Source organism: Chryseobacterium tagetis (genome assembly GCF_016735585.2).
Taxonomy (GTDB): domain Bacteria; phylum Bacteroidota; class Bacteroidia; order Flavobacteriales; family Weeksellaceae; genus Chryseobacterium; species Chryseobacterium tagetis.
In genome coordinates this window covers 403701-461371 of record NZ_JAERSE020000001.1, presented here as the reverse complement: position 1 = coordinate 461371, position 57671 = coordinate 403701, and the positions used below count along the sequence as shown (strand labels likewise).

38 protein-coding genes (2 of these 38 cut by a window edge) are annotated in these 57671 nt (G+C 36.4%); 20 read left to right on the top strand and 18 right to left on the bottom strand.

Features of this window, described 5'->3' with window-relative positions:
• From JI747_RS02020 to JI747_RS01980, 9 genes are all read right to left on the bottom strand, one after another.
• Positions 1-1182: the 5' end (the start) of a glycosyl hydrolase 115 family protein gene (locus tag JI747_RS02020; RefSeq protein WP_225685915.1), read on the bottom strand. Its footprint begins 1341 nt before the window's first position; the window shows 1182 of its 2523 coding nt (coding positions 1-1182); it begins with the start codon at positions 1180-1182; the stop codon falls past the left edge of the window.
• A gap of 21 nt (positions 1183-1203) precedes the next feature.
• Complete coding sequence (locus tag JI747_RS02015) at positions 1204-2895, bottom strand: glycoside hydrolase family 43 protein (RefSeq protein WP_225685914.1); 1692 nt, start codon at positions 2893-2895, stop codon at positions 1204-1206.
• A 186-nt stretch (positions 2896-3081) separates the two neighbouring features.
• Entirely contained in the window at positions 3082-3897 is an 816-nt protein-coding gene (locus JI747_RS02010) for an SDR family oxidoreductase (protein WP_225685913.1), read from the bottom strand.
• 50 nt (positions 3898-3947) lie between these two features.
• A complete protein-coding gene (gene uxuA, locus JI747_RS02005; RefSeq protein ID WP_225685912.1) occupies positions 3948-5123 on the bottom strand; it encodes a mannonate dehydratase in 1176 nt (391 codons plus the stop codon).
• 91 nt (positions 5124-5214) lie between these two features.
• Positions 5215-7152 carry a RagB/SusD family nutrient uptake outer membrane protein gene (locus JI747_RS02000; protein WP_225685910.1) on the bottom strand — a complete coding sequence of 646 codons (1938 nt, stop codon included), beginning with the start codon at positions 7150-7152 and terminating at the stop codon, positions 5215-5217.
• 10 nt (positions 7153-7162) lie between these two features.
• The gene (locus JI747_RS01995) at positions 7163-10027 is read right to left on the bottom strand and encodes a SusC/RagA family TonB-linked outer membrane protein (RefSeq protein ID WP_225685908.1); all 2865 of its coding nucleotides are present in this window, start codon (positions 10025-10027) and stop codon (positions 7163-7165) included.
• A gap of 97 nt (positions 10028-10124) precedes the next feature.
• A complete protein-coding gene (gene xylA / locus JI747_RS01990) occupies positions 10125-11453 on the bottom strand; it encodes a xylose isomerase (RefSeq protein WP_225685906.1) in 1329 nt (442 codons plus the stop codon).
• A 111-nt stretch (positions 11454-11564) separates the two neighbouring features.
• Positions 11565-13049 (bottom strand): xylulokinase, encoded by a 1485-nt coding sequence (locus JI747_RS01985; RefSeq protein ID WP_225685905.1) that lies wholly within the window; start codon positions 13047-13049, stop codon positions 11565-11567.
• A 16-nt stretch (positions 13050-13065) separates the two neighbouring features.
• Positions 13066-13782, bottom strand: coding sequence for an NrtR DNA-binding winged helix domain-containing protein (locus tag JI747_RS01980; RefSeq protein WP_225685904.1), 717 nt, complete (start codon positions 13780-13782; stop codon positions 13066-13068).
• A gap of 1105 nt (positions 13783-14887) precedes the next feature.
• On the opposite strand from JI747_RS01980, the gene JI747_RS01975 reads away from it, so the two are divergent.
• The 12 genes from JI747_RS01975 (at position 14888) to JI747_RS01920 (ending at position 38779) form a co-directional block, all read left to right on the top strand.
• Positions 14888-21886 carry a type I polyketide synthase gene (locus JI747_RS01975; RefSeq protein ID WP_225685903.1) on the top strand — a complete coding sequence of 2333 codons (6999 nt, stop codon included), beginning with the start codon at positions 14888-14890 and terminating at the stop codon, positions 21884-21886.
• Between the two features lie 21 nt (positions 21887-21907).
• Positions 21908-26143: a type I polyketide synthase gene (locus JI747_RS01970; RefSeq protein WP_225685902.1), complete on the top strand. Its 4236-nt coding sequence runs from the start codon at positions 21908-21910 to the stop codon at positions 26141-26143.
• Positions 26131-26430 (top strand): acyl carrier protein, encoded by a 300-nt coding sequence (locus JI747_RS01965; RefSeq protein ID WP_225685901.1) that lies wholly within the window; start codon positions 26131-26133, stop codon positions 26428-26430. The genes JI747_RS01970 and JI747_RS01965 overlap by 13 nt, the downstream gene beginning before the upstream one ends.
• On the top strand, positions 26421-27212 hold the full coding sequence (locus JI747_RS01960; protein WP_225685900.1) for an alpha/beta fold hydrolase: 792 nt from the start codon (positions 26421-26423) through the stop codon (positions 27210-27212). The genes JI747_RS01965 and JI747_RS01960 overlap by 10 nt, the downstream gene beginning before the upstream one ends.
• Positions 27205-29601 (top strand): glycosyltransferase, encoded by a 2397-nt coding sequence (locus JI747_RS01955; RefSeq protein ID WP_225685898.1) that lies wholly within the window; start codon positions 27205-27207, stop codon positions 29599-29601. The genes JI747_RS01960 and JI747_RS01955 overlap by 8 nt, the downstream gene beginning before the upstream one ends.
• Positions 29602-29605: 4 nt before the next feature.
• Positions 29606-30877 carry a condensation domain-containing protein gene (locus JI747_RS01950; protein ID WP_225685896.1) on the top strand — a complete coding sequence of 424 codons (1272 nt, stop codon included), beginning with the start codon at positions 29606-29608 and terminating at the stop codon, positions 30875-30877.
• A 10-nt stretch (positions 30878-30887) separates the two neighbouring features.
• Positions 30888-32114 carry a condensation domain-containing protein gene (locus tag JI747_RS01945; protein ID WP_225685894.1) on the top strand — a complete coding sequence of 409 codons (1227 nt, stop codon included), beginning with the start codon at positions 30888-30890 and terminating at the stop codon, positions 32112-32114.
• Positions 32111-32665 (top strand): hypothetical protein, encoded by a 555-nt coding sequence (locus JI747_RS01940; protein WP_225685892.1) that lies wholly within the window; start codon positions 32111-32113, stop codon positions 32663-32665. The genes JI747_RS01945 and JI747_RS01940 overlap by 4 nt, the downstream gene beginning before the upstream one ends.
• A 531-nt stretch (positions 32666-33196) precedes the next feature.
• On the top strand, positions 33197-33640 hold the full coding sequence (locus tag JI747_RS01935) for a hypothetical protein (protein WP_225685890.1): 444 nt from the start codon (positions 33197-33199) through the stop codon (positions 33638-33640).
• Positions 33637-35691, top strand: a complete 2055-nt coding sequence (locus JI747_RS01930) for a GMC oxidoreductase (protein ID WP_225685888.1) — start codon at positions 33637-33639, stop codon at positions 35689-35691. Before JI747_RS01935 ends, JI747_RS01930 begins: the two co-directional genes overlap by 4 nt.
• A 2-nt stretch (positions 35692-35693) precedes the next feature.
• Entirely contained in the window at positions 35694-37190 is a 1497-nt protein-coding gene (locus tag JI747_RS01925; protein ID WP_225685886.1) for a ferritin-like domain-containing protein, read from the top strand.
• 26 nt (positions 37191-37216) lie between these two features.
• Complete coding sequence (locus JI747_RS01920) at positions 37217-38779, top strand: peroxidase, FMP-type (protein ID WP_225685885.1); 1563 nt, start codon at positions 37217-37219, stop codon at positions 38777-38779.
• Positions 38780-38900: 121 nt separating this feature from the next.
• On the opposite strand, the gene JI747_RS01915 is transcribed toward JI747_RS01920, so the two are convergent.
• From JI747_RS01915 to JI747_RS01905, 3 genes are all read right to left on the bottom strand, one after another.
• Positions 38901-39533, bottom strand: coding sequence for an HdeD family acid-resistance protein (locus JI747_RS01915; protein WP_225685884.1), 633 nt, complete (start codon positions 39531-39533; stop codon positions 38901-38903).
• Positions 39534-40020: 487 nt separating this feature from the next.
• Entirely contained in the window at positions 40021-40548 is a 528-nt protein-coding gene (locus JI747_RS01910; protein WP_225685883.1) for a hypothetical protein, read from the bottom strand.
• A gap of 21 nt (positions 40549-40569) precedes the next feature.
• Positions 40570-43494, bottom strand: a complete 2925-nt coding sequence (locus JI747_RS01905) for a hypothetical protein (protein WP_225685882.1) — start codon at positions 43492-43494, stop codon at positions 40570-40572.
• A 1458-nt stretch (positions 43495-44952) separates the two neighbouring features.
• Here JI747_RS01905 and JI747_RS01900 point away from each other — a divergent pair.
• The 3 genes from JI747_RS01900 to JI747_RS01890 all read left to right on the top strand — a co-directional run bounded on the left by JI747_RS01900 (position 44953) and on the right by JI747_RS01890 (position 48732).
• Entirely contained in the window at positions 44953-45927 is a 975-nt protein-coding gene (locus tag JI747_RS01900; protein WP_225685881.1) for a helix-turn-helix transcriptional regulator, read from the top strand.
• Positions 45928-46146: 219 nt separating this feature from the next.
• Entirely contained in the window at positions 46147-47718 is a 1572-nt protein-coding gene (locus tag JI747_RS01895) for a helix-turn-helix domain-containing protein (protein WP_225685880.1), read from the top strand.
• A gap of 231 nt (positions 47719-47949) precedes the next feature.
• Positions 47950-48732: a hypothetical protein gene (locus tag JI747_RS01890; RefSeq protein WP_225685879.1), complete on the top strand. Its 783-nt coding sequence runs from the start codon at positions 47950-47952 to the stop codon at positions 48730-48732.
• A 365-nt stretch (positions 48733-49097) separates the two neighbouring features.
• Here JI747_RS01890 and JI747_RS01885 read toward each other — a convergent pair whose 3' ends face one another.
• Positions 49098-49538 carry an Lrp/AsnC family transcriptional regulator gene (locus JI747_RS01885; RefSeq protein WP_225685877.1) on the bottom strand — a complete coding sequence of 147 codons (441 nt, stop codon included), beginning with the start codon at positions 49536-49538 and terminating at the stop codon, positions 49098-49100.
• Between the two features lie 113 nt (positions 49539-49651).
• Here JI747_RS01885 and JI747_RS01880 point away from each other — a divergent pair, with 113 nt between their 5' ends.
• From JI747_RS01880 to JI747_RS01860, 5 genes are all read left to right on the top strand, one after another.
• The gene (locus JI747_RS01880) at positions 49652-50104 is read left to right on the top strand and encodes a carboxymuconolactone decarboxylase family protein (RefSeq protein WP_225685876.1); all 453 of its coding nucleotides are present in this window, start codon (positions 49652-49654) and stop codon (positions 50102-50104) included.
• A gap of 115 nt (positions 50105-50219) precedes the next feature.
• Positions 50220-51050 carry a helix-turn-helix transcriptional regulator gene (locus JI747_RS01875; protein WP_225685875.1) on the top strand — a complete coding sequence of 277 codons (831 nt, stop codon included), beginning with the start codon at positions 50220-50222 and terminating at the stop codon, positions 51048-51050.
• A gap of 83 nt (positions 51051-51133) precedes the next feature.
• Positions 51134-51706: an ester cyclase gene (locus JI747_RS01870; protein WP_225685874.1), complete on the top strand. Its 573-nt coding sequence runs from the start codon at positions 51134-51136 to the stop codon at positions 51704-51706.
• 63 nt (positions 51707-51769) lie between these two features.
• A complete protein-coding gene (ygiD, locus tag JI747_RS01865) occupies positions 51770-52603 on the top strand; it encodes a 4,5-DOPA-extradiol-dioxygenase (RefSeq protein WP_449508535.1) in 834 nt (277 codons plus the stop codon).
• Between the two features lie 68 nt (positions 52604-52671).
• Positions 52672-53349, top strand: a complete 678-nt coding sequence (locus JI747_RS01860; protein ID WP_225685872.1) for an alpha/beta hydrolase — start codon at positions 52672-52674, stop codon at positions 53347-53349.
• 98 nt (positions 53350-53447) lie between these two features.
• On the opposite strand, the gene JI747_RS01855 is transcribed toward JI747_RS01860, so the two are convergent.
• From JI747_RS01855 to JI747_RS01835, 5 genes are all read right to left on the bottom strand, one after another.
• A complete protein-coding gene (locus JI747_RS01855) occupies positions 53448-54494 on the bottom strand; it encodes an NAD(P)-dependent alcohol dehydrogenase (protein WP_225685871.1) in 1047 nt (348 codons plus the stop codon).
• Between the two features lie 113 nt (positions 54495-54607).
• On the bottom strand, positions 54608-55453 hold the full coding sequence (locus JI747_RS01850; RefSeq protein WP_225685870.1) for an aldo/keto reductase: 846 nt from the start codon (positions 55451-55453) through the stop codon (positions 54608-54610).
• 28 nt (positions 55454-55481) lie between these two features.
• Positions 55482-56738, bottom strand: a complete 1257-nt coding sequence (locus tag JI747_RS01845) for a cupin domain-containing carboxymuconolactone decarboxylase family protein (protein ID WP_225685867.1) — start codon at positions 56736-56738, stop codon at positions 55482-55484.
• A gap of 204 nt (positions 56739-56942) precedes the next feature.
• A complete protein-coding gene (locus JI747_RS01840; protein WP_225685865.1) occupies positions 56943-57509 on the bottom strand; it encodes an NAD(P)H-binding protein in 567 nt (188 codons plus the stop codon).
• A gap of 85 nt (positions 57510-57594) precedes the next feature.
• Positions 57595-57671: the end of a nuclear transport factor 2 family protein gene (locus tag JI747_RS01835; protein ID WP_225685863.1), read on the bottom strand. The gene runs 304 nt beyond the window's last position; only the last 77 of its 381 coding nucleotides appear in the window; its start codon lies off the right edge, out of view; its stop codon occupies positions 57595-57597.

Below are 57671 nucleotides of genomic sequence, written 5' to 3'. Positions count from 1 at the left end.
ATTATCATCACAAAAAAGCAAAATAACATCATCCGGAACTCTCATTCCTTCATCATAATAGTCCTGAACTTCTTTATACAATGCCCAAACCTGCGGCGTTTTTTCTGCTTTTTCACCTGTTGTTTTTTCTATGATTTTCCTTTGGTCATTTACAATTTTCTCCAGCAAAGCAATATTAGTTTTATCTCCCATTGCTTCGTCACCGTCTCCACGCATCCCGACTGTTACCAGCTTTTCCCAGTTTTTACTTCTTTCAATCCCTGATTTCCAGAACTGTTGAAGAACTTCAGAATTTTTAGAGTAATCCCAGATATTCGGTACATTATTCTTTTTAATATAGCGATGCCAGTCAGTTTGTGCCAAAGCCATCGGTTCGTGATGAGAAGTTCCCATGATAATTCCCATTTCATCGGCTAAAACTCCATTTTGCGGATCATCGTCATAGAATGCTTTTCCCCACATTGCAGGCCATAAATAGTTTCCTTTTAATCTTAAAATCAGTTCAAAAACCTTTTCGTAAAACTGAGCATTAATCCCTCCAAAAGTTGCTCTTGCCCAGCTTCCCAACGAAGGTTCTTCATCGTTTAAAAAGATTCCGCGATATTCTACAGCAGGTTCTCCATCGGTATAAATCCCTCTTTTAAAATAAAGATTTTCAGATTTTTTTACCGGAACATCTGCCCAGTAATTCCATGGAGAAACGCCTATTTGTTTTGAAAATTCGTAGATTCCGTAGATCGTTCCGCGTTTGTCGCTTCCTGCAATTACGATTGCCTCAGAGATTCCGTTGAAATCTTTTATATTCTGAATGATGAATTTTTCTTTTTTGTCCTTTAAGTCTTTTTCGTTGATTTTTTCCTTTTTGATCAATTCATCAATCACAGAATTTGTTCCGATCGTTCCGATAATAATTAACGGAGACTGAGAAGCCGAAACTTGGTTTAAAAGATTAGGAGAACTTCCTGTTACTTTCTGAAAATCAGTCTGAAGATTATGAATCGCTCTTATAACTCCTTTATCAATCGTTTTATCAAAATAAAGAGAAAGCTGGGTAAATTTTTCTTTCACAACCATCGCATCAGAAGTTTTTTCCAACGTGATGAACGGTTGTGCAGATTTAATCTTAATTCCGAAGAACAGAATTAAAACCAGCATTGTTATTGACTTTGATAAGGAATTCATAGCATCTGATTTTCTGAATTATTATAATTTAATATCATTTGAAGAAGTTGCGTACAATCCAATCAGACTTCCTGTAAAACCACCTGCAACATCTGTTGATAAAATATCTCCGGAAACATGACCTCCAAGAGAACTGAAATTTTTGCCATCCAATGAATAATTGAACTGATAATCATCTCCATTGGCAACAACCTGAAGCTGTATATTTTTTGAAAGTGAAATTTTTTCACTTGAAATTAGGGTTGAGTTTCCTTTTTCAGTTTTTTCCAGAACGATGTAGAAATCTTTGTCTTTTTTAGTAATTCCAAAGACATAATTGAATTTTTCATTCTGATAACAAGTAATTCCCGCCAAATCTTTTTCTGATTTCGGTTTAAAATCTAAGCTTACTGTCGTTTCAAAAGAGGCATGTTGCTGTCTGTGAAATAAAGCCGACACAGGAGCTTTTGCTTTAATGTTTGTAGAAAAAGAATTGATTTTCACGCCATTTTTAGTTAAAGAAATAAAGTTTTCTTTAGGCGCTCTCATCGCAATCCATCGATCGTCCAATGAAGAGTTTTTTAAATTGTCTGTAAAAGTGAAATTTCCATTGGGAAAATAACCGTTTTGCTGTGTTAGATTTTTAACACCATCCGGCATTTTTAATTTAGATTTCATCGGAACCAAACCGTTCTGAAAAACAGGATACGTTCCGCTCCAGTCAACGGGAAGAATAAAGGTTTCTCTCCCCGTATTCACGCGGTTTTTTTCATTGGGACGAACCGCCAAGAAAACACCGTAATATTTCCCATCGGGAGTTTCTACCAAGTCGGCATGACCTGCCCAATCCACTTTGTCTTTTCGGTCTTTAGGAAAATATCTCTGGGTTAAAATAGGATTATTCCCAGCCGGAATAAACGGACCTTTCGGACTGTCACTCATAAAGATAACTTCACTGTGATTGCCTCCTGTTCCGCCTTCTGCACACATTAAGTAATATTTTCCGTTTTTCTTGTATAAATGTGGTCCTTCAATCCAGATCGGTTTTTGAGTAATATCTACTCCACCATTGACAATAATTTTATCTGAACCTGCAATCACCTGATCTTTTTGCAGATCATATTCCCAAATTTTAATCACTCTGTGACCACTGTACTGTTCGGTTCCTTTTGGAGGAGCATCGTTGTGAACAATGTATGCTTTTCCGTCATCATCGAAAAAGATAGAGGGATCAATTCCGTCAAAATTCAGTTTCTGAACTTCACTCCACCCTTTTTTTGGATCTTTTGTTTTTACAACCATATTTCCGATTCCACTGGCAATCTGCGTGGTAATCATATAAAACGTATCGTTGTATTTGTTGTATTTAATATCGGGAGCATAGATTCCTTCTGAAAGTCCTGCTGTTTGCACTTTTAATTGTGACGGTCTGTCTAATACATGCCCCATCTGTTTCCAGTTGACCAAATCATTTGAATGAAAAATTGGAACACCGGGAAACATTGAAAATGAAGAATTTACCAGATAATAATCATTCCCTTTTCTGGTAATACTGGGATCCGGATAACACCCTTGCAAAATCGGGGAATAAAATTCATCTTCTTTGAGGGGATTTTCCGTGTATATTTTATCGTTTCCTTTATAGGTAAAATCTGAGAAAATCTGAGCTGAGTTATTTTCGGATAAAAATAAGACAGCCGCTGCAAATAAAGATTTTGTAAGATAAGTCCTCATAGTATTTTACGATTATAAGTAAGGAAAATTTAGGTTACATTTAAAATCACTTATTTCTTGATAACCTTTCATTTTTACGTTGAAATAAGTGAAATAGATTTAATTCAAACCTGAAAAAAACAAGGCCAAGTCAAGCAAAAAATGAATGACCTCGTTCACTAACTATATAAAACTGATTGTACTTTTTTAAACTCCGCTGAAAGCGCTGAAACCTCCGTCAATCGGAAGCAAAGCACCTGTAATGAAGCTTGCTGCATCTGAACAAAGGAACTGTACTGCGCCGTTCAGTTCTTCTGCATCGCCGAAACGTCCCATCGGAGTTTTTGCGATCACCTTTTTACTTCTGTCAGTTAATGAGCCATCCGGATTCAGTAAAATTGCCCGGTTCTGATCTCCAATGAAAAATCCCGGAGCAATGGCATTCACTCGGATTTTATCTCCATATTTCAAAGCTAAATCTGAAGCCAACCATTGAGTAAAATTGGTAATTGCAGATTTTGCGGCCGAATATCCGACTACTCTTGTAATCGCTGAATAAGCCGCCATTGAAGAAATATTGACAATACTTCCGCTCCCGTTTTCGGCCATCACTTTTCCGAAAACATAGCTTGGATAAACGGTTCCATTGATGTTGAGATCAGTCACCTCATCCCATCCGTTCATATTCATATCGAAAAAGGATTGTTCGGGAGATAAGGTTGCTGCGGGAATATTTCCGCCTGCGATATTTAAAAGAATGTCGATTTTACCGTATTTTTCAATGATTTTTTGAGAGGCCGATTCTAAACTTTCAATGTTCATTACATTGGCTTCCACAGCAAATGCATCACCACCTGATTCTGTCAGTTCTTTGACACGGACATCCAAGGTTTCCTGATTTCTTCCTAAAGCCACTACTTTTGCTCCCGCTTTGATGAAACTTTTCGCCAAAGTCCCTCCTAAAACTCCCGAAGCTCCTGTAATCACTGTTACTTTATCTTGTATGCTGAATATTTCGTTCATTTTTTCAATTGATTATGATAATCGATGATTGATAATTTTTAAACCAGATTCTATTGATTTGAAAACTCGTTTTGTACAGTTGCAATTACGCCTTCTATCTGTCCAAGAGCAAGCATTCTTCCTAAGAATGAATATCCCGGATTGTATCCTTTGCCGATATCGTCCGTTAATAAACGCCCGTGATCAATACGCATCGGAAGTGTTGGGTTTTCTTTTTCGAATATTCTGATCACTTCGATGATTTTTCCTCTGCCTTCTAAGTGATTGGCTTCGATAAAGTCTCCATTTTCAAAAACATTGGTACTTCTGAGATGTACAAACTTGGTACGGGAAGCAAATTTCTGAGCCAATTTTGGAACGTCATTTTGTAATCCTGCGCTCAATGAACCTGTACAAAAAGTCAGTCCGTTGTGGGGATTGTCTACGGCATTCAAAAACCAGTCGATGTCTTCTTCGCAAGTGACAATTCTTGGTAAACCTAATAATGAAAACGGCGGATCATCGGGATGCACACACATTTGCATATTCCATTCTTCGCAGACCGGCATTATTTTTTCGAGGAAATATTTCATATTCTGACGAAGCTGATCTTTATCTATTCCATCATATAAAGCAAGTAAACTTTTGAAAATGGCAACAGGATTCTGATCTCCTTCTTTGATGTTTCCATTAACGAAACCTTGTGTTTTAACGATGATTGAATCAATTAAATCATTTTTTTCGTCTTCTGTAATGGTCTTTTTTAATTGTTCAACTTTAGCAAGAATTTCCGGAGTGTAGTCTTGCTCTGCTCCTTTTCTTTCCAAGATGTGGATTTCGAAATAGGCAAATTTAGCTTTATCAAAATACAATGATGAGGAACCGTCTTCCCACTCATGTAAAAGATCTGTTCTTGCCCAATCCAGTACCGGCATAAAGTTGTAGCAAACAGTTGTAACACCTGCTTTGCCTAAGTTTTCGAGACTCTGAATATAATTTTCAATTAACTGATCTCTGTTTTCACCTCCATATTTGATGGCTTCGCTTACCGGAAGGCTTTCTACAACCGACCAACGTAATCCGTGGCTTTCAATATAGCTTTTGTATTCATTGATGGCTTCTAAAGGCCAGATTTCTCCATTGGTAACGTCATGAAGTGCTGAAACAATACCTTCAACCCCAATCTGATGAAGCATTTTTAGGGTAATCTTATCTTTTTTGCCAAACCAACGCCATGTTTTTTCCATAACTTTTTTAAAATTTTAAATTAAAACAAAGCAGGAGGGCCGAGTCTCCCACTTTGTTTTTAATATGAATGTGAAAATATAAGTGTTATTTTTAATATCCCGGATTTTGGTAGGCTGCCAATTCTGCTCCACTTAAATCCAACCTTTCCATCTGGCTTTGCGGAATAGGTCTCAGATATAAATAATTCGGGATTGTTCTTGTATACGTTTGCGGAGTATGAGCTCCTACTGCTGTTCCTGAAATCGAATATGTTTTGGCTACATCTCCCCATTTCTGCGTTCTTACCAAATCGTGCCATCTTAATCCTTCTCCGAAGTATTCTCTTGATCTTTCCTGAAGAATGTAATCAATAGTGATTGTAGAAGGCGTTGCAGCTATCATAGCAGCACTGTTATCTTCTGTTTTAATCACATTTCCGTTGTTGCTCCATCTCCATTTTCCGGCTCTTGCTCTGATTACATTGATAAGATCTCTTGCCGACATTGCCCCGCTTGCTCCTTTTACAGCAGCTTCAGCAGCTACAAAATAAAGTTCTGAGAATTTCGCAATCGGGAAAGGGCGGGTAATTCCTCCATTGGGCTGTCCAAGTCCGGTTCCGTTATCTGTTCTGTACGTTCCAATCTTCCAAAGGTTTGGCCACATATATCTGCTGATCCCGTTCGGAGAAACCACATAGTCTGCTCTTCCCGGCAATACACCTGCTCCTACATTGCTTTTGTAAGTCGTGTTTGAATAATCAATTGCCGTAGCGGGCTCTTCATTTAAGAAAGTAAGGATTGCATCTCCCTGTTTTACAGGTAAACCATTGGCATTATAGAGTGTCTGATTGGTAATCCCGGCTTTATTCCAATTTCCTCTTAAAACAGAGGCAAATGTTCCATCATATCTGGAGTCTAGTGTTTTATCCGCAAAGGTATTTTTAAATACTTCAATTGGAGGAGCCATACATTTCCACGGTCTTCCGTATGCTTGTGCAGCTTCTCTCTGAACCGATCTGATACTTGTTCCTCCCCATTGTGCATTTTGAGAACTTTCCAGGAATGTATAATCCCAAGTCACCATCCAAGCTGCGAAATTTCCGGGAGAAGCTCCTGTATTGTAAGAATGGCTGGAACCATCATAATATTCACTAGATTCTGTGTGATCTGCATACAGCATCATTTCTTTATTTCTGTCATTACTACCAAGGTTCACATCATAGTAAGTAGATTGCAAAGCGTAAATTCCAGGGTTATTGATTCCTTCAAGGGCTACGGTATAAGCCTGTTGAAAATACCATTGTGCATCGTGACCGTTCGGATCAACTCTGGCTACTTCCGGATAGGTAGGGATATTATTAGGATTCTGTAACCACCAACCATATGAAAGATATGCTTTTGCCAAAAATAGTCTTGCTGTGGTTTTCGTTACAGTTCCCGTTAATCTCGGAGAGGCAGGTAAGTCCGATATTGCTTTTAAAAGATCCGGAAATATGGCTTTTGTATATACTTCGGATACTGTATTTCTTTTTGATAATCTTGACGGAGTAATATTGTAAGCCAATTCTCCTGAACCTAGATCTAAAGGTACTCCCCCAAATGTCTGAACAAGATTAAAATAATCAAACCCTCTGAAAAAGCTTGCTTCAGCCAATAAACTTCCGGCAACTCCAATTCCCGGACCTTTTTCCAAAATCCCATTTGAAGTATTGATATTTCTGAATGTATTGTTCCATAATACGTCTGATCTACTGCTGGAAGGTGTGATCTGCCCAACTCCTGTTAAATCCAGATCTTTGTAGTTCGCATCGGCTCCATGACCATAAGTATATTCGTCTGTACCGGTTTCGCATGCATTCAGCCAATATCCATTTCCATAGATATAACGCATATCTGCATATAATGATACAATTCCACTATTGATTCCGTCTGCTGTATTATAATATTCCGGCGTAAAACTGGTACGCGGTGTTTCATCTAAAAGATCTGAGCAGCTTGACATCGCCAAGGCAACTATAGCAACATTTGCTAATATTCTTAATTTTTTCATGAACTGAATTTTAGAATGTTAAATTTAAACCGATCATATAATTTCTTAAAGAAGGTGTATTGGTACCAATCGTTAAGAATCTACTTTTATAAACATCTGAAACCGCCTGGTTTTCGTTACCGTACGAGTTTGTTTCAGGATCCATTCCTGTCTGCTTATGGTACGGTGAGTACAATACAAACGGATTTGTCACTGTTGCATACACTCTTAGTTTAGAGATGCCTGCTTTTTTGATAAATCCCTGAGTAAAGTTATATCCAATGGTAATGGTTCTTAATTTCACGTAAGATGCATCAAAATAAGCCAGTGTACTTCCATATTTAGGATTGTTGCTGCTTTCGATCCCTCCTGGTTTTGGATAGTAAGCACCTGTATTTTCCGGAGTCCAGTAATCTACATCTACGTTATTTCTACGCCCGTTCATCATATTTAAATAACTTGAGTTACCGTATAATGTACTGATCAAAATACCACCGCTCTTAAATGCTCCCACAATGCTAAGATCCCAGTTCTTATAGGCTACACGGGTATTAAATCCTCCCTGAAAATCAGGGTCTGCATTCATGATCTGCCTGTCTGATGCATTAATTGCTCTTACCGGTGATCCGTCTGCATTATATCCACCTGTATATAACACTTTGATCATTCCCACATTTCCACCAGGTTCATACTGCTGAAGATAAGGATCTCCTTGCTGCCACAGACCAACGTACTGATAGTCATAAATAGAGTTTATGGAATGTCCTACAAACCACCAGTTAGATTCGTCTCTTGTTGCTCCTGAAGCCAGTGAAGTAATTTTATTTTTATTGGAATAAAGATTGAATCCTAGATCCCAAGAAAAGCCATTGCTGTTGTTAATTATAGATCCGTTAAGGGACAGTTCAAAACCTTTATTCTGTGTAGATCCTACGTTTCCTAAATAGCTGTCTGCTCCGGAAGTTGAAGGAAGCTGTACATATTGCAGTAAGTTCTTGGTATCGGTTTTATAATATTCGAAAGTACCGGTCAATCTATTATTGAAGAAACCAAAGTCCAAACCGTAGTTCCATGTTTCAGAAAATTCCCATCCCAAATTAGAGTTTGGCAATAGTGATGTATAATATCCTAAAGCATAATCGCCACCAAAGTTATAAGGACTTGTAGATAATTGCCCTAATGTCTGATACGGAGATACAGCCTGATTTGAAGTTTCACCATATCCTAAACGAAGTTTTAGGGTGCTTACATATTTAGAATCCTTTAAGAAAGATTCATTGGCAATATTCCAACCTACAGAAAATGCGTTATAAATATTCCATTTATGACCCGGAGCCAACACCGAGGAACCATCTCCTCTTATGGTCGCAGTAAACATATAACGGCTGTCATAGTCGTACATCACACGACCCATCCATGATCTTAATCCTTTTTTATAATACGTTTGCTTTGCAGGATCAATTTTAACTTCTCCTTCTGCCAATCCTAAATTATAAAACTGAAAAGCATCTGCAGGTATATCTAATGCTGTTATACTTGAAGCATGATAATTAGTCTGTTCCTGCGATTGCAAGGCAACAACATTCACCTTATGCTTTCCTTCAAAAGTCCTGTCGTAGGTTAAAATATTTTCATTCACCCAATGGGTCATCCATGAATTGCTGACTGTAGCAGTCGACGCCGTATTTGCTTCCGAACTAAATATTCCTTCCCCTGTATATTGTCCTGAATTTGATGATTTAAAGTTTAAACCGATATTGCTTCTGAAAGTCAATCCTTTAATCCAAGGAAACTTAAATTCACCAAAAAAGTTATTATACGAACTGAAAGCCAAAGATTTATCTACCCAAGCATCTCCCAGATTTTTAATTCCTTCTCTTGTATATACATATTGAGTATCAGCAGACATTACAATTCTCTGTTTCAAAGTTCCGTCTGAATTATAAGGATTAGCAATAGGAGTTGCACTTAAAGTATTATATAAGCCTAGATTACTTCCCGTATTTACAGAATAGGCGTTATTCGTAGTCATTCCAATACGAAAAAGACTTCCTAAATCCTGATCCAGACTTCCTCTTACATTAAATCTTTCGAAACCCTGCCCCGGCAAAACAGATTTTTCGTTATAATAGCTAAATCCAAAATTGTAAGAGCTTTTCTCTGTTCCTCCGGAAATTCCGATATCATGGTTGGTAACGATTCCGTTTTTATACATTAAATCCTGCCAATCTGTATTCACATTATTAGATTCATCAAGACCATATTGTGTAAACATTCCCGCATCCTGACGAAGTTTAATAAATTTCTCAGAACTCATCATCGGATATTTAGAAAATACCGTTGAAATACCTGTATACGTATTATAACTAAATGTAGCTTTCTGGCGTTTTCTACCTGTTTTAGAAGTAATCAAAATAACCCCGTTCGCTCCTCTCGATCCATAGATTGCCGTTGCAGAAGCATCTTTCAGAATATCCATACTCTGGATATCGTTCGGGCTTATATCCGTTATAGATCCCGGAAAAGGAATACCGTCCAATACAATCAACGGATTGTTATCTGCCGTAAGAGATCTTGTTCCTCTAATTCTAATCTGCATGGCTGCTCCAGGTTTACTGGAGGTCTGTGCAATATCAACTCCGGCCACTCTTCCCTGCAACGCCTGGCTCACGTTTGCAGAAGGAACTTCTCTCACTACATCTCCTTTTACAGAAGCTACAGATCCTGTTATTGCTTCTTTTCTCTGCTTCCCATATCCAATCAAAACAACCTCCTCAATCTTCTTCTCCTTCTCTACAGTATCTTTTTTTGTCTGGGAATAAACTATGCCTGAAGGTAACAAAGCCATCGCAAAAAACAATGCAGCCTTGTTACTACCAAAATTAAATCGGCTCATAATTATTATTTTTAAATATTAGGGTTGAATAAAAAGGCCAGTAATAATTATGATTTATAAAAAATCCTTAGTGTTTAACAGCCTTTTTATTTTTTTATTAGATATACATATTCACAATAGCTTCAAACAATTCCTGCTTTCCGCTTTTTGGTTGTGGTTCTCCAATCTCATGGGCAATTCTCTGAAGATCTTCCAATGTAAGAGTACCATCTTCAAAAGCTTTTCCATTACCATTGTCGAAAGATGCATAACGATCTGTTCTTAATTTCTTGTAATCTGAATTTTCAAGAATATCTGCAGCAGCCAAAAGACCTTTTGCAAAAACATCCATCCCTGAAATGTGAGAGATGAACAAATCTTCAGGATCAATAGAGTTTCTTCTGATTTTAGCATCGAAATTGACTCCACCATTCCCTAAACCTCCCGCCGGAAGAAGCACCAACCAAGCCTGAACCATATCATAATAATCTACCGGGAACTGATCCGTATCCCAACCATTCTGGTAATCTCCCCTGTTCGCATCAATGCTTCCTAAAAGCCCTGCATCTACAGCAGCCTGAAGCTCATGCTCGAAAGTGTGTCCAGCCAAAGTCGCGTGGTTCACTTCAATATTTAATTTAAAATCTTTATCTAATCCGTAATGTCTCAAGAAACCGATTACTGTTTCAGAATCATAATCGTACTGGTGCTTTGTAGGCTCCATGGGTTTTGGTTCAATCAAGAAAGTTCCTTTGAAACCTTGTTGACGGGCATAATCTCTGGACATTGAAAGAAAACGCGCCAAATGATCTTTTTCACGCTTCATATCAGTGTTTAGAAGACTCATATATCCTTCTCTGCCTCCCCAGAAAACATAATTTTCACCTCCAAGAGCAATCGTTGCATCGATAGAGTTTTTAACCTGAGTAGCCGCACAAGCCACCACATCAAAATTTGGATTCGTAGAAGCTCCATTCATGTATCTTTCATGCGTGAAAACGTTTGCAGTTCCCCATAAAAGCTTAATTCCCGTTTCCTGTTGCTTTTGTTTTGCATAGTCTACAACCGCCTGAAGATTTTTTTCATACTCTTTCCAATTGTTTGCAGGATCTACCAAGTCGATATCATGGAAACAATAGTAATTGAATCCCATTTTAGACATAAATTCAAAACCTGCATCCATTTTATGCATTGCTCTTGTTACCGCATCATTCCCGATGTCCCAAGGATGATGGATCGTAGGTCCACCAAATGGATCGCTTCCGTTAGCACATAATGTATGCCACCAAGCCATTGCAAAACGCGTCCAGTCTTTCATAGGTTTTCCCATAACAATTCTTTCCGCATCATAATATCTGAAAGCTAAAGGATTTCTGCTTTCTTTTCCTTCAAATTTGATTTTGTCGATACCTGTAAAAAACTCTTTTGTACCTGTTAAAGTGTTCATATATAATTGTTTTAATTTTTAATTTTCTTTTAAAATTGAGGGTAAGAATCCCCTACTCATTGATTCAAAAGAGTCAATAAGTGCAATGGAAAATTTCCGTTGTAGTTGTTTTTAGATTATTTCTTTAAGATGCTGTTTCCATCTTGAATAGGCTTCCAGATATTGTTCTCGTTTTTCTAACTGGGGTTCTATCACAGCAATTCTCTCAAGAGAAGCAAAAGCTTCCTTAGAATCTGCATAAAACCCTATTCCCATTCCCGCAGCTCTCGCAGCACCTACTGCTCCGTCTGTGTCATAAAGCTCAATAACCGCATTGCTCACCCCGGCAAGTGATTTTCTGAAAATTGAACTTAAAAACATATTGGCATTTCCCGCACGAATGACCTGAATATCCATTCCGATATTTCTCATGATATCCATTCCGTATTCGTAAGAGAAAACAATGCCCTCTTGTGCAGCGCGCAGGATATCTCCTTTTGTATGGATGTTGAAATTAATTCCGTGGATTGAGCAGTTGGTTTCTTTATTTTCCAATACTCTTTCCGCTCCGTTTCCAAAAGGAATGATGCTTAATCCTTTTGCCCCTACTGGAGAAAGTGAAGCCAGATCATTCATATCTCCGTAAGAAGATAATGAAGTCGCGAAATTGTGCTTTAACCAGGAATTTAAAATCCCAGTTCCGTTGATGCAAAGCAACACTCCCAGTCTGGTCAGCTTTTCAGTATGATTTACGTGCGCAAAAGTATTTACCCTTGACAATTTATCATAATCCAGTTTATCCAAAACTCCGTACACAACCCCTGAAGTTCCTGCTGTAGAAGCAATTTCTCCCGGATTGAAAACATTTAATGACAATGCATTATTAGGTTGATCTCCTGCTCGGTAAGAAATTGGAGTTCCTTCTTTTAATCCTAATTCCTGAGCCGCTGTCGCAGAAACCGTCGCCTGAATCCCAAAAGTCGGGATAATTTCAGGGAAAAAGCTCTTAGGAATTCCATAATAATTAATCACATCTTCCGAGATACAGTTATTTTTAAAATCCCAGAAAATTCCTTCTGACAACCCTTCAATCGTCATTCCGATCTCTCCGGAAAGTCTCATGGCAATATAATCTCCCGGAAGCATTATTTTATCTATCTTTTCAAAAATTTCCGGCTCGTTTTCTTTCACCCAGGCTAATTTTGAAGCAGTAAAATTTCCCGGAGAATTCAATAAATGCGAAAGGCATTTTTCTTCTCCAATTTCTTTAAAAGCCTTTTCTCCATAAGGAACAGCACGGCTATCACACCAGATAATAGAAGGTCTTAATAAATTCTGATCTTTATCTACTAAGATCAAACCATGCATTTGCCATGTAATCCCAATTCCTTTAATGTCTTCAGAATGAATTCCGGATTCATGCATTACGGCTTCATGGGCAAGCTTCAGATTCGTCCACCAGTCGACAGGATTCTGCTCTGCCCAACCGGGATGAACCGCAGTGATTTTCATCTCTTTTTTAGGAGAAAATTCAGAGGCGATCACTTTTCCGCTCGATGCCTCAATGAGACATACTTTCACAGAAGAACTGCCTATATCATAGCCTAGTAAATACATAATTTCAAGAAGGGGATTATTTAATTAGTTTAGTATTGTTCTTTTTATAAATCTTAGCATCGAATTTATAATATCTCGCTGCACGATGCGAAACGTTGGTTTCAATCTCATCCAATGGAACAATGTAATTGAAGGAGGAGATCTTTTTATGGAAGTTTTTAATATCAATATACTTTTCACTCAGCGCACTATACAACTGATACAATTGTCTGATCGTAAATCTTTTAGGAAGAAGCTCAAAAATAATCGAGAAGTCAGATTCAATCCATTTTCTTATTTCTATCAATGATTCATTAATAATTTTATTATGGTCAAATGGTAAAGACGGCAACTTATCAATCGGGCACCAATCTACCGTATTATACTTTGAACTGTTGATCTTATGATCTATTTTACAAAGAGAAAGATAAGCTACGGTAATGATTCTATCGATATGATGCTTATACTCCATCCCCATCCATTTGATGTCATCCTGACTGCTTGCTCTCATAGGATCAGCAAAACATTTGAATTGCTTCAGGATCATTTTCTTAATCCCGGTCAGTTCATGAAGAACTCTTTGGGCAGCATCGTCAACATCTTCATCACTTAAAATTAAACTTCCGGGAAGCTTTATTTGTCTTTCCTCGTCAAGGTGGCGTTCTACCAGTAAAATATTCAGTCGGTTTTCGTGATCAAATCCGAAAACAACACAATCCACTGATACATACGTATGAATAAAGTTTGAGTCCATCTAGCGTGTTAACATTTACGTAACATGACAAATATAAAAATTCAGTTGAATAAAAAAAATAAAATAAACATTATCTACTGCTTATCAGTAATTTACATATCTATTTTTTATGATAACTATACCATTAAAAATATGATAAGGTTATCATCTAAAAAATGATATATGTTTCAGAAAATATTAAAAAAGAGGTGTTTAGATTAAAAAAAAATGGTGGAGATATATTTTTATTTAATCATTAAAAATATGATAAGAAAATTCATAAATAATATTGATATTTTTTTCAACATTCTACAAAAAAGTATCATTTTACACTAAAAATGAATAAAAATATTACAAAAAAATCACCCATTTTATATATCAAGACAGGAAATATTACAAAAAAGGAAATAGAAACTTAAAAAATCAATAAATCTTTCTCTCAAAAAAAGCTCAACCCTAAAAATTCATATATAAACTTAAAATATGTTAAAATTTAAGAACCAAAAATTACAATATTTAATAGATGTAAAACTTTCAAAATCTTTATGAATCTTTACGTATCGCATATTTTAAAATTAAAAACAAGTCTCAAAACATTGAAATATTTTATTTTTTATTTATATATTTGTTAACATTACCCTACTAAACGAAAAATTCTTACCCTTTAAGGATCAAAATAGACTATACACATCAACACGTATATAGACTATTACTTCTATGTTAATAAATTATTACTAATTTATCTTTATCATTAATAATATAATATAAAACAATTCTTTTACATCAGCCATTTTATTCACTACTAGTTGAAAAAAAACAGATTATTTCATTGAAAAACCTCTTTCTATTATCAAATAACATCAATTTAACAGAAATTTAATTTTTCATCATAAAATAATCAATCGAGAAAAAGATAAAAAAAAACAAATATAATAAACTGATTAAAAGACAATTAAACTCAAATTTAATTTCATATTAAAAAATAATTATCAAATATCGTTTATCATTGAAAATATAATAAAAATTAACTACTTTTATCCCTTCATAATGAAGTATCGATGATTACAACAATACATCTGATGTTATTTATGAAAGTCCCCTTCCATCATTCAATATCAACAACACAATGAAAAACTTAACCATTATCGGATTAACTCCTTTTGAAAAACCGGATGTTAATCTTATCAGTAAACTCCATGAAGCAGGTGCATTCCCTGTTTTAAGTTTAGGACATGAGTTAGTGACCGCACAAGAATCACTTAGTCTACTTGACAAAGCGGATATACCTTATTATGGTATTCATATTTCAAATGCCAGATTAAAATCCCTCACCTTTTCGGATAAAGTACAATTTGTAATTTTACCAATTCAAATTTCAGTAAATCCTTCCTGGAATCAATCCGCCATCTATCAGGTCAACAGTTTAGATGATGCCAAAAAAGCCGAACAATTAGGAGCAACAGGGATCATCATCAAAGGAAATGAAGCCGGAGGATTGGTAGGATACGAATCTACGTTTGTGCTTTTCCAGCGCGTGATTAAAGAAATAAAATCCATTCCTGTTTGGGTACAGGGCGGAATTGGGCTACATACTGCTGCTGCTGCAAAATCTCTTGGAGCAACGGGTATCGTACTGGACAGCCAGCTTGCTTTGTTCCCAGAAACTTCTGTTCCGAAAGAAATCAAGGATCTTTCTTCAAAATTAAACGGAACAGAAACAAAAATTATCGCCAATCATAGAGTATTGGTAAGACCCAACTCCCCTACTTTACCGGAAAATATAACCGCTGAAGAACTTATGGAATATTTCACAGATCTTGACATTAACAAGAGCTATATTCCTATGGGACAGGACATTTCTTTAGCAATCGATCTATATGAAGATTTTAAAAATCTGAAAAAATTAGTTTTCGGATTTAAAGAAGCCATGTACGGTCATTTGAAACAGGCAAAAGCACTTCAAATTATCGATAAAGAAAATATTTTAGCCAAAGACTTAAACTTAAAATATCCCATTGCACAAGGTCCGATGACTCGTGTGAGCGACGTTCCTGCATTTGCTAATGCAGTTGCAGAAGCAGGAGCATTACCTTTTGTTGCTTTATCTTTATTAAAAGGTAATGCTGCAAAATCTTTGGTATTTGATACTAAAAATTTAGCCAGAGAAAAAACCTGGGGTGTTGGAATTTTAGGATTTGCGCCACAGGAATTGAGAGACGAACAAACGTCTTATATTTTAGAAGCAAAACCACCTGTTGTTTTAATTGCGGGAGGAAGACCTGCTCAGGCAAAAGTTTTTGAAAAAGCAGGAATTAAAACATTTTTACACGTTCCCTCTCCTGCCCTTTTAGATATTTTCTTGAAGGAAGGAGCTACCAACTTCATATTCGAAGGTCGTGAATGCGGTGGTCACGTTGGTCCGCTTTCAAGCATGGTTCTTTGGGAAAAGCAAATCGAAAGAATTTTAAAAGAAGACCATCCTGAAAACATCAGTGTATTTTTTGCAGGCGGAATTCATAATGATTTTTCAACGGCTTTTGTTTCCATTATGGCTGCTCCGTTGGCTGCAAGAGGTGTGAAAGTCGGTGTTTTAATCGGTACTGCTTACCTTTATACGCAAGAAGCAGTTTCTTGTGGAGCGATTCAGGAGGAATTCCAGGTACAGGCGCTACAGGCTAAAGAAACTGTTTTATTGGAAACCGCTCCGGGACACGAAACCCGTTGTTTAGATACTTCATTTGCTCAATATTTTAATGAAGAAAAAGCAAAATTAATTGCTGCCGGAACCGATAAAAAAGAAGTTTGGGAAAAACTCGAAAAATTAAATGTCGGTCGTTTAAGGATTGCTGCAAAAGGCGTTGAACGTCAAGGTGATCAATTGGTCAATATTCCTAAAGAAGATCAACTGGATTTGGGAATGTACATGATTGGTCAGATAGCGACGATGCATGATAAAGTAATTACGCTTGATGAACTGCATCAGAATGTTAGTATTAATAATCAAAAATATATTCAGGAAGCTGAATTATCAGAAACTCCTGTATCCGTAGAAAAACCATTAGACATCGCCATTGTTGGTATGGAATGTATTTTCCCTGATGCTAAAAATCTGGAAGAATACTGGAGAAATATTATTCTTGGAAAAGACAGCGTAACTGAAGTTCCGGACGAAAGATGGAATAAAGAATTATATTATAAACCGGATTCCAACGAAGCTGATGTTTCCCATTCAAAATGGGGAGGGTTTATTCCAAAAATTGATTTTGATCCTCTTGAATTTGGAATTCCGCCACAATCTCTGGCTGCGATTGAACCAACTCAACTGCTGACTTTATTGGTAGCAAAACGCGCCATGGAAAATGCAGGGTATGGTGAAAAACATACGAACAGAGAAAATATTTCTGTTATCATCGGTGCTGAAGGAGGTAATGATTTGGCCAACAGCTACAGTTTCAGAGGATTTTACAAACAGGTTTTCGGTGAACTTCATGAAGAGGTTAAGGAAGCTTTTCCTCACACCACTGAAGATTCTTTCCCCGGAATTTTAGCGAATGTGATTGCGGGAAGAATTACCAACCGTTTAGACTTAGGCGGAAGAAATTATACCGTAGATGCGGCTTGTGCTTCCTCTTTAGCAGCACTTGAACTTGCTTGTCAGGAACTGGTTTTAGGTAAATCAGATATGGTGTTGGCAGGTGGTGCAGATTTACACAACGGCATCAATGATTATCTGATGTTTTCCAGCACCCATGCCCTTTCCAGAAAAGGAAGATGTGCGACTTTCGACAGTGAAGCAGACGGAATTGCTTTGGGCGAAGGTGTCGCAATTCTAGTATTAAAAAGGTATGAAGACGCTGTAAAAGACGGCGACAGAATTTATTCAGTAATAAAAGGTGTTGGCGGTTCGAGTGACGGAAAAGCACTTGGATTGACCGCTCCGAGAAAAATTGGGCAGGTTCGTGCATTGGAAAGAGCCTACACTCAAGCCGGAATCAGTCCTGCATCCGTTGGATTGGTGGAAGCTCACGGAACAGGAACTGTTGTTGGAGATAAAACGGAATTAAGTGCATTAACGAATTTATTCAGTCGTTCGGGAGCTTTGCCGGGACAAACGCATCTAGGTTCGGTTAAAACTCAGATCGGGCATACCAAATGTGCTGCTGGATTGGCAGGTTTAATTAAAGCTTCATTAGCGGTTTATCATGGTGTAAAACCTCCAACGCTTCATTTACAAAATCCAAATACTTATTATAATGCTCAAACCAGTCCGTTTGCTTTCAATGCAGAAAGTGGATTTTGGAGCGAGGAAAACCGTTATGCGGGAATCAGTGCGTTTGGATTTGGTGGAACGAATTTCCATACCGTTATTGCTAATCATCCTAAACAAGACGATTCTGCGGTGTTGCAATCCTGGCCTTCGGAATTATTTGTATTCCGTGGAGATACGTATGATGAGGCAAAAATTCAATTAAATCAGATTAAATCTTTACTTGAAGTTAATGACAGTATTGCCTTAAAAAATATTGCTTACAGTTTAGCAACAAGTTCAGAAAAACAGGTTCAGTTAAGTATTGTTGCCGATACAGCTGAACATTTGATGATGAACATAGAATTAGCTTTATCAGGAATTGAAAGTAAAGACACATTTACTGTTAATAAAAAAGAAGGAAAAGTAGCATTCTTATTCCCCGGACAAGGCAGTCAGCGTATCAATATGGCTCGTGATTTATTCGTTGCCTTCCCTGAAATGCGAAAACTAATTGATTCTTATCCTGAATTGGGAAAAGTGATTTTCCCTTCAAAAACATTTGATGAATTAACTTTAAAACAACAAAAAGAAACGATAAAAGATACCCGCTTAGCACAACCACTTTTAGGAATTGTTGATTTGGCTTTGGCTAAATTCTTACAATCCATCGGAATTGTTCCCGATATGTTGGCAGGTCACAGCTACGGAGAATTACCGGCATTGTGTTTCGCTGGCGTTTTTGAGGAAGAAAAACTGGTTGATTTAAGTATCAAAAGAGCACAATCTATTTTAAATTCCGTTGAAGGTGGTGATCCGGGTTCTATGATTGCGGTGAGTTCAACAAGAGAAAATTTACAGCCGATTTTAGCACAGGTTGAAGGTTGCTATCCCGTAAATTACAACGCTCCGACTCAATGTGTGGTGGCGGGAAGCACGGAAGCCATCAACAAATTAATGGAAGTTTTGAAACAGGAAAGAATTTCAGCAAAAAAACTGGAAGTTGCCTGTGCATTCCACAGTCCGTTGTTGGCGAAATCTAAAGGCTTATATCAAACTGTTTTAGAAAACGTTCCGTTCAACGAAATGCAGATTCCGGTTTGGTCGAATACGACAGCAGAAATCTATCCGACAAATGTTTCTGACATTAAAGAAAGACTAACAGACCATTTAGTTCAACCTGTAAGATTCGTGGAAGAAGTTCAGGCGATGTACAATGACGGCGCAAGAATTTTTATCGAGGTAGGCCCCGGAAAAGTATTGACAGGATTAACAAAATCTTGCCTTGAAAAAGACCATTTAACTTTATTTGTTGAAGATAATAACACGAATAAATTAACACACCTTCTTTCAACACTTGCCCAATATTTGGGAACAGGTCGAAGCTTTAATATTGCTAAACTTTTCGATGGTCGAAATGCAAAATCCATTCAAATTGATCAGCCAGAATTGTACAAGAAAAGTCCTGCCATTTGGCGCGTGAACGGACAGACAGCTCATCCCACGACAGGTTCACTCCCTGTTAATGGTGCATTACCCATTATAAATCCACTTCAAATGAACAATTTTACTCAAAATACACAAACTCCTGTCGCTGAAAATCAGACGAATGCAGAACGTATGTTGCAAGAATATTTAAACAGCATGAAAATGATGATTCAGGCGCAACGTGATGTGATGCTTTCCTTCCTAGGACAGAATCCACAGGTTCATCAGGCTCCTGTTTATCAAGCTCCGATTCAAAATTCTCCAACTCAGAATATCCCTGCTTCTGTTGTTTCAACTTCAACAAATGACGGTGCTGAAAAAACAGTTGTCATTCCCGCAAAACAGGCTCCGACAAAGGATATCAAAACATTATTGCTGCAGGTTGTAAGTGATAAAACGGGTTATCCTCACGAAATGTTGGGGATGGAAATGGATTTGGAAGCTGATTTAAGTATTGATTCAATTAAAAGAGTTGAAATTATTGGTACGCTGAAAGCTGAACTGGGTTCTTTCTCTTCAAACACAGCGAATGAAGATACCATCATGGAACAGTTAGCTGGAATTAAAACATTAAGTGGTTTAGTTTCCTGGTTAACAGAATATTCAGGCGCATCAAATACAACAGAAAAAGTTGGAGTTACAGAAACTCAGTCTTCAAATTCTCAAGCTCAGACTGGATTTTCTCTTGAAGAACTTCAGACGGCTATTTTAAATATAGTAAGCGATAAAACGGGTTATCCGAAGGAAATGTTAGGATTAGACCTTGATTTGGAGGCAGATTTAAGCATCGATTCCATCAAGCGTATGGAAATTATCGGTGATTTGAAAACAAAAATCGGCTTCGGCGGTGATATGGAACAAACTGATGATTTAATGGAAAAATTAGCAGCAATCAAAACGCTGAACGGATTAGTTTCATGGATTCACGAAATGAGTGGAAACGCCCCTTCTGAACCCGAGCAAAGTGCATTATCCCGTCTTCGTTTCGACTTGACTCCCACTAACGTTTCTTTAATTGAAAATAATGAAATATTACAGGGAAAACGTTTTGCCATCACTCAAAATGAAAGCAGTCAGACATTAGCTATCAAAAAAGAGCTTGAAAAACATGGAGCGATTGCAGAACTGGTAGATACCGAAAAAGATTTGACAGATTTTGACGGATTAATTATCCTTGATCTGTTCTCATCTTCTGTAAAACACAACATCATCGATCACGTTGATTTAATCAAAAAAATGGATCTTGATAAAGCAAAATGGATCTATTTGATCTCCGATACTCCGGCTCATGTTCAGGAATTGACGGACACTACTCTTTTGCGTCATTATAAAGGACATCCGGGACTTTTCAAAAGTCTGGCTCGTGAATTTGAACAAACCAATTGCAGACTAATCAGCTTAACTTCTCCTCAACAAATCGATCAGATCGCAGAAATTGCGTTAAAAGAAATTTTATCAACCGATAAACCTTCTGAAGTGATTTACAAAAATGATCAGAGGCATAAAGTGGATATTATTCCATCACCGTTGTCAACAGGTTTGAGCGAAGCACAAATTCAACTCGATAAAGATTCTGTTGTGTTGGTTCTTGGAGGCGCGCAGGGAATTACTTCCGAACTCGCAAAACATATGTCACAGGCTTATCCTTGTACGTATATTTTGGTGGGAAGATCCGAAGATCCGAGAAATCAGGCAATATATAAAGAATTAGAAGTAATGAAAACCAAGGAAGAAATAAGAGCCTATCTTATCAAATCCGGAACATTCACTTCGCCAGCTGAAATCGAAAAAGAAACGATAAAAGTTTTCAAAAACAATCAGATTCTGCGTACCATTCGCGATATGGAGCAACTCGGAAATACAATTGTTTACCAGTCATTAGACCTTTGCGATGAAAATGGGTTATCTGAATTAATCAACAATATTTACGAAAAACACAACCGTTTAGATGGCGTTATTCACGGTGCCGGATTGTTGGAAGATAAATTATTCAAGCAAAAAACAACAAGTTCTTTCGGACGTGTTTTCGATACTAAAGTGAAACCACTTCGTGTGTTGGCTGAGCAACTTCGTACCGATTGTCAGTTTGTGGTATTATTTTCAAGCATCGCTTCGGTGTACGGAAATAAAGGTCAAACCGATTATGCAGCCGCAAACTCAGTTTTAGACGATTATGCTAATGCTTTAAATAAAAAATTAAAAGGAAAAGTAATCTCCATCAACTGGGGGCCTTGGAAAGGAGCCGGAATGGTTTCAGCAACCCTGGAAACAGAATATGAAAGAAGAGGAATTTCTTTAATTCCATTGGAACAAGGCAAGGAAATTTTCCTGAATGAAATAAAATACGGAACTGAAAGCCAGGTATTAATCATGTCTGGAACTAACTGGTAATCTCTGTTTTAAATTGAATATATGAGAAAAACAGATGTTGCAGTAATTGGTCTGTCCTGCGTCTTTCCGGGGGCGCAGGATGCCGATACTTTTTGGCAGAATATTGTCAATAAAGTAGATTCTACCCAGCTGGCTCCGGCTGACCGAATCGATCCTGTTCATTTCAGTGACAGTACGAATCCGGTTGACCGTTTTTATTGTCAACGTGGTGGATTTATCTCTGATTATGAATTTAACCCAACCGCTTTCGGAATTTTGCCATTAGCGGTTGAAGGAACTGAACCTGATCATCTATTAACCTTGGATTTGGTTCAAAAAGCCTTAGAGGATGCCGGAGTTTTCAAAAAAAATATTTCGCTCGAAAAAACAGGAATCATCATCGGCAAAGGGAATTATACCGGGCCGGGCGCAACCCGTGCTATCGAAATTGTAAGAACTGGGGAACAGATTTCTTCATTGTTAAAAGAATTGTTACCCGAAGTTTCTTCTGCCGATATTGAAAAAGTAAAACACGCTTTTCAGGAAAAAAAAGGACGTTTTGCCGCCGATACGGCAATGGGATTAATCCCCAATTTAGTAGCTTCATTAGTAGCCAACCGATTCAATCTTGGCGGTGCCGCTTTTACTGTTGATGCTGCTTGTGCAAGTGCTTTACTTGCCGTTGATCATGCCGTTCAGGAACTACAAAGAGGTCGTTCTGATATTATGATTGCAGGAGGTGTTCACACCGGACAAAATGCTGCGTTCTGGAGTATTTTCGCACAATTGGGTGCGTTATCCCGTCAACAGCAAATCAAGCCTTTCAGCAGTGATGCCGATGGATTATTGATTGGTGAAGGTTGCGGTTTTGTAGTCTTAAAAAGATTGGAAGATGCCATTCGTGATCAGGATAAAGTTTATGCGGTCATTAAAGGCGTTGGAATCAGCAGTGATGGCAACGGAACGAGTGTGATGAGCCCTTCTGTAAAAGGACAATTAAAGGCTTTACAACAGGCTTGGGAAAACGCAGATTTAGATGAAAATCAAATCGGTTATCTTGAAGCTCACGGAACAGGAACGCCACTTGGTGACAAGACAGAATTACAAACCCTAGCTCAGTTTTTCGGAAAAGAAGAAGGGGCTAAAATCGCCGGAATCGGTTCTGTAAAATCAAATATCGGTCACGCAATGCCTGCTGCGGGAATTGCCGGTTTAATTAAAACTTGTCTGGCTTTGCATCACGATACGTTGCCACCGACTTTATACTGCGAAAATCCGACTTCGGAAATGCAGAAAACCAGATTCGAACCTGTTCAGGAAGCAAAAAGCTGGTCAAAAACAGGCTTACCAAAAGTGGCTGCGGTGAATGCTTTCGGATTCGGAGGAATTAATGCTCATGTAGTGTTGGAAGGATATGATATGCCTAAAAAAGATAAAGTTTTAATCTTGGCTAGACACACGCATGAAGAATTATTAACCGCTTTACAAAATAATGAAACAACGATAGGAGAAGGAAATTTCCGAGTGGCAATTTTCGAACCGACTCCTGCGAGAATTGAAAAAGCGACTAAAATTGTTGCTAAAAATAATCCGTGGAGAAATAAACAGGATATTTGGTACACCAACACTCCTCTGTTGCAAAACGGCGAAAAAGTAGCTTTTGTTTTTCCCGGATTAGATGGATTAGCGAAAGGCGAAGTTGAAAGTGTAAGCCGTTATTTCAACATCAATGCACCGATTGAAACGGAAGGTGAAGGATTGTTAAATGACGCTTTAAATATCTTCAACAACTGCAGTATTCTCGATAATTCATTGAAAAAACTAGGAATTATTCCTGATATGAATGCAGGGCACAGTTTGGGAGAATGGCTCGCAGGCTACTCTTCTGAATTGGCGGAAGTAAATTCTGTAAAGGCTTTGATTGATGTTTTAAATCCCGAAACTTTTGAATTAAAAGATTCTAAATTCATCGCCATCGGAGCCGGAATTGAGACCATTAAACCTATTATTGAAGAAATTCCGAATGTATATATATCCAATGACAACTGCCCGAATCAGGTGATTCTTTGCGGAAGTAATTCTGCTTTGGACGAATTGGTTCCAGTTTTAAAATCAAAACAGATTTTTCATCAAATATTGCCATTTCAATCTGGTTTTCACTCGCCTTTTATCTCTGATAAATTGGATGTGATTTTGGCAGGAATGGAAAAAGCACAGTTTCAACAGACGAAAATTCCGTTATGGTCGGCAACAACTTTGGAACCGTATCCAGCTGATCAGGAATCTATCCGAAAACTGAGTGCAGAACATCTTGTTGAGCCCGTTCGTTTCCGTGAATTGACGGACAAATTATACGAAGAAGGCGCAAGATTTTTCATTCAGGTCGGAACTGGCGGTTTGATTGGATTTATTGATGATACGTTGAAAGGAAAAGCTTTCAGTACCATTGCTTCTAGTGTTGCCACGCGTTCTGCATTGGCTCAGTTTCAAAGAGTGGTTGCGGCGTTATTCGTGGAAGGAAAAACAGTTGCTTTGGACTTTTTAGATATTCAAAATCAAACCAAAAAATCATCAGGAAAAGGTATTAAACTGGAATTAGGTTCGCCAATTATCCGTGATTTTGCAGCGATTAAAAATTTAGTAAAATCAATTGATACACCGAAGCAAAAAGCTACTGCGACAGTTGCAAAAACAGGACATCCGTTGGTTCAGGCATTTCAGGATAATATTTCGGATATGATTAAAATGCAGGAGGAAGTTTTAACCTTATTTCAAGATCGTCCAAAAGTTTCAATTCCCAATATTGTGTTGCCAAAAGTTCAGGCTCCGATAAGCAAGAATTTTGAGAAAACATTGTACGTAACGTTGGAAACTCACCCTTACCTCATCGACCACAGCTTATTGAGACAGCCAAAAGGCTGGACAGAAGTTGCCGATATGGAACCTGTGATTCCGATGACAATGATTTTCGAACAGTTGGCAGAAATTGCTCAAGCTGAAATTGAAGGAAGCCAGGTTCATAAAATCATGAATGTAAGTGTTTTTCAATGGATGAATGTGGCGAAACCTTTTGAAAAAACTGTAAAAGGAGAATGGAAAACGGTCAATCATGCTTATTTAGATATTGAAAATTTTGCAAATGCTGAAGTTTTATTAACCTCAACAGCAAGACCGAATCCTACCTTCAATCTTTCCATTGGAGAAATATTACCTATCGAAAGAACTTCCGAAGAAATCTACGAGATGCACATGTTTCACGGTGAAAAATATCAGGGAATTACGGAAGTTTCAAAGGTAGGAACGAAAGGAATTATCGGAAAAATAAAAGGAAATGGAGGAAAAGGTTCATTGTTGGATAATGCAGGACAGTTATTCGGGCTTTGGTTGCAATTAACTTTAACAAAAGACAGAATTGCCTTTCCTGTAAAAATCAAAGACATTGAATTTTTTGGAGATTTACAGGATCAGGACGGTATTTTCGAATGTACCTGCAGTCTGACTGAAATGAATGACGAATTTGCGATCGGTGATATTCTTTTAACCCAAAACGGAAAAGTCTGGTGCAAAATTTCAGGCTGGCAAAACCGCCGTCTGGAAATCGATGCTGCACTTTGGAATGTTTCGATGTCGCCTTTACACAACCGTCTCTCGGAGGAAATTGCGCCTGAAGTATTTTTCTTCCATCAGGCATATACCAGAGTGGCGTCTTGGGATTTTATTCTGAAACGTTATTTCAATCAGACCGAAAAACAGCATCATCAAACCTTGCTTCCCAACAAGAGAAAAAGCTACATGGTAAGCCGTGTTGCGGTAAAAGATGCAGTGAGAAATCTTCTTAAAAAAGAAAAAAATCACCCTTGCTTCCCCATTACTTTTGAAGTTGGGAAAGATGAGGTCGGAAAACCTTTTTTAATTGGAGATGCTACGAAAGACATTCACATTTCTTTAGCACATAAAGGAAAAGATGCGGTCGGAATTGCAAAAAGCGGAAAACCAGTCGGAATCGATATGGAAATCATAGAAGAAAGAAGCTCAGGATTCTACGATTTGGTCTTTACCAATAACGAATTAGCATTATTAAAAGGAAAAGATCAGGCAGAATGGACCACCAAATTCTGGGTAGCCAAAGAAGCCTACGGAAAATTCTTAGGAACAGGACTGAAAGGAAACCCGAAAAACTTCGAAGTCGAGAAAATAACAGAAGATTCTTTATGGATCAATCAAATAGAAATCAAAACAATTAACCATAAAAATTATATCATAGGATGGACACTATAAACACTACAGCAAAATTAAATCACGAAGAATTATTCACTCTTTTAAAAGGTTTCATCACAGAAGTTATCGGTGAAGAATTTGTAGAAGAAATGGACATTACACCGGAAAGTTCTTTCACAAAAGACTTGGAAATGGACAGTATCGAAATCGTTTCTTTTTCAGAAAAAATCAAAGCCCATTTCGGCGAGCAGATCGATTTCACGGGATGGCTGTCTTCAATGGATCTGGACGAGTTGATTAACCTTGATTTAAGTATGATTATCAATTACATCTACGAATGCCAATAATCTCTGTTAACGATAAAAAGGTTCATATTCAGGAACTCAACAAAGGAGCTGAACAAACTGTGGTGCTGATCCACGGTATGTTCAGCAACCTGTCTATTTATTATTTTAATATTGCTCCGATTCTGGCAAAACATTTTCATGTGGTGATGTTTGATTTGAAAAGTCACGGCATGAGCGAACGTTTTACAGACGGTTATGATCTGGAAAATATGTCTTCCGATGTCTTGGCGTTGATGGATGTTTTGGAAATTGAAAAAGCACATCTTGTTGGTTACAGTTTTGGAGGATTGATTTCTTTAAAAACCGCTTTAAAAGCACCAAATCGTATCAATCAGCTGGTTGTTATTGAAGCTCCCGATCCACAGGACGAAAAAGCCAGAAATATCATTGATGAATACAGCAAAGAGTTTCTGGAGCATTATGTAGCCAATTTTACCGACACCACCAAAGTACAGATGGGCAAAAGACAGATGGAAAAAAACCATAGAATGTATGAATTTCTGTTTAATCAGACCAGCATTAAAGCGGATATGATTAAAGAAAAACATTTCCTGAGCGAAGTTGATTTTTCGGAATTAAAACCTTCGACAATGCTGATGTACGGTGAAGATTCCAACTGTAGACCAACAGGAGAATGGCTCAATTCCCAAATCGGAAATTCTGACATACAATTAATTCAGGGAGATCACAACATCCCGATTCAGGAGCCTGTTTTGATTGCGGAAACCATCGCTCATTTTTTATCAAAATCATTAAAAACCTTATCACAAAACCATGGCTAAATTTGTATTTATAGTTCCACCTTTAACTGGTCATGTCAATCCCACATTAAGCATCGGTGCTACTCTTTTGGAAAGGGGACACCAGGTTGCATGGATAAGTCTCGACCAACAATTACAACATAAACTTCCGGAAGGCGGAGAATTATTACTGATTCAGTACGACCAAACGGACGAAGAAAAAAGAGAAAGCGAAAACTATCTCGATATCATTTCTAAAAAAGTGGTTTACGGAATCGACAGCATCAAATTTCTTTACGAAGATGTGCTGATTCCTTTAAATAGACATTGCTATAACGGGATTATTCCTTTGTTAAAAGAATATCAACCGGATTTGGTGATTGGCGACCATCAGTTGTTTGTGGCTTCTATTGCTGCGAAAAAGTTAGGTTTGCCTTATGCCACAACGGTTACCGCTCCCGCTGCGATTAAAATTATGAGTGAACTTCCGAAAGTGCATGAATGGGAAGAAAAGCAAATCATCGCTTTACAGCAGGAATTAGGCGTTGAAGAAAACCGCGCATTAGATTGTTCGGATTTATTGACGTTGGTTTTAACTTCTCAATATTTCTTTGGTGAAATGGATTTGGAATCGAATTTCCAATTTACAGGTCCGGTTCTTACGGAACGTCGTGTTTCTTCGGAATTTGACTGGGAGAAATTCAACAGCAATTCAAGAAAAAAGATTTTAGTAAGTATCGGAACGACTTTCGATCACGAACATAAAAAAGCTTTTTTCCAAAAGGTTGTTGATGCTTTTAAAGATGAAAACTTAACGGTTGTTGTGGTTTCAGACCCTCAGCTTTTCGAGCAATGGCCGGAGAATTTTATGGTCTATCAACAGGTTCCACAGTTGGATCTATTACCTCATCTGGACGGCGTTGTTTCTCACGGCGGTCACAATACGGTTTCCGAAACATTGTCAAACGGTTTGCCGTTGGTAGTAATTCCGATTGCGTATGACCAGTCGCATGTTGCTGGACGCGTTGTGCGTACCGGAGCCGGTGAACGTCTGAATTTTAACCGATTTAAAGCCCATCATTTAAACGAAGCCGTACAAAATATTTTAACCAATCCTGAATATAAAAAAGCGGCAGAAATCGTTCGCGAATCTTTCGTTGAAGCCGGAGGAAGTGCAACAGCTGCGAATTTGCTAGAAAATGCCATTTTAAATTTTACTCTAGAAAAACCGAATTCTAAATTTTTATTTGTTGTTCCCCCGTTTTTCGGCCATATCAGTCCTACCTTGAGCGTTGGAGCAAGTTTGATTGCCCGTGGTCATGAAGTAAAATGGTTCGGAATTACCCCTTTAGATAACAAACATATTCCGGAAGGTGGAAGTTATTTTTATCCTGAACAAGATTTGATTCCGTATCAGGAGGAAATCGCTAAGATTTTAAAAAGACAGGATGATGGTCCTGCCTGTTCAGGTCCTGAAGTGATGAAACTTGCTTTGGAAGAAACCTATGTTCCTTTTGCTAAAATGATGATGCCCGGTTTGGAAACGCTTACAAAAGAATGGCAACCTGATGTGATTGTAAATGACTGTATCACTTTCGGAGGAGCGCTTTTTGCTCATAAAAATAATATTCCGTGTGTGACGACAACGCCTGTTCCACCCGATGTGATGGGCGATACAGAAAACAGCGCACCGAAAATCTTTGAATGGCAGCAGAATTTAATTAAAACTCTTCAAAAAGAAGTCGGAATTGATGATGACGGAATTTTCATTCATTCCCATCATTTGAATTTAATTTTTACCTCGCAAAAATTTGCTGATTTTGAAGAAGTTCCAACGCACATGAAATTTGTAGGTCCCGTAAAAGGTCGTCCAAATTCAGCTCCTTTTGATTGGGATAAATTGAATGCATCCACAACTCCGAAAATATTCGTTTCATTGGGAACATTATTGGTAGACATCCGAAAAGCATTTTTCGAAAAAGTAATTGCTGCGTTTGCAGACCAACCTGTAACGGTAATCGCCGCTACTCCACCGGAAATTTTCGCGGAATGGCCATCTAACTTTATTGTGAGCAGTTTCGTCCCTCAATCTGCGTTAATGCCTCACATGGATGCCGTAATTTGTCATGGCGGTTTTAATACCGTGAATGATACATTTACCAACGGATTACCGATGTTGATTACACCCATCGCTTACGACCATTTTCATATTGCTAAACTGATTGAAAAAGCGGGGTGCGGAATCAGTATCCGATACAAAAGACTGCGTGTAGATGCGCTTCGTCAAAATGTTTTTGAACTCTTAGAAAATCCAACGTACAGAAATGCTGCGAAGGAAGTTCAATCGAGTTTAATCAACGCTGGAGGAAATGATCGCGCCGTAGAATTGCTGGAAAATTTTGTTGAACAATCCACTTTAGTTCCAGTATAAATTTATGAAAAGAAGATTGCTATTTGGTGAACGAATGTTGCTTGGCGACGGAACAGAGCCCTTCAATACGGTTATTCCTTTCAGATTAAGGGGAACCTTTGTGTTGAAAAATATTCAGCATGCTTTAGAAAAAATTCAGGAAAAGCATCCTTGGTTAAAAGCTGTAATTCAACATGATGAAAAAAATATTCCATGGTTTGAGGTTTCAGAAAAAGTAAAAATTCCGATTCGGATTTTAGCTAAAAAAGAAGAAAACGACTGGCTGGAAGAATCCAAAAATGAGTGGTATAAACTATTCAATTACAAAGAACAGCCGTTGATGCGATTTGTCTGGATCAAAGGTGAAGCAACTTCAGATATGATGTTTGTGTTCCACCATTGTTTATGTGATGGAGGTTCTGCTATGGTTTTACTTGATGAATTTTTAAAATTACTGGATAATCCTACCTACGATATTGGTGTAGAAAATCCTATTTTAGGAATTCATGACGTTGTTCCAAGCGAGATTCTGAATAACCGCGGGCAAAAATTCAAAGCAAAAATGATTGGAAGATTGGCTGCAACAGCGATTAAAGTTATTCCTGTTAATAAAAAAACGACCGCCCGACAAAGCGATTATTTACTTAACTGGAAATTCGATAAAGAAATGAGTCAGGAATTGATTGCTTATTGTAAATCTCAGAAAGTGACCGTCAATACTTTTCTGTGTGCTACAGTTTTAAAGGCATTTCAGAAAATCAGGAAAGAAAAAGCATTTAACAAAGTTTCCTGTCCGGTTGACATCCGACGTTTTGCCAATCAGATCAAAGCGGATCATATTTTCGCTTTCGGATTAATGATCGTGGTTTCTTTAAATAAAAAATTCGGTTTTGAAGAAAATTTAAAACTAATGCAGGAAGCTGTCGAGAAAAAAACATCAAAACTGAATCCATACATCACCATGATGGTCATGGAATCTGCTCATGATGCACTGACCAATTTCACCAAATTGCTGAAAAACGGAAAGTCTTCCAATGACTGTATGTTTTCCAACTTGGGACGTATTTCTATTGCCCACGAATATAAAGAATTTACCCTGGAAAATGTTTTCAGCCCTTCTGTAATTGGACCTTTGGGAAATACTACGACAATGGTTGCCTCTACTTTCCGAGGTGAAATGGATTTTTCTTTCATGGGAAGTGAAGGCTATTTACCCCATTCTGAAGCATTGGCAATTTGTGATGAAATTACTGCAACCATAAAACAAAAACTGGAATCTTTAGCTGTATATGATTAAACGAAAACTCATGATGGTAGAAAGAATCATGTATGTTGATTCTAAAACTCCTGTAAATTGTGTATTTACAGCCAAAATTAATGGTGAAATCTCTGAAGAGAATTTTAGAATTGCTTTAGATAAAATCCAGCAGAAACATCCATTACTAAGAGCTTCTATCGATCATAAAAGCGCAAAATATCCTTTCTTTGTTGAAGAAGCTGATATTTCACCAATTCCGCTTCGAATTCTTGAAAGAAAAACCGATGATGATTGGTTATTGGAATCTGAAAATGAATGGTACAGAATTTTTGAAGACAAGAAAAAACCGATGGCTCAGATCGTTTGGGTAAAAGGTGAGAATGTTTCCGAGATTCTTTGGGTAATGCCCCACTGTCTTTGTGACGGAACAACGGGAGTTACTTTGATTCGTGAACTTCTGTCCTTATTAGACGATTCTTCTATTGCATTAAATTCTTACGATGGATTCAATTCCGTGAATGATTTTCTGCCTGCTGATTTTAATCTGAAAAAAAAGAAACGAAAGGCAAGGTTTTATTTAATCATGGCCAAACTCTTTTTTTTAATTCAATCAAAAAGTAAAGATCGGAATATCGGGAAAAACTATGCCCTTCACCGAAAACTGAATGCGCATGTTTCCAAAGAAATCGTTGAAAAATGTAAAACGCACGGAGTTTCTGTTCATTCATTGCTCTGTTCAGCCTTTATGCAGGCTTTCCAGGAGACTTTAGGCAAGAATGCAAAAGGAAAAGTAATAAGTCCGGTAGATGTTCGACATTTTATTCCGGAAATTAAACAAGATCATATCTTTGCATTTGCACCAACGGTTGAATTGTCTTTGAAAAAAGGACAAAATTTGATTGAAAATGCACAAAAGATCAAAAAAGATCTTGTGGATAAAATAGAAAAAACACAAGCCAGAGAATTGTTGTGGATGGGTGAAAATATGCATCCGGTTGTTGATCGCATGATTTCACTATTAAAATCCAGCAAAGGCGGACATGATATTACATTGTCAAATATGGGGAAAATTGATATTCCTGGTGAGTATAAAAACTTTAAACTGGAAACCATTTACAGCCCCACTGTCGCCTTCCCTTGGTTGAATTCCAACACTTTGGTGGTGACAACTTATAATCAGCAAATGGATTTCACCTTTATGTCTAATGAAACTTTTCTTCCGAAAGAAGAAGCTAAAAAAATAAAAGATAAAGCTATTGAGCTACTGACTTCATGAAATTTAAAATAAAAAAAGCTCAGCCGAAACCGCTCAAAAAAACAACCCTTAACCGCTTTCTCAGAAAGCGGATGCTTATCTATGTGATTCCAAATGTATTTTTTAATTTCATTATTGCCTATGCAAGTTTCAATGAATTAGGATACACTCATTTTTTTGCCTGTACACAGAGTTTAGCTCGATTAACATTGCCGATGGCAATTTTTTTGCCTGTAGTTCTTACCATCGACATCATCAAAAGAGTAACTGATGCAGCTAATCAAAAGGCAATTGAATTTGAAGTGGATGAACAGCTTAATTTAAAAAAATTACTGACTAAACTGAGTATTCTTCACGGTTTGATCAGTGGTTCACTTGTTTTATCAAGCCTATTATTTGCTCAGTTTATCCTGTCAAAATATTATAAACTGGATCCGACAGCAATGGCAATTCTGGTAGGAACTTTAGCCGGGATACTTTCGGTACTGTTCACCTATCTTCCTGTTAAAATACTTAGAAATTACTTATATAAACCTATGATATTAGATTCAATTGAAACTAATAATCATTAGTGTAAAATAAATTTAATTTATCCTCTTATTCAATTGTATTAAGTAATAGAGTAAACATCTGAAATAAATAGTTATTAATTTCAGATGTTTTTTTTATTATATCTGTTGAATTACAAAAATTTATAAAAACTGATGTTCAAAGAGCATTTTAAAAACTGCCTTTTACAATAATTCACAATTGGCGAATACTTTTTATTAAAGGGAATAGATTGAATTTACTACAACAAATACATTGTTTAAAATAATTCTAAATTAAATTAAAAACATTATCACATTTACACACTAGCGTTTAATTTATAGAATAATTATAAATAACACAAAAACAGCATCTTACATTAAAATTTCAATTTTAATAGAAAGATAATTCACTACCTTTAGAGGACTAAAACTACTAACTATGTCTAACCCTAAAAACATCTTACGAAGGTATCTTATCATTCTATAAGGGATACCAAAAAACTCCTTTTTTCAATCGTAACCATACCTTCTTTGTAATAAGAAGGCACAAATCTAAATCTCAAATTCAACGAAATGATTATCAACAAAATCCTCAACGTCGATGATTATTACTACGACGTGTTCATGGCTATTTCAGAAGCCCTCACAGGGTTTTCCGTGAACGAATTACAAGCTACAGGCTTAGCTGAAACGTATTACACGCATATCCTCGGTAAAATCGAAACAGCAACATTCATCGAATTTTTAAACACCTCCAAAACAATTCTGGAAAATTCTTACAGTCAGGATCAGCTTAATAATTCCATCAATGCTGAAATTATTGCCAATCCTTCTACTCAGGATATTGCCAACAGTGTTATTACACTTTGGTATCTGGGAACCTGGGAAGGCGCCTACATCAACGATCTATCCTATAAAGAAGGTCTGGTCTGGAATGTCATGAACGCACATCCGCCGGGAGCAAAACAACCGGGATATAAATCTTGGGCCGTTAAACCTGTAAATAGTAACTCATGAGCCAGACAGACAATAAAAAAGATGTGATCATCGTAGGAACGGGGATCGCAGGATCATTGATCGCAAAACTCCTGACCGATCATGTATTTGATCCTAAAAAAGGAAAAATGATTCACAGAGCGGATGCCCAAAAAGGTGATGATGTCCGTGAATTGTCAATACTCATGTTTGAAGCTGGACTGGAAGCCGGATTGGAACTGGATTCGGTGTCTTCGATGACCAATTATAATGAGTATATGCGTACTTTTTACCTTCAGGAAGCCAAAGTTCCGAACTCTCCTTATCCTAATTTAAAACAGGCTCCATCCCCGAATGTTTTGGATATGGAACCAATTATTCCTCCGTTCCCGGATAAAAAGGGATACTTGGTTCAGTTTGGACCGATGCCTTTTGCGAGTGATGCCATCCGTGTTGGTGGCGGAACTACCCTTCACTGGTTGGGAACAACACCGAGAATGCTTCCGAATGACTTTCATTTAAAGGAAAAATACGGAATAGGAATGGACTGGCCGATTACTTACGACATTTTAAAACCGTACTATGAAATGGCCGAGTTTGAGATCGGAGTTTCAGGAAATGTGTCAAAACAGGAATACCCGATTTCCGAAAGTATGGAGCAATATTATGGCGATTATGTATTCCCGATGGATGAAATTCCACAAAGCTATATGGATCAGAAGATCATAGACGGGCTTTCAGGAACAAGTGTTCAGTTAAATTTTGAAAACATTCCGTTGATGCTTGTTCCGTCTCCCCAAGGAAGAAATTCTACTCCCAATCCGAAATACGGAAAAACAAAAATCATTAAAGCAGAATCTTCAGAATCAGGATACAAACTGATTTTGGATGGTTCAGGAAAAGAAGAATACAAAGCACTTGGCGCAGTCTGGAATCCTTATATGGGAGAACGTTGTGAAGGAAATGCGTCATGTGTTCCGATCTGTCCTGTTCAGGCCAAATACAATGCTTTAAAAACATTGAAAAAAGCTTTATATAAAATCAATGAAAATGAAAACCTTTCGCGTAATCCTTACATTGAAGTAAAAGCTCAAAGCGTGGTGTACAAACTAAGCGTTGATCAGAACGATAAAGAGAAAATTTCAAAAGTTCATTTAAGAAGATATGCTTCAAGAGAGAAGACGGATTTCGTTGAAGATGTGATCGATACTTCAGATTCTATTGTTATTCTTGCAGCCAATGCTTTTGAAAATCCTAAAATTTTATTGAATTCCAAATATACAGTTTTTGAAAATGGTCAGAAAGTTGAAAAAACCGTTGCCAACAGCAGTGATCAGGTAGGAAGAAACTTAATGGACCACATGGTTATGCTGACTTGGGGATTATTTCCGGAACCGATTTATTCTTACAGAGGACCTGGTTCTACCACCAATATTTCGTCTTTTCGTGACGGAAATTTCAGAAGCGAATTTTCTGCCTGGATTTCTCCACTGGATAATTGGGGATGGAGCTGGCCAACATTTTCACCGGGATCTGATCTTTCCGAATTTTTAGGGGAAGGGCTTTTTGGAGAAGATCTAAAAGAAGCTTTAACCTACAGACTTTCAAGACAGGTTTTATTCCACTTTGAGATTGAGCAATTGCCGAATCCAAACAACAGAGTGACCATTAATGATCAATATCTGGATGTTTTGGGAATTCCACGTCCTGTCATTCATTATGAATTGACCGACTATGAAAAGAGAGCCATGGAAGAGGCAAAACTGGCTTCAGACCAGATGTTTGCAAGACTGGACATTGAAGATTTCACAACATACAATGCAACAGATAACAACACTTTTGTGTACAACAATGTAAGATATTCTTATAACGGCGCCGGTCATATCGTGGGAACTCACAGAATGGGTTCTACTCCGAAAGATTCTGTGACGAACAGCTATTGCAAATCCTGGGATCACCCGAATTTGTACATCGTAGGAGCAGGAAACATGACCACTTTGGGAACTTCAAATCCTACCCTTACCTTATCAGCATTCACGATCCGTTCTGTGGAATCTATTTTGGCAGATCTGGAAACTAAACTAAAAAACTAATCATGAGACAAAGACTTATCAATAAAACAGAACCTCAGGAAACTTCTTTCGCAAAAGGATCAAATCTTATGGGCAGAAATGCCGCCGTAGCAGAATCCCTTTCATTACAATCCTTATTATTTGATACCTCAATCAGTAAAGCAGATTGGATTGAAGGTTTAAAATACCACAGCAAAACTCTGACAAATCTTTTATTAAATGACCAGATCAAGGAATTTAATGATTATTTAAGTTCGCAGTTTGCCGGGGTAATTTCAGAATTACAACCTGCTGATTTATCTGCTAAAACAAATTTGGAAACAAAAAAAGGAGGTTTAGAAAATCTTGATTACCGTCCTATTTTACAGGATCTTTTGCAAACCGCAATTTTGATCGAGCACTCTACGATTCCTCCTTATCTTACCGCTTTGTACTCAATTAAAGACGGAACCAATGCATTGGCATCACAGATCATCCGAAGTGTTGCCGTAGAAGAAATGCTTCACATGATCATGGTTTGTAATGTCATGAATGCGGTAAATATCCAGCCTTCTGTAAACAGACCTCAGAACTACCCTTCTTATCCGATGAAATTACCTATGAATGTTGATTTTTATGTTGGGTTAGAAACATTCTCAACAAACAGCATCACTACATTCATCGCCATTGAAAGTCCAAGCAGTCCTTTGGTAAAAGCTCCAAAATACCATGAGGAATTTGAACCGACTGTTTCTTTTGCCAAAAGTGCTGCTGTACAGGAAAACAATCATTGGACTCTTGAAAACATGAAAGGTTTCATTATGGAAAATGTTCACACTATTGGTGAATATTATGATGTTTTATTCTTTTATATCACTGTTTTCCAAATCATTGCTTATTATAAAGAACACGGAACATTTCCACAAAATTTCAAAGAATTGAATACTGGTGGAATTTTTACAGGAGATCCGGCAAAACAGATCCGTCCGGAACAGTATTACGGAAGCGGCGGAAAATTACATGCCGTGGAATCTTTAGCGGGTGTAATTGCTGTTTTCCAGGAAATTAAAGGACAGGGAGAAGGTGCGGATGATTCTATTTTCGATGTAGATCCGTCTCAGTTTGAAGAAGGTGCTGAACTGGCGCATTATTTCAGATTTAAAGAAGTTTTCCACGAGCATTTTTATGTGGGAGGAGATTATAGACCTTTCACCGATGAAAACGGGATGATGCCTGTCACTACTCCACCCGTTGGAAAACCACTTCCAGTGGACTGGAACGCCGCTTATCCGATGAAACCTAATCCAAAAATGGCAGACTATCAGTCAAATCCACAACTGTATGCACAAGGAAAAGCATTTAACCAAACGTATAAAAGCTTATTGGATGCCATTCAGGCTGCCGTAGAAGGCAATGCAAAAGAACTGGAAAAATCGATCATGTATATGTACGCTCTGAAAGAACAGGCAATCGGATTGATGAGCCAACCTTTAACTTCTACTCAAAACGCAGGTCCTACTTTTGAATATCCTACAAACTAATTTAACAACCATAAAAACTTAACATTATGCTAAAAAAAGAAAAAGAAATTTTTGAAAAAGGAAGTGAACTTTTAAAAGCTCCAAAACCCACCGAGAATCAACAAGGTTATCTTGCGGGTCTGATGAAAGGATATTCGAAACTTTTAATTGACGATCCTGTACGACCATTCAGAGAAGAAAACCTGCAGGAAATCGCAGATAATGTTGATTATGGTGTTTTAGAAGCACTCAACGGAACTTGGGTAAGTTATAATGCCAATTATAATAAAAATATAACAAGACCGTCACTGGGAAGCGGAATTCACACTACGATCATGCCTTCTCCGGGGACGAATCCATCAACAATTCCGGGAAAATTCAGCTTTGATACGGAAGAATATATTGAAAAATTAACCTTTGAAATTGTTCCCGGCGGTGTTCGTAACCGTGGCGGTGCAACCGAATTATTTTGTGGGGCAGTAAAATATGATCAAACTATTAAAAGTGTAAATAAAGTTGAAGGACAATCTGAATTACAGTACGCCGGAATTCACGAAGAAAACGGGATGTATCTTTGGTTAAGTGATGTTTACAATTACGCTGCAACTGAAGAAACCATCAAAAGAGACCGCGGAATTCATGCTTTTTCTACCGAAGATTTTGAAAAATACGGTTATAAAGGAGATTACAGAAATGAGCCATTGGTTGAAGTAAGAGACGAAAACGGTAACCCTTCATATATCCTTTTGAGCCAGTTAAAAGAAGGACAGCAATATTATGAGATCATTCCTGCACAGGAAATAAAGCCGATGGATGGAATCAAAGGACCTTATTTCATCCCTGATTATTCGATCTCAAGAAGCGGTGTTATTCCTCATGGAAGCACGATTACTGTATTGGGAGATATTACGCCCGAAAATAAAGGCGACAAGCAATATTACCTTAGAAATGGCGCTCCGCAATTCCCTACTGGTATTAAAACCTGGGATCCACCTCATCTTGCGATCTCACCCACTATGGGAGGTGGTGGAGGTCCCATTAACCTTGACGAACCGGCTCCGGCTTGGGTTCATGAAACTTTAACGGATGAAAATGATAAAGGTTCAAATAAAATCTATACCCAAAGAATTCTTGCGAATGAATTATATCCTTATTGTGTAAGACCGGATATGCGATTAAGAGATACACTGAGCGGACAAAATGTTGAAAATTTTGTTCTTGTTCAATTATCCTCAAGAATGAGCACCGGTGCACAAGGCGGAATTCTAAACGTTCCTTTTGTAAATCGTTTTGTACCTACAGTTGAAATAGAATTTAATCTTTGGATCGAAACTGTAATTGAAGATGGGAAAGAAATTCTTCAGCTACAATATGAGCAGATCATATTCTTTGAATTTGATTTCGGAAACGACGGTGGTACAACAAGCTGGCCTCACATTCAGGTAAATACGCTTCGTAAAATAGAGGATATTCCGGCAGATCAGAGAAAAGTAATTGAACAGGAATTCTTCAACGCACCTCCTGCTATGAGTATGACAACCACTGCTTCTGTTTCTGAGCGTATTGCCAATCCACCTGCAGGATGCCCTTATCATAAGGAAGAGCTATAAACATAAAATCAGGAGGCTTTTAAATCCATTTCCCCTCCTCTTTTCACTGTTAAAAAAATAAACACTTCATTTTTGAAGTGTTTATTTTTTATATTTTGAATAAGTTATAAGAAGCCTAATTTTATCGCATCCTTTCATTAATTTCTTCCTGAAGATTTTCTATTTTTTCTTTTATTTCCTTACCTAGCTTATCAGGGAAATTTTTAAGCTTTTTAAGATCAAAAGCCAGAATTACAGAAGCTATCCCTACAAAAATAAAGGATAATCCAGTAAGAACCACTAATGACATTCCTGAAAATATCGGATTAGCCAATAGCATAAAAGATAAAATAATTCCAAGAATGCTAAAAATAGCAAGATTACCCCAACGAAGTACGTGAGCATCTTTTAAATCAAAAGAAATCCCCAATAACTGGAATGAACGAAACATTACCGTAAATCCTACAATGAAAGGGAGTATTGCCATCGATATTTTAGGATAGCTCACTAAATACATCCCCATAATCAAAGATAAAAGTCCACTTACAAGATACCATCCCCAACCGTTCATAGATTTTCGGTTTTCAACGGAAAAAAAGATATCAAATATCCCCGAAACAATAAAAGATACGCTGAAAAGGAGTGATAATGCGATATAGGTTCCAAGGGGTGAAGAAAATACATAAATTCCACATACAATAAAGATAATTCCCAGTATAAGAGGAATATACCAGTGCTTGACAGAGTTCCTGAATGATTTTAATAGATTTGGCATAACTGAATAAATTTTTAGTGCCTACTTTGGAATACGGTGTTCGGCGATTCCGTGTTTATCTTTTTAAATCATATTTGAAAAATCTATGTGTACAGAAGAAATGTAAAAATGTTTGAATGTGGACCTGTAAAGTCTTCATTGTTGCATAAAAACTTTTCTTCAGATGTTCTAATTTACGTAAAATATCTGAAAATAAGAGAGTTAATCATTATGATTTTTTCACTGACCATTGTCTTACTTCCTAGCTAAGCCTTTTCTTAAACACATCCATTATTTTTTAACCAGAATCAGCTAATTAATTTTTCAAGATTATATACTCAAATAAGAATATTAAAAGTTGATTTGGGGATAAAACATCTATATCTTTCTATAATAAATTTATAGAATTTCAAAATTAATATGCATTTTCCCACATACAGAATATTCTAAATAAAAAAAGCCTCACAGTTTATATTGTGAGACTTCTTTAATGAGTATGACCCCTTAGTTACTTCCAGTAGCTCCAATTAATTCCATCAAATGCAGCTAATGTCTTACTTACTGTATCATAGCAAATCATGCCGGGATAAGGTTTTTGAACATTTAAATGCGGATCTGCTATTCTGGGCAGAATAAGCGCTTTATTTGATGATTCCAAAACCAAAACCCCCGTTGCATTGCTAGTATTCGATCCTATAATAACCCCTTGTGGCTCAGAAGATTCAGATGATGTATTCACTGTGATAGATGTAGAACTTCCTGTATCTGTAAGATCTACCCAAGTATTGTTTTCAAACATTTTAACTTTACTATCTGCCCTGTCGAATAAGAATGTTCCATTATTACTCGAGGTAAAAGACGTGGGTGCCGATGAAACAGCAGAAAGGATAATACCATTGGTATTGGTAGGGGTATTATTAAAATCCAGAATGGTGCTTGTTCCTTCTACAGACTGTACTCCTCCCACTGCTACTTGTGCCATAGCCGTGGTCGTAAATATAAAGAGTACAAAAAAACTATATGTATATTTTTTCATTTTAATTAAATTTTAATGTCATTAATTATTACAACTTCTTTGAATACAATTCCAGGTTGAACCATTGTATAATTTCACACAGGCCGCATCAATGTCATAGATGATCATACCCTCTTTCGGATCTGTGATTGTATCCGAATTCTGAACACGTGTAATGACAAAGCCTTTAGTATTAGATTCTAATGTAAGATATCCATTATTTATATTTTCTGGCCAACCGATCTGTCGGGTTTGATGAAGGGAGATTCCTACTTTTGTTGGGTTACCTGTACCAGTGGTATTTCCTGGCTGGGTACAAGTTCCTGTTACAATAATTGTTACCTGAGATGTATCAGATCCACTACACATCCCATTAACTGTATAGGTAAATGTATAGGTTCCGGCAGCAGCTAAAGCACCATACCAATTATGATCTACCAATAACCCACTACTTGGATTGGTAGTTTCAGTCCATTCTCCATAGGTATTAGGAGATCCTGTAAGATATGTAAACAAATCGATCGGTGCCCCTGTAAGAGTATTTGAATTAATCGTCACAGTTTGACCTGTTCCTGCATTTGGATTAGTAAGCAGGGATGAATCTAAAGTAATGGATAGTGTATTGTTGATACAATCATTGGTATTAGGTTCATACGACAATACCGCACTGTATGTTCCGTAATCTGCAGCTGTAAATGGTGTAAAATTGTACACATTTCCTGTAACGCCGGTATTTACTCCATTTTTGAACCATGTAACTGTTAAAAAGGATAGTCCATCTACATACAGACTACTGTTACTCCCTTCACAAAGTGCCGGAGACATCTGTATTTTCGGTAATTTGTTCTGAACAACCAAGGCCGTTACAATAACTGAATTACCACAAGCATCAGAAATACGCACTTTATACAAGCCATTTGTAAGACCTGTAAATACAGGGTCTGATCCATTATTTACACTCACAACAACACCATCTTTCTCAATGATCTCATAGACGAAAGGAGCTGCCCCTGCCGCATCAATGACCAAATTATAGGTATTGTCTGCACAGCTTACTACATAATAATCTCTAAGAGTGACGGAAAAGTTGGGATCAACTGTAAAAGTATTTATGACATCTCTACAATACGTATTAAAAGCAGAGGCATTCCCATATACCTGGGATTCAACAATCACTCTAAATTCTCCGGATGCCGTTACATTGTTTGCCAACCCTGTTGCCGTCGCGTATCCTAATGTAGTATTGGCATTATTCATTAGAATACCAGTGGTTGTACTAAGTATTGCCCCATTGGTATACAGTGCTCCTGTAGTAGGATGCCCCCATTGTCCTGATGCCGGATAATATTTCTGTAGATAGAATGTTTCAGATACCAGATTTGAATAGATAGAAGAGGTTACATCAAAACTACCGCAATGATTAACTACAGTTACGGTTGGCGATTGAATATCTGCACCAGCTATAGTAAAGCTGGTATTTTGAACATTCCCACAAGTTCCTGTAACCTGTATTGTATAGTTTCCAGCAGGTAACGAGTTCATGTAAAAATTTCCATTAGAAGCAATATAAGCAGAAGCATTATAAGGCAATACTCCATAATTAGTAGCAAAGGCAGCCGGAGCAGAGATAATCATTACATTAGTCATTGGATTATTAGCCACCTGCCCTGTACTAAGCATTGTTCTTATATAGGCACTCCCCTCACTATTTCCGCATCCAGGGAGTGTATATGAATCAAAAGTATACATTACAGCAGTATTCTGAACAGTAACACTTTTAGTGATCGTTGTTCCGCATGAAGTCATAGTAACTGTATAATTACCCTCCGGTAATCCCGAAGTTGATGAGCTTCCGAATGAAATGGATGCAGGCACAGATGCATAAGTATGCGTATAAGTACCCGCAATAAAATCAGTATTAAAATTCGCAGGATCAAAACCTGAAGGATAACTCGAAAAAGTAACCTCCACTGGCGCATACTGATAATTAATTCCATTTATTGCCAGATATTTTGTTCCACAGGTAGCATTATTTGAGATAAGGTCAAAAGAACGGATTGCCGCAATAGCATCAGTTTTAGAATAAACTATCCCACAAGCATCTGTAAAGGTTACTTCATAATTATAAGTATATCCTTCGTAAAAAGGGATATTTACCTGACTATTGTTATCTGCATTGGATGTCCAAACTTGATTGATAACAGTATTGGCTCCTCCCAACGGGTTATCAATAATGATTTCCACATTAATAGGAAAACGATGGGCGGGTATAGCTGCACTAATGTCATTATTGTATTTTAATCGTTCAGTATGGTGAATCGTATTACAGTCACTCATTATGGAAAAACTGGGTAAACCTACTGATCTGTCCGCTTCATATCCCGTAAAATTCTCTGCTGTTACTGTAATTCCTAGAGAAGTTGTATTACCACAAGTATCAGTTACAATAACATTATAGGTACCCGGAGAAACCGGAGTAAGAACGTTGGATGCCTGAGGAGCAATAACGACTGTATTGGCCGTTGTCCTAAGTTCGTATGTCGCCGGAGATCCTGCTGATACATTTACGGTTACAGCACTTCCGCTACATACATAGGCTTGAGACAAAGAAAAAGCAATCGCAGTAAAATTACTTGCGACAGTAAAGGAAGTATTGACCGGAGTTACAGATGCTCCATCACGATGATATGCTACTAAATTATAGCTTCCGGCAGGCAAGTTGAGCTCATTATAGGTAAATGAAGCAGAAGTTACCTGAATATCTGTAGTAGTTCTGTAAGGAGTCGTAGTATCTGGCAATTTATAAATTACAAAATCGAATTCTGCTCCCACAGTGGCCCCATCTATATTGTAGGCTGCACTACCTGTACCTCCACAGGTATCGGGAGCTGTAGTTACATTCACAGTAACCTGAGAAAATACAACCAAAGGCAGAAATAAAGTTAGTATATAAAGAATTTTTTTCATTTTATGTTTAATAAATTAATTGTAATAATTTTAATTTTTTAGCTGCTAAAGAGATAAGTAACCAGGATCGTTGTTGCTATATTATATAGCAATAGAATATGTGTATATTAATAATAGCATTACATTCTTCCTTCAGTAAATGGATGAAGAATTTCATTTTTATCCTAATGTCTTTAATAAAGTAACAATGAAAGTAACCTCATGATAGCTAAATAACCTTAGTCTAATAATTATCTTTCTTTCGTTTATATAGAATATACTGGGGGTACATGTCTCTTTCAGATATGAGATTGAATGGCACCATAGAGAGAACGGGTGATAAATAATTTTTTTTCATAATTTGATGTTTAAAAATTCTTTCAAAAATAGAGATTGCACATCCTCACAGCAAAGCATTCATTAGCGCTATTCTGTAATTAAACAAAACTAACTACCACAGTCTTTACAAGTTAAGAGTATATGAACACCTACCAACAAAGCAAAGTGATCAAACAGCTCTTTTTGAAAATTTATCTTTTTAGAAGAAAATCTGTTAATGAAAAATAACTTTAAGGAACTTCTTTTTATTGAAGACATTCAAACTGGATCTTATATTTAAATCCAATGAAAGCGAGATAAAGAAAAGCAATACTATTGAAAAGAAAATTGTCGTAGAAATTCAATTTGATTATTAGCTATTAAAGCACTGTGATTACAAGATTGAAGAAGAAAGAACAAGCTGAGTATTGACCCTAAATATAACAACTTATACATTTTCCAATAAGTTGTAAGAAAACAAAAAAATTAGCGCAATTCTATAATTACGACAGGACTTACATTGCAATAAAAAGATACAAACTCTACTTTTGCCTAAATTTTTAAACATCAAATTATGAAAAAAATGTATTTACTATCTAACATAGCCTCCCCTATTTTGTATAAGAACATAATGATTTCATCATCACAGCTATCCCAATATGAGTGTTTAGAATATATGTTCTCCTAAACATTTTTTAATAATTACGGATAGAATATAAAGGAAGCTTTCATTCGAATTAATTTCACAGAAATACTAAAATAAACCCAATTACCACACAAAAAAAACATCTGTATTCTATAAATACTGCAGGAACCTCTGTCGTACTCACAGAATTATATAAGCTTTCAAAATCCCATAATAGTGGAATATGAAAGACTTATTTATACAGAAATGATTCTGCCTTCACTAAGATGCGCCAGTTAAATTTTCTTTACAACATAGATACACAAGATCTAGCATCAAAGGACATTGAGTAGTATTTCTAACACTCATAAAACAATAAATAATTGTTTTTAACTCCTAGTCTACTGAAAAAACAGTCTCAAAAAATATTGGGAAGGAGACCGCAGATGCTTCTCCCCTCTTTCTTTTCACATTTTCTAATAACCTCATTTAAAATTCACAGATAAAATTTGGGTTGAAACCATAAAAATATAGAGATGAGTATAAAAACTAAAACAACAATATCTCTTAAAAAGAAACTTGTTGAACATTATATCTATTTAAAACTTTTTTTACTTGGAACCTTCGGTCTAACTTTCCTGCTTTTAGACAATATTCCTTTTGCCTGCTATCCATTTATTTTATTTTTTCTGACCGGTTTCGCATGGATTATTGCCAGAAACAGCCATGAAATAAAATACATAATACATGCATATTTCATCATAGCTCCTGCTTTCAGGTTTTTCATCATGCTAGATCTGTGGAATTATTCAACAATGAGTTCTACATGGCTCTTACCCATTCCTTTAGCAGCTTACATATTGCTGGAAAAGAAATATATATTCATCTATTCTGCTTACCTAGTCTTATTAATTATCCTGGCCTGCATCATTTCTCAATGGGTATCATTCGGGATGTTGAAATATAAAAATAAAAGCCAGATAGCGATATCTGATTCTTTCACAATCATATCTAATATATTGATTTTTAATCTGCTATTATATTATAAAAATCAAATTAGAAGTCTAGAAATAACCAACCGTTTACAGTTAAAAAAAAATAAAGCAAAGCCTGAAAATAACAATCAGGATTTAGAGAAGCATCAACACCTTTTTCTTAAAATCAGAGACCTGATCGAAGGAGAGGAATTGTTCAAGGATTCCCGGTTCAGTGTTGCGAAATTAGTCATATTGTCAGACATCAGTATTGCTTCTATTTCCAAAGCATTAAAGATTCATGGCTATGGGAATTTCCATCATTATCTCAATACATGCAGAATAAATTATATTAAAAAATTAATGTCAGAAACTGATTTAACAAAAACCAGTTTAATGTCGATGTATATAAATGCAGGTTTTTCTAATCAGCCTACATTCAACCGCGTATTCAAGCAGATAGAAGGCATCACTCCCTCAGAATATATAAATACCCTTTTGGGTGCTGGTTCTTACATAGAAAACAAGCATTTATAATGATCTTATTTACTATAATCATGGGATACAAAACAAAAAAATAAACTCAATGATATAGAAATCAATTCATACTTCAAAAAAATAGATAATTATCTTAATTCAACATTCCATAATTATTAAATTTATAATGAAAAATAATTTTATTTATAAATACTACTTAATTTCAACAATTACAACACCAATTAAACAAACTAATTACTTTATAAATATTAAATAAATATGAGAAAAATATATGCTATAACAGCTTTTTTATGGGTATTATTTTTATCTGCACAAAATGTTAGTGATTCCACTTTAAGCAAACAGATCTCAGATCTGTATTATAAAAAAGTAGAAACTGCAGATGAAATTATTGCTAAGGGAGAAGAAATACTTAAGCTCTCAAGAAATGATAACGAAATTTCCAAAGGTTACTACACCTTGAGTAATGGGTATTACAAAAAAGCAAATTATAGTCAAAGCATTTTTTTTGGACGGAAAGCCGATTCCTTATTTACAAAGCTTGATAAACACACAGACCGTTTTATGATTAATTATTATATGGCCGCAGCTTATAATAAAGCAGGATTAAAAGATAAAGCATATTCAAATTTAGAAGAGGCAAAGAAAATAGCGGAACAGATTCAAAATGAACCGGCATTAAATATTATGGCGCTTATTTTAGAAACAACTTTTTTATCGGATGAAAAAAAATATTGTCAGAATATCCCAATCAGAAATGAAATCATCAAAAGAATAGAGAAATTTCAAAAAAAACATTATTTCGAAAGTAATGAAACTTCTCTTTCTGTACAACATGTCAGTCTTAGTCTTGATTACTTATTATGTGATAATCTTGATGCAGCCAAATATCAGATTCAACAATATGAAAAGTACGAAAAATTACCTCCATCCGACAGAAGAATTGACATATACTACGTATGTAAAGCGATCATAAACGCAAAAGAAAATAATAAAGAAGAAGCTAAGAAATACTTTGAAAAGGCAAAAGCTATAGCAGAAGAAAACAAAAATGTATACTTTTTAACGTTCATTACAGAGCAACGTTTAAAATATAATGTAGATGATGTTACTAAAAAAAATGAATTATTCGAACAGTTTTTTCAGCTCAAAGACAGTATCAATTCTGCAAGTGTAAAGGCTATCTCGCAGGAAACAAAACTTCAAAATAAAATCGTGAATCGTCAGAAAAACTATAAGTGGATCTGGGTATCTGTCGCGGGATTATTACTATGTTTTAGCCTATTATTTATTTTTCTCAGCAGAAAAAAAGAAGAAAAAATAAGACTAAGATTTGAGAAAATCATCAAAGAAATTGAAAAAAAGAAAGATATAGTAACCCTCTCAGAAAACAATGAGATGGATAAGAATATTGATACTCCTGTAGCAGATAATAATAGTATTAATAAATCTAAAATAATTTCAAATGAAAAGGAAACAGAACTTTTAAAAAAAATTGAAGAATTTGAAAAAGGAACAGCCTTTACAGCTAAAAATTTCACTTTAAGCAATTTTGCAAGTATTCTCGGTACCAATACCAAATATATTACTTATCTATTAAAAGAATACTGGGCAAAATCTTTCAGCGATTATATTAATACCTTAAAAATTAAGTTCATTATTGAACATTTATATGAAAACCCTGAATCTGTAAAATACAAAATTAGTTACTTATGTGAATTGGCAGGCTTCTCATCTCATAGTCATTTCACGAAAGTTTTTACAAAAGAAACAGGAATTTCTCCCTCAAAATTCATTTCCAATCTGAAAAGAGTTGGCCAACACTTATAAATACTTACTATTAAAAAGTCAGGTTCTATATAATAAAAACATCGTTCCCTTTGGGCCTTACCCAATTCATTTTCAGATTTCAATGCAGGGCTCTTTTTATCCATCCAATTGACTGATATTCATTTTGGAGACGAAGGAAAACATTATCACAATTACAGAATAACGCCAAACAATACATTGTAACGATACCTTGTTTTTTTTTCTTTTGTACAAAAATTTAAACAACAAATTATGTCAAAAACGTATTTATTATCGGCTTTATCTGTAGTGTTATCTTCTCTTGTATTTGGGCAAAATGTCGGAATCAATACTCAAAATCCTCAAGCAATATTGCATGTAGATGGAGACAGAGACAATGCTGCGACTGGGGCCCCTTCTTTGGCACAGCAAAGTAATGATGTTGTCATCACTTCTGCTGGAAGTATTGGTATAGGAACGGTTTCTCCCACAACACGATTGGATATTAACAATGGTACCACTAATGGTGCTGTAAAAATTGTAGACGGAACACAGGGTGCAGGAAAAGTACTTGTTTCAGATGCTGATGGACTAGCTACTTGGGGTACGTCAAAAGTACGTGTTATTACGGGAGTGGTTACCTCCAATCTCGTTTCCTATGCTACCTCAAGTGGAGGAAAGTATATGGAGTCTTATATTACTCTTCCTAAAGGAAAATGGCTTATATATACCGGAATTCTTATACATGGGGCAACAGCAGCTAATACTGCGTATGCGTCACGACTTACATATTCTTCAAGTACAACATCACCTACTACTTACACAGGATTTATTTATCCTACTATCAACAAAAGAATGCTTGCCTTCACTTCAAATGGTACAGCAGGTTTTATTCAGCATGGGCTGTATTCATTAGGTATTTTACAAGTGGAAGTTACTGCCGATACGGTAACACTTTACCTATGGGATCATGATTCTTATACACTTGGGACAACTTCTACCCTTACGCTTGGGGGTTCCGGGGAAGACTATATTTATGCTATAGAACATCAGTAAAAAGCAAACTCTGGTCATAGAATATGACTATTAATTGTACTACAGAATATGGATAACTTTTAGACTAAAATCAATATAAAGTTATCCATGTTTTTTTATTTTTAACAACACCTCATCCTATTATATGAAGTTATACCCAATAAATAGAATATGTTTAGTATTCAGTTTTTATTCAGCGTGTTGGGTGTAAATATTCCTCTTCTTTTTCATTCCAAAATATTAATTCACTTCCCACTTCTGTTATCTCAGTATTTATTGAGCAATAATTGCAGATCCATTCATTACATTAATGCCAATTCCTGAGTTTTTTCCTCTCATGATTGATGCTACAAAAAAATTCATATCCATAGTCTTGTAAAAAAATATCACTGGAAAAAATGGTTAATTTCTACCTCTGATAATTGAATGGATGTTGTCGGAATGCCGTATGTAATTAATCGATCAATAAGATTTTCAAGATGAGAACTATCTTTTAAGATACACTCTGTTATCAAACAATATTCACCCGTTACTCTCTTGCATTTAAGAATTTCAGGAAATTTAGAGAGATCAGCAATAAATTTCTTAAACTCATCATTTTTAAATTTCATATTGATAAGGACTTTCAATCCATATCCTAGTTTTCCAAAATCTACATCTATGCTAAAGCATTTTATCACACCATTATCAACTAAATTCAAAACTCTTTCTTTCGTTGCTGATTGTGACAAAGAAATTTTCCGGCCAATTTCAGCATAGCTCAATCTTGAGTTTTCATTTAAAATTTTCAGGATTTTATAGTCAAATTCATCTAAAGTGATTTTCATTGTGTATGGAATAAATAAAAATTAAATCAATCAAAAATACTTAAAAATCCAATTAAATCCATTTTAAAGAAAAAAGTAAAAACTTGAACTTTGAAAAATAAAATTTTCATACAATGACAAGAATCAAATTCTCCAAAAACGGAAACACTCCTTTTGAAAAGTTGATAGGCCACAATCCTGAAATCTTAAAAAAATGGAACGAACTGGAAGAAACTTTATGGAAACATACTGCACTCGATAGTAATCTGCTTGAACAAATCCGCAGAACAACGGCTTTTGAAAATAACTGTGAATACTGCATGGTAAAAGGCGGTAAACCCGACTTTGACAAAACTCAACTGAAAACATCTATAGCAGCAGCATTTGCAGAATTATTCAGTAAAGATCATCATTCCATTTCAAATGCTCATTTTGATATGCTGAGAGAATATTTTTCCGATAATGAAATTTCAGAATTATGTATTTTCATTGCATTTATCAACGCTTCACAGAAGCTTGGTAAAACATTTAATTTGACAGAAGATTTACAGATAAATGCCGTAATCAAATTAGAAGACTTAGAATAATGAGCTTTGCCACCTCTTTATTATCGATCATTTTTGTTCTAGAAACTGTCGGAAATTTATATCTGAAATACTTTTTATAAGTACCTTTAAATTTTCTAGATAAATAGTACATACAATGAATGAGATTTTTAAAATGTTTAAACTTGATGCTGTAGAATCAGACAGAATCAACAGTACAGATAATGAACCTCATCATCATGATTATGAAGAATTGCTGATAGGAAAATATGGACAACTGGAACATTTCATCGATTTTAAATCTCAACTTATCGATGCTCCTTTTGTCAGTTTTATTGCGCAAGGGAAAGTGCATCGTGTAAAACCTCTTATTAAAGACGGAAAATGCGACATCTGGGCTATCCGTTTCAAACGAGAATTCATTGCAGAAACAGTTTTCCAACTCTATTCTTCCTATCACGACAAAGCCAATATATGCCTAAAAGCAGACACGTGCTTTGAAAGATTAGACAGCATTTGCCAAATCATTTACGACGAATATCTTCAGCCCAACCCGGATTTATCTATTATCCGTCAGTTGCTGAGCAGTCTCTTTACCATTATAGAATCTGACCGAAAAAAGCTCAACCTCAACGATGATGAGTCTAAAAAAATTCAGAGCCTGACCTTTAAAAATTTTCTTCGCTTACTGGAAGAGCATTATAAGGAAGCAAAAGATGTAAACTTCTATGCCGAAAAGCTTTTTATGAGTACCCGAAACCTCAATATCATCTGTCAGGAGATTCTTCATCAGAGTGTTTCTGAAATTATAGAGGTCAGAAAATTAACCGAAGCCAAAAACCTGCTGATTACCACAGATAAAACGATTGCAGAGATCGGTTATGAATTGGGATTTAATGAAAAGACTTATTTCACCCACGCTTTTAAGAAAAAAACAGGCATCACTCCTTCTGAATACCGCAAAGAAATGATCAAGATTATTTCCTAAAATAACAACGATTCTTCTGATAAGTGTTATCTCTTCATCCTGTTTGTTTTGGAAATTTGTATTATAATTTTAAACAAATAAAAATGAAAAAGACATTCTTAACAAAAGGAGCATTAGTGGTATCATTAATCGTATTATCAGGGATTTCAGTCAATGCCCAGAACAAAAGAACAGCAAAAAGTGATAATGCCTTGAAGCAGATTAAAGAACTTACTGCTGCCAACGAAATTATTGCCAACAATCTGGCAACTTTCGACACACTGGATTATACGGTTTTCAGCAACAGAGACTGGAAAAGACTTCACGAAAGCCATGCAAAAGATATTCTGGTTCATTTTCCTGACGGGCATACCGAAAAAGGAATAGAACAACATATTAAAACACTTGATGCCATGTTTGTCTATGCACCGGATACAAGAATTAAAGAGCATCCTATAAAAATCGGGAGCGGTAATATAACCGCCGTTATGGGATACATGGAAGGTACTTTTACAGAACCTATGCCTCTTGGTGACGGAACTTTTATACAACCGACCGGTAAAAAATTTAAACTTCCCATGGCAACTATCGGAATCTGGAAAGAGGACGGAACGATGAGTGAAGAGTATTTATTTTGGGATAATAAATCTTATATGGATCAGATTATGAATAAATAACCATCCATGAAGCGAAAAGATTTTCTCAAAATGATGGCACTTTTACCTATAGGAGCGGCTGCAATGAAACTTAATACATTGCACGCTCTTACCAACGATATGGCTCCAACAGAACGAATGCCGGTTCTGTTCTTAGGACACGGAAATCCGATGAATGCGATTGATGACAATATCTTTACTCAGGGGTTTCAGTCCATTGCTAAAACATTGCCTAAACCCAGAGCAATCCTCTGTATTTCGGCACACTGGGAAACTAAAGGGACATTTATAACCGCTATGGAGCAACCGAAGACTATTCATGATTTCGGAGGTTTTCCTCAGGCTTTGTTCGATGTACAATATCCTGCTCCCGGAAGTCCTGAACTTGCTCTGGAGACAAAAAAACTGATAAGTTCTGTTGATGTTGGCTTAACTGATGAATGGGGATTGGATCATGGCTGTTGGACGGTTGTTAAGTTTCTATATCCCAATGCAGATATTCCTGTAATTGAAATGAGTATGGATTATACAAAAGGTCCGGAATATCATTATGCGCTAGGAAAAGAACTTTCGGCACTACGAAGAAAAGGAGTTTTAATTATTGGGAGCGGGAACACAGTTCATAATCTAAGAATGGCAGCATGGGACAAAATGATGACGCCGGGATATGGCTTTGATTGGGCAATTACAGCCAATGAAAAAATCAAACAACTTGTAACAGACGGAGATCATCAGTCCTTACTTCATTATGATAAACTGGGGAAAGAGATACAACTCTCCATTCCTACGCCTGAACATTATAATCCTCTGCTTTATATTTTAGGATTACAGGAAAAAGATGAAAAAGTTACCATTTTTAATGATGCCCTTGTAGCCGGATCACTCAATATGATGTCCGTGAAAATCGATAAGACATGATACAATCAAAATATATACGGATGTCAACTTTGTTGATATTCATTATTTTAATAAGTTTAAGTTTCAAAATGACAGATAAAACAGATAAAACAGATCAAAAACCCTCATTACATTATTTGGTAAGACCGCCAAAAGTAAAAACTGAAAAGCCTCCACTTATCATTCTGATGCATGGTGTAGGAAGCAACGAACAAAATATGTTTTCTTTTGCCAATGCACTTCCTGATCAATTTCTGGTAGTATCTGCAAGAGGTCCATTGGTTTTAGGACAGAACAGTTTTGCATCGTTTCAGGTGAAATTCACCCCGCAAGGTTCTGTAATTAATGAAGAACAGGCAGAAAGTTCAAGAAAAGACATTTTAAAGTTTATTGAAGATCTTAAAAACGTTGAAGATTTTGATGAGAATAAAGTGTTTCTAATGGGATTCAGCCAGGGTGGAATTATGAGTTACAGTGTAGCGTTAACGGAACCTGAAAAAATTAAAGGAATTGCCGTTATGAGCGGAAGACTGCTTCCTGAAGTAAAACCTTTGGTAGCCACAGAAAACCGGTTAAAAAAACTGAAAATATTTGTTTCTCACGGAACGCAGGATTCTGTTTTAAAGTTTCAATATGCTTTGGATGCTGTTGATTATTTACAAGTAAAAGGATTGCATCCTGAATTTCATCAGTATCAGGAAGATCATACTATCAATCAGCAGATGCTCAACGATGTGGTAACATGGCTTTCAGAATCTGAAAAATAAAATACGTATGTAAGAGTAAAGTGTTTTATTAAAAAGTAAAAGGGTACATCAATAGTTGATGTACCCTTTATAAAGATAGAATTATTACAGTACTACTCTTATAATGATGCCATATCAATCACAAACCGATACTTTACATCCCCTTTTTCCAAACGATCAAAAGCGATATTTACATCCTGAATATTAATGATTTCACTATCAGCAGTGATATTATGTTCAAAACAGAATTCTAACATTTCCTGAGTTTCTGCGATGCCGCCAATATTGGAACCCGCAAAACTTCTTCTTCCCATCACTACATTGAATGCATTGATCTCTAAAGGTTCCGGAGGTAAACCTACTAATACCACAGTTCCGTCATGACGTAATAAATTAAGATAAACATTTACATCATGTTTTGCAGAAACGGTATCGATAATGAAGTGTAACTGGCGACTATATTTTGCCATAGCTTCTGCATCAGAGGATAAAACGGCTTCATCAGCTCCCAATCTTTTGGCATCTTCAACTTTACCCGGAGAAGTGGTAAATACAACCACTTCAGAACCCATCGCTTTCGCAATTTTGATGGCTAAGTGGCCTAATCCTCCAATTCCTAAAACACCCACTTTTTTACCCGGTCCTGCTCCCCAGTGTTTTAATGGGGAATACACAGTAATTCCGGCACACAAAAGTGGCGCTGCTGCAGCTAAGTTTTCAAATGCAGGTACTTTTAATACATAACGCTCATTACATACATACGATTTTGAAAAGCCTCCAAAAGTATGCCCTCCTGAGACTTTATCTTCACTATTGAATGAAAATGTAACGCCTTCTTCACAAAACTGCTCAATCCCTTCATTACAATATTCACAGTGGTCACAACTATCTACAATACAGCCAATCCCGGCAATATCACCTATTTTAAAATTCTTAACATGTTCTCCTACTGCTGTGATACGGCCTACAATTTCGTGTCCCGGAACGATGGGTGCCGGATAAGGGCCAAAATCTGCGTGAACCTGATGCAAATCGCTGTGGCAAATTCCACAGTATAAAATTTCCATTTCGATGTCGTGAGCCTGTAACGCTCTGCGATTAATGGTAAGTTCGTGCAAAGGAATTTCCGGAGATTCTGTTCCGTAGGCTTTTATTAGTGTACTCATTGTATTTATTATTTAATGTTTTTCATATCAATTATGTCGCGATACCTCATATTATCCGCTACAGATTTTTTATAGGAATCATCAATTTTATCTGAGGTAATCATTTATTGTTTTTAGCTAATCATTGTTGAAAACCATTTGATAATGGCCGGATCTCTGTGACTAAAGAAAAGTGATTCTTTGGTATCCAGCAATGCAATGGTATTCATATCTTCCTGAGAAAGTTCAAAATTGAAAACCTCTATGTTCTCAATCAGCCTTTCCTTTCTTACAGATTTTGGGATCACCACAACCTCTCTCTGAACAAGCCAGCGTAAGATCACCTGTGCTACAGATTTATTATATTTTTTTCCAATGGCAGCAAGTATTTCATTAGAGAACAGATCATTGCGTCCTTCTGCAAAAGAAGCCCAGCTCTCTATCTGTACCCCATTTTCTTTTAAAAACTTCTGATCTTCTGTACGTTGATAAAAAGGATGTGTTTCTATCTGATTTACTGCAGGAACGATTTCGTTATTCACAATGAGATCCATCACTCTGTCCGGATGAAAATTGCTTACTCCTATCGCTCTTATTTTGCCTTCTTTGTAAAACTCTTCAAGCGCTCTCCAGGAGCCGTGTACATCTCCGTAAGGTTGATGAATGAGATATAAATCAAGGTAATCAAGCTGAAGCTTATTCATAGAAGTTTCAAACGCCTTTTTAGTTTTTTCATATCCGTTATCTGCAATCCAAAGTTTTGTAGTGACAAACAGATCTTTTCTATTTACTCCACTTTCTTTTATGGCATCTCCTACCGCTTTTTCATTTTGATAGGCTGAAGCGGTATCTATTGAGCGATATCCTACTTCAATAGCTTCTTTCACTACTTTTTTACATTCTTCATAATCGGGAATCTGATACACTCCTAATCCCAAGATGGGCATTTCTACCCCATTATTTAAAGTAACATTTTTCATTTTAAATATATTTTAGTGTTTCTGACTTTTAATTTTTTGTTGCAGGTAAGATCTCATTAAGACAGCTTATCGCATTCAGTGTTCGGGGATAGCCTACATAAGGGAGAAGATTGGTCATTACATTTATCAGATCCTGTCTTGTATTTCCTACATTTTTATTTCCCTGAATATGTCCTTTTATCTGATTTTCGGTTCCGCCCAAAGCAATAAGAAACGAAAGTGTTATCATTTCTCTGGTTTTGAGATCAAGCCCTCTTCTTGTTATAAAGTCTCCAAAGCAATTATCAGATAAGTATTTCTGAATATGAAGAAGGTCTTCCGGTGAGTTTTTATACAGATTTTCTATTCCGGAACCTATGATTTCCTTCTGTCTTTCATATCCTTTCTCAAATCTTGTCTGAATAGTTGTGGTTGACTGGCTTTGTAAGGGAAGTTGTATGTTTCTTTCCTTAAAAATATGATTTGTTGCCTCCAAAAAGTCTGTTACTTTTAACTTCCCAATATAAGGGACAGCCTGATAAACAATTTCTTTAATCTCAATGGGTGAAACTTCTACATTTAAGGCAGCATTTACAAACATTTTAAATTCAGAAAGAGCCTGACTTCCCAATGCAGATGCCAAAATAATCATGGTCCGAATTTTCACATCCATTGTGTTATGGCTTACTACTTCATCATAGGCAAAATTGTGGAAGATTTCAACAAGATCAGGATCCAGTTCTTTTTCTTCTGAAAGGTATTCGGACCAAAGTTCTTCATAATTCATGATTGCCTGTGGTGACAGTCTGTTTTCTACTTCATACACCGGTGCTCTGAACGTGTTATAAATATCATCGGTTACCGGCTCAAACCATTCTGTTTTGTCTTCATCATAGTCTGTGATCATTGCAATATGCTGCATTGTACTTTGATGAGACGCACCGTGCCAGTGTTTTATATTTTTAGGAATTTTGATAACATTACCTTCTTTCATCACCTGTATGTGCTCTCCTTCTATTTGGTAATATCCGGTTCCTTTTACGACAAATAAAATCTGACCGCTTTTATGGCTATGCCAGTTTGTTCTTGATGTCGGCTCGAAAGTGACAGTTCCTATATTGGCATTATAGCCATCTTCTGGTAAGACATTCATGTTTACCCAAACAACACCTGTAAAATGATCTTTGGGAGCAGGAATTCCTTTTTCAGTAAATGATTTCATATTTGTAGTATATTTTAATGGTTCTTGAGCCAACAGCAACTGATTCAATAAGAATAAAACGATAGAGAGGATACTATTTTTCATTGTTTCAATTTTACAGTTAATTCTATGTGCAAAATTGCAGATCAAATAAAAATTATACTTATATGAATTACGGTATTGTTTACCATTATTACTGATAAGCCATAAAACAATCATTTAGATCAGAAAAAATTCGTAGAATATATGGATCTGCGGATTTAAAAACGATAATCCCGGCATTTCTTACTTAAAAAATCAATACTGCTTTTATATTTTACTAATTCCCAGATTTTGTTTAATATACTCCTCAGGATGTTCAACTAACATAGAGACAAAGGCAGCAATACTTTTTCTTGATAAAGCGCCACCGATTTCAGGCTCCGGTTTACGGGTAATATGATAATCTATTTCATTGTCATTGGTAAACCAATCCGGTCGAAGAATGGTATAGTCTAAGCCAGATTCTTCTATTAAATCTGCCAGTTTTCTGTAGGGCTGTAAAACAGAGCATAAGGGAACATCATAAATTCCGATAGAACTTATCGCAATCACCCTCTTCACGTACTCTTCCTGCATTGCTTTTATGATATTTCTGGTCATCACTTCAAGATCTCCTGCCAGATTTATATAAACAATATCCTGCCCTGCAACTGCATTTTTCACATCATTAAAATTCATAGCGTCCCCTTCCACAATTTTTGCCTGAGTAGTATTGTCTATTCTATTTTTATTTCTGACAAAAAGAGTAAGCTGAACATCCTCTTTTTCCTCGAGAGCATCAATCACATACGAAGCTAAACTCCCACTTGCTCCTATTATAATTACTTTTTTCATGTAACAAATTTCAGAAATCGGGTTGTTTTTATTCTTATATGGATTACGGCATTATCTACCATTTTAACTGATTTACAGTTTTTTACTAAAATGTAGAGGCGACCGACTTCAGGATGATCCATTTATCACCTCTTTTTTCCAGCTGCAATTTTTGCTGTAACC

What these genes read in the sequence shown, in the direction of transcription:
- JI747_RS02015 (WP_225685914.1), bottom strand. Translation starts at nt 2,895, where the DNA reads ATGAGGACTTATCTTACAAAATCTTTATTTGCAGCGGCTGTCTTATTT.
- JI747_RS02010 (WP_225685913.1), bottom strand. Translation starts at nt 3,897, where the DNA reads ATGAACGAAATATTCAGCATACAAGATAAAGTAACAGTGATTACAGGA.
- uxuA (WP_225685912.1), bottom strand. Translation starts at nt 5,123, where the DNA reads ATGGAAAAAACATGGCGTTGGTTTGGCAAAAAAGATAAGATTACCCTA.
- JI747_RS02000 (WP_225685910.1), bottom strand. Translation starts at nt 7,152, where the DNA reads ATGAAAAAATTAAGAATATTAGCAAATGTTGCTATAGTTGCCTTGGCG.
- JI747_RS01995 (WP_225685908.1), bottom strand. Translation starts at nt 10,027, where the DNA reads ATGAGCCGATTTAATTTTGGTAGTAACAAGGCTGCATTGTTTTTTGCG.
- xylA (WP_225685906.1), bottom strand. Translation starts at nt 11,453, where the DNA reads ATGAACACTTTAACAGGTACAAAAGAGTTTTTTACAGGTATCGACAAA.
- JI747_RS01985 (WP_225685905.1), bottom strand. Translation starts at nt 13,049, where the DNA reads ATGTATTTACTAGGCTATGATATAGGCAGTTCTTCTGTGAAAGTATGT.
- JI747_RS01980 (WP_225685904.1), bottom strand. Translation starts at nt 13,782, where the DNA reads ATGGACTCAAACTTTATTCATACGTATGTATCAGTGGATTGTGTTGTT.
- JI747_RS01975 (WP_225685903.1), top strand. Translation starts at nt 14,888, where the DNA reads ATGAAAAACTTAACCATTATCGGATTAACTCCTTTTGAAAAACCGGAT.
- JI747_RS01970 (WP_225685902.1), top strand. Translation starts at nt 21,908, where the DNA reads ATGAGAAAAACAGATGTTGCAGTAATTGGTCTGTCCTGCGTCTTTCCG.
- JI747_RS01965 (WP_225685901.1), top strand. Translation starts at nt 26,131, where the DNA reads ATGGACACTATAAACACTACAGCAAAATTAAATCACGAAGAATTATTC.
- JI747_RS01960 (WP_225685900.1), top strand. Translation starts at nt 26,421, where the DNA reads ATGCCAATAATCTCTGTTAACGATAAAAAGGTTCATATTCAGGAACTC.
- JI747_RS01955 (WP_225685898.1), top strand. Translation starts at nt 27,205, where the DNA reads ATGGCTAAATTTGTATTTATAGTTCCACCTTTAACTGGTCATGTCAAT.
- JI747_RS01950 (WP_225685896.1), top strand. Translation starts at nt 29,606, where the DNA reads ATGAAAAGAAGATTGCTATTTGGTGAACGAATGTTGCTTGGCGACGGA.
- JI747_RS01945 (WP_225685894.1), top strand. Translation starts at nt 30,888, where the DNA reads ATGATGGTAGAAAGAATCATGTATGTTGATTCTAAAACTCCTGTAAAT.
- JI747_RS01940 (WP_225685892.1), top strand. Translation starts at nt 32,111, where the DNA reads ATGAAATTTAAAATAAAAAAAGCTCAGCCGAAACCGCTCAAAAAAACA.
- JI747_RS01935 (WP_225685890.1), top strand. Translation starts at nt 33,197, where the DNA reads ATGATTATCAACAAAATCCTCAACGTCGATGATTATTACTACGACGTG.
- JI747_RS01930 (WP_225685888.1), top strand. Translation starts at nt 33,637, where the DNA reads ATGAGCCAGACAGACAATAAAAAAGATGTGATCATCGTAGGAACGGGG.
- JI747_RS01925 (WP_225685886.1), top strand. Translation starts at nt 35,694, where the DNA reads ATGAGACAAAGACTTATCAATAAAACAGAACCTCAGGAAACTTCTTTC.
- JI747_RS01920 (WP_225685885.1), top strand. Translation starts at nt 37,217, where the DNA reads ATGCTAAAAAAAGAAAAAGAAATTTTTGAAAAAGGAAGTGAACTTTTA.
- JI747_RS01915 (WP_225685884.1), bottom strand. Translation starts at nt 39,533, where the DNA reads ATGCCAAATCTATTAAAATCATTCAGGAACTCTGTCAAGCACTGGTAT.
- JI747_RS01910 (WP_225685883.1), bottom strand. Translation starts at nt 40,548, where the DNA reads ATGAAAAAATATACATATAGTTTTTTTGTACTCTTTATATTTACGACC.
- JI747_RS01905 (WP_225685882.1), bottom strand. Translation starts at nt 43,494, where the DNA reads ATGAAAAAAATTCTTTATATACTAACTTTATTTCTGCCTTTGGTTGTA.
- JI747_RS01900 (WP_225685881.1), top strand. Translation starts at nt 44,953, where the DNA reads ATGAGTATAAAAACTAAAACAACAATATCTCTTAAAAAGAAACTTGTT.
- JI747_RS01895 (WP_225685880.1), top strand. Translation starts at nt 46,147, where the DNA reads ATGAGAAAAATATATGCTATAACAGCTTTTTTATGGGTATTATTTTTA.
- JI747_RS01890 (WP_225685879.1), top strand. Translation starts at nt 47,950, where the DNA reads ATGTCAAAAACGTATTTATTATCGGCTTTATCTGTAGTGTTATCTTCT.
- JI747_RS01885 (WP_225685877.1), bottom strand. Translation starts at nt 49,538, where the DNA reads ATGAAAATCACTTTAGATGAATTTGACTATAAAATCCTGAAAATTTTA.
- JI747_RS01880 (WP_225685876.1), top strand. Translation starts at nt 49,652, where the DNA reads ATGACAAGAATCAAATTCTCCAAAAACGGAAACACTCCTTTTGAAAAG.
- JI747_RS01875 (WP_225685875.1), top strand. Translation starts at nt 50,220, where the DNA reads ATGAATGAGATTTTTAAAATGTTTAAACTTGATGCTGTAGAATCAGAC.
- JI747_RS01870 (WP_225685874.1), top strand. Translation starts at nt 51,134, where the DNA reads ATGAAAAAGACATTCTTAACAAAAGGAGCATTAGTGGTATCATTAATC.
- ygiD (WP_449508535.1), top strand. Translation starts at nt 51,770, where the DNA reads ATGAAACTTAATACATTGCACGCTCTTACCAACGATATGGCTCCAACA.
- JI747_RS01860 (WP_225685872.1), top strand. Translation starts at nt 52,672, where the DNA reads ATGACAGATAAAACAGATAAAACAGATCAAAAACCCTCATTACATTAT.
- JI747_RS01855 (WP_225685871.1), bottom strand. Translation starts at nt 54,494, where the DNA reads ATGAGTACACTAATAAAAGCCTACGGAACAGAATCTCCGGAAATTCCT.
- JI747_RS01850 (WP_225685870.1), bottom strand. Translation starts at nt 55,453, where the DNA reads ATGAAAAATGTTACTTTAAATAATGGGGTAGAAATGCCCATCTTGGGA.
- JI747_RS01845 (WP_225685867.1), bottom strand. Translation starts at nt 56,738, where the DNA reads ATGAAAAATAGTATCCTCTCTATCGTTTTATTCTTATTGAATCAGTTG.
- JI747_RS01840 (WP_225685865.1), bottom strand. Translation starts at nt 57,509, where the DNA reads ATGAAAAAAGTAATTATAATAGGAGCAAGTGGGAGTTTAGCTTCGTAT.